46 protein-coding genes and 1 tRNA gene are annotated in these 52435 nt (G+C 69.2%); 29 read left to right on the plus strand and 18 right to left on the minus strand.

The genetic code is table 11. The features are described 5' to 3' along the window. Positions 1-203 precede the first annotated feature (203 nt). The 5 genes from rpoD (at position 204) to D7X12_RS06435 (ending at position 6654) form a co-directional block, all read left to right on the plus strand. The gene (gene rpoD, locus D7X12_RS06415; protein ID WP_120624377.1) at positions 204-2324 is read left to right on the plus strand and encodes an RNA polymerase sigma factor RpoD; all 2121 of its coding nucleotides are present in this window, start codon (positions 204-206) and stop codon (positions 2322-2324) included. A 100-nt stretch (positions 2325-2424) separates the two neighbouring features. Next, positions 2425-2757 (plus strand): MGMT family protein, encoded by a 333-nt coding sequence (locus D7X12_RS06420; protein WP_120624378.1) that lies wholly within the window; start codon positions 2425-2427, stop codon positions 2755-2757. 91 nt (positions 2758-2848) lie between these two features. Beyond that, a tRNA-Ile gene (locus tag D7X12_RS06425) sits at positions 2849-2921 on the plus strand. A 61-nt stretch (positions 2922-2982) separates the two neighbouring features. After that, on the plus strand, positions 2983-3783 hold the full coding sequence (locus D7X12_RS06430; protein ID WP_120624379.1) for a PhzF family phenazine biosynthesis protein: 801 nt from the start codon (positions 2983-2985) through the stop codon (positions 3781-3783). 528 nt (positions 3784-4311) lie between these two features. Beyond that, on the plus strand, positions 4312-6654 hold the full coding sequence (locus D7X12_RS06435) for a hypothetical protein (protein ID WP_120624380.1): 2343 nt from the start codon (positions 4312-4314) through the stop codon (positions 6652-6654). 70 nt (positions 6655-6724) lie between these two features. On the opposite strand, the gene D7X12_RS06440 is transcribed toward D7X12_RS06435, so the two are convergent. Next, the gene (locus tag D7X12_RS06440; protein ID WP_120624381.1) at positions 6725-7636 is read right to left on the minus strand and encodes a LysR substrate-binding domain-containing protein; all 912 of its coding nucleotides are present in this window, start codon (positions 7634-7636) and stop codon (positions 6725-6727) included. Between the two features lie 147 nt (positions 7637-7783). Between D7X12_RS06440 and D7X12_RS06445 the strand changes: the two genes are divergently transcribed. Further along, positions 7784-9691: a M61 family metallopeptidase gene (locus tag D7X12_RS06445; protein WP_158619982.1), complete on the plus strand. Its 1908-nt coding sequence runs from the start codon at positions 7784-7786 to the stop codon at positions 9689-9691. A 171-nt stretch (positions 9692-9862) separates the two neighbouring features. Here the strand turns inward: D7X12_RS06445 and D7X12_RS06450 are convergent, their stop codons facing one another. Both D7X12_RS06450 and D7X12_RS06455 read right to left on the minus strand, forming a co-directional pair. Beyond that, positions 9863-11206 carry an amidohydrolase family protein gene (locus D7X12_RS06450; RefSeq protein WP_120624383.1) on the minus strand — a complete coding sequence of 448 codons (1344 nt, stop codon included), beginning with the start codon at positions 11204-11206 and terminating at the stop codon, positions 9863-9865. 123 nt (positions 11207-11329) lie between these two features. Next, positions 11330-11605, minus strand: a complete 276-nt coding sequence (locus tag D7X12_RS06455) for a hypothetical protein (RefSeq protein ID WP_120624384.1) — start codon at positions 11603-11605, stop codon at positions 11330-11332. Positions 11606-11900: 295 nt separating this feature from the next. Between D7X12_RS06455 and D7X12_RS06460 the strand changes: the two genes are divergently transcribed. From D7X12_RS06460 to D7X12_RS06475, 4 genes are all read left to right on the plus strand, one after another. Then, on the plus strand, positions 11901-13742 hold the full coding sequence (locus tag D7X12_RS06460) for a leucine-rich repeat domain-containing protein (protein WP_120624385.1): 1842 nt from the start codon (positions 11901-11903) through the stop codon (positions 13740-13742). Positions 13743-13822: 80 nt separating this feature from the next. Continuing rightward, the gene (locus D7X12_RS06465; RefSeq protein ID WP_120624386.1) at positions 13823-15625 is read left to right on the plus strand and encodes a CocE/NonD family hydrolase; all 1803 of its coding nucleotides are present in this window, start codon (positions 13823-13825) and stop codon (positions 15623-15625) included. A gap of 123 nt (positions 15626-15748) precedes the next feature. Next, positions 15749-18046: an ATP-binding cassette domain-containing protein gene (locus tag D7X12_RS06470; protein ID WP_279637151.1), complete on the plus strand. Its 2298-nt coding sequence runs from the start codon at positions 15749-15751 to the stop codon at positions 18044-18046. Between the two features lie 180 nt (positions 18047-18226). Then, entirely contained in the window at positions 18227-19228 is a 1002-nt protein-coding gene (locus tag D7X12_RS06475) for a TolB family protein (protein ID WP_158619983.1), read from the plus strand. An 852-nt stretch (positions 19229-20080) separates the two neighbouring features. Here the strand turns inward: D7X12_RS06475 and D7X12_RS06485 are convergent. The 4 genes from D7X12_RS06485 to D7X12_RS06500 form a co-directional block, all read right to left on the minus strand. After that, positions 20081-20785: a TylF/MycF/NovP-related O-methyltransferase gene (locus D7X12_RS06485; protein ID WP_120624389.1), complete on the minus strand. Its 705-nt coding sequence runs from the start codon at positions 20783-20785 to the stop codon at positions 20081-20083. 222 nt (positions 20786-21007) lie between these two features. Then, on the minus strand, positions 21008-22156 hold the full coding sequence (locus tag D7X12_RS06490) for a heparan-alpha-glucosaminide N-acetyltransferase domain-containing protein (RefSeq protein ID WP_120624390.1): 1149 nt from the start codon (positions 22154-22156) through the stop codon (positions 21008-21010). A 337-nt stretch (positions 22157-22493) separates the two neighbouring features. Continuing rightward, complete coding sequence (locus D7X12_RS06495; protein ID WP_120624391.1) at positions 22494-23000, minus strand: Clp protease N-terminal domain-containing protein; 507 nt, start codon at positions 22998-23000, stop codon at positions 22494-22496. Positions 23001-23020: 20 nt separating this feature from the next. Then, positions 23021-23242, minus strand: a complete 222-nt coding sequence (locus tag D7X12_RS06500; RefSeq protein WP_120624417.1) for a helix-turn-helix domain-containing protein — start codon at positions 23240-23242, stop codon at positions 23021-23023. A gap of 119 nt (positions 23243-23361) precedes the next feature. Here D7X12_RS06500 and D7X12_RS06505 point away from each other — a divergent pair, with 119 nt between their 5' ends. Next, positions 23362-24084, plus strand: coding sequence for a hypothetical protein (locus D7X12_RS06505; protein ID WP_147443547.1), 723 nt, complete (start codon positions 23362-23364; stop codon positions 24082-24084). 53 nt (positions 24085-24137) lie between these two features. Here D7X12_RS06505 and D7X12_RS06510 read toward each other — a convergent pair whose 3' ends face one another. Both D7X12_RS06510 and D7X12_RS44100 read right to left on the minus strand, forming a co-directional pair. Continuing rightward, a complete protein-coding gene (locus D7X12_RS06510; RefSeq protein WP_120624393.1) occupies positions 24138-25070 on the minus strand; it encodes a serine protease in 933 nt (310 codons plus the stop codon). A 161-nt stretch (positions 25071-25231) separates the two neighbouring features. Beyond that, positions 25232-26533, minus strand: coding sequence for a hypothetical protein (locus D7X12_RS44100; protein ID WP_244224392.1), 1302 nt, complete (start codon positions 26531-26533; stop codon positions 25232-25234). 203 nt (positions 26534-26736) lie between these two features. Here D7X12_RS44100 and D7X12_RS06525 point away from each other — a divergent pair, with 203 nt between their 5' ends. The 3 genes from D7X12_RS06525 to D7X12_RS06535 all read left to right on the plus strand — a co-directional run bounded on the left by D7X12_RS06525 (position 26737) and on the right by D7X12_RS06535 (position 30103). Then, positions 26737-27333, plus strand: a complete 597-nt coding sequence (locus D7X12_RS06525) for a dihydrofolate reductase family protein (RefSeq protein WP_120624394.1) — start codon at positions 26737-26739, stop codon at positions 27331-27333. Between the two features lie 129 nt (positions 27334-27462). Next, entirely contained in the window at positions 27463-28839 is a 1377-nt protein-coding gene (locus D7X12_RS06530; RefSeq protein WP_244224393.1) for a serine hydrolase domain-containing protein, read from the plus strand. 49 nt (positions 28840-28888) lie between these two features. Further along, positions 28889-30103, plus strand: coding sequence for a methyltransferase (locus D7X12_RS06535; RefSeq protein WP_120624396.1), 1215 nt, complete (start codon positions 28889-28891; stop codon positions 30101-30103). A gap of 66 nt (positions 30104-30169) precedes the next feature. Here the strand turns inward: D7X12_RS06535 and D7X12_RS06540 are convergent, their stop codons facing one another. Continuing rightward, entirely contained in the window at positions 30170-30742 is a 573-nt protein-coding gene (locus D7X12_RS06540; protein ID WP_120624397.1) for a hypothetical protein, read from the minus strand. Positions 30743-30807: 65 nt separating this feature from the next. Further along, positions 30808-31182 carry a class I SAM-dependent methyltransferase gene (locus tag D7X12_RS06545; protein ID WP_244224394.1) on the minus strand — a complete coding sequence of 125 codons (375 nt, stop codon included), beginning with the start codon at positions 31180-31182 and terminating at the stop codon, positions 30808-30810. Positions 31183-31324: 142 nt separating this feature from the next. On the opposite strand from D7X12_RS06545, the gene D7X12_RS06550 reads away from it, so the two are divergent. From D7X12_RS06550 to mscL, 6 genes are all read left to right on the plus strand, one after another. Then, positions 31325-32350 carry a methyltransferase gene (locus D7X12_RS06550; RefSeq protein ID WP_120624398.1) on the plus strand — a complete coding sequence of 342 codons (1026 nt, stop codon included), beginning with the start codon at positions 31325-31327 and terminating at the stop codon, positions 32348-32350. A 98-nt stretch (positions 32351-32448) separates the two neighbouring features. Continuing rightward, on the plus strand, positions 32449-34239 hold the full coding sequence (locus tag D7X12_RS06555; protein ID WP_120624399.1) for an NHL repeat-containing protein: 1791 nt from the start codon (positions 32449-32451) through the stop codon (positions 34237-34239). Between the two features lie 93 nt (positions 34240-34332). Next, a complete protein-coding gene (locus tag D7X12_RS06560; RefSeq protein ID WP_147443548.1) occupies positions 34333-34689 on the plus strand; it encodes a hypothetical protein in 357 nt (118 codons plus the stop codon). 192 nt (positions 34690-34881) lie between these two features. Next, on the plus strand, positions 34882-35382 hold the full coding sequence (locus D7X12_RS06565) for a GNAT family N-acetyltransferase (RefSeq protein WP_120624419.1): 501 nt from the start codon (positions 34882-34884) through the stop codon (positions 35380-35382). Positions 35383-35520: 138 nt separating this feature from the next. Beyond that, positions 35521-36063 (plus strand): hypothetical protein, encoded by a 543-nt coding sequence (locus D7X12_RS06570; protein WP_120624401.1) that lies wholly within the window; start codon positions 35521-35523, stop codon positions 36061-36063. 125 nt (positions 36064-36188) lie between these two features. Then, the gene (gene mscL / locus D7X12_RS06575) at positions 36189-36602 is read left to right on the plus strand and encodes a large conductance mechanosensitive channel protein MscL (RefSeq protein ID WP_120624402.1); all 414 of its coding nucleotides are present in this window, start codon (positions 36189-36191) and stop codon (positions 36600-36602) included. A gap of 88 nt (positions 36603-36690) precedes the next feature. On the opposite strand, the gene D7X12_RS06580 is transcribed toward mscL, so the two are convergent. Further along, positions 36691-37935 (minus strand): hypothetical protein, encoded by a 1245-nt coding sequence (locus D7X12_RS06580; RefSeq protein WP_120624403.1) that lies wholly within the window; start codon positions 37933-37935, stop codon positions 36691-36693. A 233-nt stretch (positions 37936-38168) separates the two neighbouring features. Continuing rightward, positions 38169-38573: a RidA family protein gene (locus tag D7X12_RS06585; protein ID WP_120624404.1), complete on the minus strand. Its 405-nt coding sequence runs from the start codon at positions 38571-38573 to the stop codon at positions 38169-38171. A gap of 106 nt (positions 38574-38679) precedes the next feature. On the opposite strand from D7X12_RS06585, the gene D7X12_RS06590 reads away from it, so the two are divergent. Beyond that, positions 38680-39606: a LysR family transcriptional regulator gene (locus tag D7X12_RS06590; RefSeq protein ID WP_120624405.1), complete on the plus strand. Its 927-nt coding sequence runs from the start codon at positions 38680-38682 to the stop codon at positions 39604-39606. Between the two features lie 188 nt (positions 39607-39794). On the opposite strand, the gene D7X12_RS06595 is transcribed toward D7X12_RS06590, so the two are convergent. Next, on the minus strand, positions 39795-40595 hold the full coding sequence (locus tag D7X12_RS06595) for an alpha/beta hydrolase (protein WP_120624406.1): 801 nt from the start codon (positions 40593-40595) through the stop codon (positions 39795-39797). Between the two features lie 125 nt (positions 40596-40720). Here D7X12_RS06595 and D7X12_RS06600 point away from each other — a divergent pair, with 125 nt between their 5' ends. The 4 genes from D7X12_RS06600 (at position 40721) to D7X12_RS06615 (ending at position 44936) form a co-directional block, all read left to right on the plus strand. Beyond that, positions 40721-41398: a response regulator transcription factor gene (locus tag D7X12_RS06600; RefSeq protein ID WP_120624407.1), complete on the plus strand. Its 678-nt coding sequence runs from the start codon at positions 40721-40723 to the stop codon at positions 41396-41398. Continuing rightward, complete coding sequence (locus tag D7X12_RS06605) at positions 41391-42581, plus strand: sensor histidine kinase (protein WP_244224395.1); 1191 nt, start codon at positions 41391-41393, stop codon at positions 42579-42581. Before D7X12_RS06600 ends, D7X12_RS06605 begins: the two co-directional genes overlap by 8 nt. Positions 42582-42744: 163 nt before the next feature. Then, a complete protein-coding gene (locus tag D7X12_RS06610) occupies positions 42745-44190 on the plus strand; it encodes an ABC transporter substrate-binding protein/permease (protein WP_120624408.1) in 1446 nt (481 codons plus the stop codon). Then, positions 44187-44936, plus strand: a complete 750-nt coding sequence (locus D7X12_RS06615) for an amino acid ABC transporter ATP-binding protein (RefSeq protein ID WP_120624409.1) — start codon at positions 44187-44189, stop codon at positions 44934-44936. Before D7X12_RS06610 ends, D7X12_RS06615 begins: the two co-directional genes overlap by 4 nt. A 107-nt stretch (positions 44937-45043) precedes the next feature. On the opposite strand, the gene D7X12_RS06620 is transcribed toward D7X12_RS06615, so the two are convergent. From D7X12_RS06620 to D7X12_RS06630, 3 genes are all read right to left on the minus strand, one after another. After that, positions 45044-47155, minus strand: coding sequence for an endonuclease (locus D7X12_RS06620; protein ID WP_120624410.1), 2112 nt, complete (start codon positions 47153-47155; stop codon positions 45044-45046). 126 nt (positions 47156-47281) lie between these two features. After that, positions 47282-47659: a cupin domain-containing protein gene (locus D7X12_RS06625; RefSeq protein ID WP_120624411.1), complete on the minus strand. Its 378-nt coding sequence runs from the start codon at positions 47657-47659 to the stop codon at positions 47282-47284. Between the two features lie 191 nt (positions 47660-47850). After that, positions 47851-48054 carry a cold-shock protein gene (locus D7X12_RS06630; RefSeq protein WP_120610865.1) on the minus strand — a complete coding sequence of 68 codons (204 nt, stop codon included), beginning with the start codon at positions 48052-48054 and terminating at the stop codon, positions 47851-47853. A 346-nt stretch (positions 48055-48400) separates the two neighbouring features. Between D7X12_RS06630 and D7X12_RS06635 the strand changes: the two genes are divergently transcribed. Genes D7X12_RS06635 through D7X12_RS06650 form a run of 4 tightly spaced genes read left to right on the plus strand, consistent with a single transcriptional unit; the run spans position 48401 to position 51274 of the window. Beyond that, positions 48401-48919, plus strand: coding sequence for a periplasmic heavy metal sensor (locus tag D7X12_RS06635; RefSeq protein ID WP_120624412.1), 519 nt, complete (start codon positions 48401-48403; stop codon positions 48917-48919). A gap of 52 nt (positions 48920-48971) precedes the next feature. Next, positions 48972-49187, plus strand: a complete 216-nt coding sequence (locus tag D7X12_RS06640) for a hypothetical protein (RefSeq protein ID WP_120624413.1) — start codon at positions 48972-48974, stop codon at positions 49185-49187. A 12-nt stretch (positions 49188-49199) separates the two neighbouring features. After that, a complete protein-coding gene (locus tag D7X12_RS06645; protein ID WP_120616048.1) occupies positions 49200-49880 on the plus strand; it encodes a response regulator transcription factor in 681 nt (226 codons plus the stop codon). Continuing rightward, positions 49880-51274 (plus strand): sensor histidine kinase, encoded by a 1395-nt coding sequence (locus tag D7X12_RS06650; RefSeq protein WP_120624414.1) that lies wholly within the window; start codon positions 49880-49882, stop codon positions 51272-51274. The genes D7X12_RS06645 and D7X12_RS06650 overlap by 1 nt, the downstream gene beginning before the upstream one ends. A 156-nt stretch (positions 51275-51430) precedes the next feature. Here D7X12_RS06650 and D7X12_RS06655 read toward each other — a convergent pair whose 3' ends face one another. Further along, positions 51431-52270: a carboxypeptidase regulatory-like domain-containing protein gene (locus tag D7X12_RS06655; protein ID WP_120624415.1), complete on the minus strand. Its 840-nt coding sequence runs from the start codon at positions 52268-52270 to the stop codon at positions 51431-51433. Positions 52271-52435 lie beyond the last annotated feature (165 nt).

A 52435-nucleotide genomic window follows, 5' to 3' on the forward strand; every position in this document is an offset into this window, starting at 1 on the left:
GGCAGCTCCTGACCGAGCGCATGGAGCTTCTGGCGCTCCGAAAGCGCGTCCTGGACGAGCTGAGGCCCGCTTCCTCGGGAACGGGAACAAAGGCACCAATGCAACCGGTTTGAGTTCGCGTTTGTAAGAAAGCTCGACTTTGCGGTAGATCGGCCGGCTCGCCCAGGCCAAAGCACCTGATTTTCTTAAGGAGAAGTACCCGAATGCCGACGCAGAAGCCCTCCAAGGCATCCGTGAAGCCCACCAAGAAGAAGGTGGATCCGGTGATCCGCAAGAAGAAGGCACCGGACAGCCCTGTGGCGAAGGTGACGAAGGCTGCGGATGCCGAGGACAAGGAGCTGGTGGCGAAGGAAGCCCCCGCCGAGGCTACCGAGAAGATCAAGAAGAAGAAGGGTGTGGCCGCCCTCGCCGACGACGTGGACCCCGAGGAGGCCGCTGAAGAGGCTGCCGCCGCCGTCCAGGTCGACCCCGACGCCGTCGAGGACGACGTGGAGGAGGACCCGGTCGCCGAGCGCAAGGAAGTGAAGGACCTGCTCGCCGCCGGCCGCGAGAAGGGCTTCCTCACCTACGACGAGGTGAATGACGCCCTGCCCGCCGACATCGTGTCGTCCGATCAGATCGACGACGTGATGAGCATGTTCGGCGACAACGACATCGAGATCGTCGACGCGCAGAAGGCCGCGCAGTCCAACGAGATCAAGCCCACCGTCGCGGTCGAAGAAGAGAAGGAAGACCAGGACGAGGACGAGAAGGACGAGGACGACGAGCCGGGTGGCAAGTCGAACGACCCCGTCCGCCTCTACCTGCGCAAGATGGGCAGCGTCAGCCTCCTCACCCGCGAGGGCGAGGTGGAGATCGCCAAGCGCATCGAGGAGGGTGAGAAGGAAGTCCTGCGCGCCCTGCTCGCCTGCCGCGTCGCGGTGGCGGACATCCTCGACATCAGCAACCGCCTGAAGACGGGCAAGCTGCGCGTGCGCGACGTCATCAAGGACGCGCCCGAAGAGGCCCAGTCGGAGAACGCCGAAGAGGCCGTCGAAGAGGTCTCCGAGGCCGAGGCTCCCGCGCAGCTCGCCCAGAGCGAGCTGAACAAGATCGAGCAGATCTCCAAGCAGATCGAGCGCTTCCGCAAGTTCGCCAAGGACTGCGAAGTGCTGGAGGAGGAGCTCTCCGGGAAGAAGAAGCTCACGGAGGTGCGCAAGAAGGAGCTGAAGCAGGAGGTGAAGGACCTTCGGACCAAGATGATGGAGGTCCTGGAGGAGATGCGGCTGAACAAGAAGCAGGTGGACCGCATCGTCGTGAACCTCAAGGGCCTCATCGAGCGCGTGGAGAAGGCGGAGGAGGAGCTGGGCGACCTCGAGCGTCGCTACAGCGTCTCCATGAAGGACCTGCGCCCCCAGCTCAAGGAGTCGCGCGAGAACCCGAACATCGCCAAGAAGCTCCAGAAGCAGCTCAACTTCACCCCCGAGCAGCTGGAGATCCTGGACCGCGACGTGCGCACCGCCGTGCGGAAGATCAAGCGCGTGGAGGAGGAGGCGAACCTCCCGGTGGACGCCCTGCGCCGCAACTACGACGCCATCCGGCTGGGTGAGAAGCGGGCGGAGCGCGCGAAGAGCGAGCTGGTGGAGGCGAACCTGCGCCTCGTCGTCAGCATCGCGAAGAAGTACACGAACCGCGGCCTGCAGTTCCTGGACCTCATCCAGGAGGGCAACATCGGCCTGATGAAGGCGGTGGACAAGTTCGAGTACAAGCGCGGCTACAAGTTCTCGACGTACGCCACCTGGTGGATCCGTCAGGCCATCACCCGCGCCATCGCGGATCAGGCCCGCACCATCCGCATCCCGGTGCACATGATCGAGACCATCAACAAGCTCATCCGCACGAGCCGCTACCTCGTGCAGGAGATTGGCCGCGAGCCGACGCCGGAGGAGATCGCGGAGAAGATGGAGCTGCCGCTCGACAAGGTGCGCAAGGTCCTGAAGATCGCCAAGGAGCCCATCTCCCTGGAGACGCCCATCGGCGAGGAAGAGGACAGCCACCTGGGCGACTTCATCGAGGACAAGAGCCTCGTGTCGCCGGCGGACGCGGTCATCAACATGAACCTGGCCGAGCAGACGCGGAAGGTGCTCGCCACGCTCACGCCGCGCGAGGAGAAGGTCCTGCGCATGCGCTTCGGCATCGGCGAGAAGAGCGACCACACGCTGGAAGAGGTGGGCCAGGACTTCGAGGTGACGCGCGAGCGCATCCGTCAGATTGAAGCCAAGGCGCTGCGCAAGCTGCGTCACCCCAGCCGCTCCAAGCGCCTGCGCTCGTTCGTCGAGAGCTGACGCAAGCCGGCGGAAACATGCTGTCCTGAAGGCCCCCGCTCCCGCTTCGTGGACCGGGGGCCTTCTCGTTTCCAGGGCTTGAGCCCATGAGGTCGCCCGCGTGCCGCCGAAGAAGCCCGCCGCCGCTCCCCTGCCCTTCCACGAGAGCGTGATGCACCAGGTGCGCTCCATCCCCCGGGGCGAGGTGCGCTCGTACGCGCAGGTGGCGCTCTACGCGGGACGGCCCGGCGGGGCGCGCGGCGTGGGCCGGGAGCTGAAGCTGCTGCCGGGCACGCGCACGCAGGTGCCCTGGTGGCGTGTCATCCGCTCGGACGGGACGCTGGCGCCCCTGGTGGCGCACGAGCAGGCGCGCCGGCTGCGACTGGAGGGCGTCACCGTGGCGGAGCGCGGACAGGTGTTCCGCGTGGCGCTGAAGGACCGCGAGGACGGCTGACGCCAGGGCCTTGCCACGGGCGCGCGCGCGGGGAGATAGTCAGCCCGCGCCGCGCGATGAGGTCCGTCACGTCTGGCGTTGCAGACCGAGGGGGCCCTTAGCTCAGCGGTTAGAGCTGTCGGCTCATAACCGATTGGTCCCTGGTTCGAATCCAGGAGGGCCCACCTTCCTCTCCCTCGTCTGATGTCCCGGCCCACAGGAAGCGGAAGCTGCTCCGGGCACCCCATGAGACTGCCGATATTCCAGATTGATGCCTTCACCGACAGGGTGTTTGGCGGCAACCCGGCCGCGGTCTGCCCGTTGGCACATTGGCTGCCCGACACCGTGATGCAGCGAATCGCGATGGAGAACGCGGTCGCTGAAACCGCCTTCTTCGTCCCACGGGGGCAGGATTACGAGCTCCGCTGGTTCACTCCTGAGATCGAGATGGACTTGTGCGGGCACGCCACGCTGGCCGCCGCGCATGTGATTGCGCGGCATCTCGACCCGTCCGTCGAATCGATCCGGTTCCATTCGAACAGCGGCGAGCTGTTCGTCCGCATCGACGCGGAGTTCATCACCCTGGATTTCCCGTCGCGCAAGCCGGAGCCTGCGCAGGCTCCGGCGATCATCCTGGAGGCGTTCCATTTCAAGCCGACCGAAGTCCTGAAGTCCCGTGACTACGTCCTGGTGTTCGAGGACGAAGACACCATCCGGCGCCTCACTCCTGACCGGAACCTGCTCGACCGCATCAACCTCGACCCAGGCGGTGTTGTCGCAACCGCCAGGGGACGCGACGTCGATTTCGTATCGCGATACTTCACGCCTCAAGCCAGCATCTTCGAAGACCCTGTCACCGGCTCCGCGCATTGTTCGCTCGTGCCCTACTGGGCCGAAAAGCTGGGCAAGGAATCGATGGTCGCGATGCAGTTGTCGCCGCGAACCGGCACGCTGCACTGCCGGCAACAGAACGACCGGGTGCTGCTGGCCGGCAAGGCTGTCACGTATCTCGAAGGGCAACTGACGCTCCACCCCGACGCCGGGTGAAGCGGGGCAGGTAACGTCTCCTTGAAGGGATGCAGCGGGCCCGCAGGTTCACACTGCCGGGCTCGCAGGGTCGAAGGCTGCGTTCCACCCAGTCTGCGGCGAGCTTGCCGCCTTTGACCTGCCTCCACACCGCGCACAGGCGACACGTCCAGCAGGAACGCCCTGCTTGAGCAGCCCGGCCCCATCCACCCGCGCCGTCCCCTGCGTCCTCAGCGCCTCCACCGTCGCGGCCCAACAGAGGCGCTCCTTGCGTGGGCCCGCCTCCGTCCCCGTTTGAGGCGCGTTCAAGCGTGCGGGCAGCGTCCTCACGGAAATCTTGGGACGCGGCTTCGTCCCGTCCCTCTTTACCCACGAGAGCATGAGCAGCGGCCTGCGTCGACTCGCGCCTGGGGGCATCCCCCCAGGCGGGGTGCTTGTCCATTCCCATCGCAACCCAAGCTCAGGCGTCCCGAAGCCCTGCGGTTGTTGTTCCACTTTCGCCCTGTCCCAGCACGTTCGGGCAGGCGCGCCACGGTCCTGGAGTTCGTCATGCCGCCTCCGAAGGTTGATCCGCCGAAGCCGCGCATCCCCGTCACCCCGGTTCCGCCACCGAAGCCTTCCGTTGTCACGCCGGAGAAGAAGCGCGCGGCGGAGGCCAGAAAGACCGCCGACACGGCGCGCACGGAAGCGGCCAGGGCCCAGATCCAGGCCCAGCGGGACGACAAGAAGGCGAGGGCCGCCGAGCAGGTGAACAAGGAGGCCCAGAAGGAGAAGGCGGAGGCCGAGAAGGCGCTCACGAAGGCTCGCGGCCACCGCGAGTCGGACACGCCCCGCGATAACGGGCAGGCCCCCCGTCCGGGAGACACCGCGCGGCAGCAGCCGCCCGACCAGCGGGAGAGGGCCGCGGAGGACAAGGTCGCCCAGACGTCGGCCCGGGCCGCGGAGACCTCCCGGGATGCGCGGGGAGCTCGAGAGCAGGCGGAGACCTCCCAGCGTGAGGCCCTCAAGAAGGCGGATGCCGCGCTGAGCGCGCAGAAGGCGGCCAATACCGGGGCGAAGGCCGCCGGGCTCCGGGAGCCCTTTCCCAGGGCGAACGAGGTCCGCGACGTCTACGACGCGGGAAGCCTGGACACGAAGGCGCAGCAGCGGCTCTTCGGCGCCCGGACACCCGTGACGCCGTCGCAGGCCGCGAAGGCGGACGCCCAACGCGTCGCGGAGGCAACCCAGCGCAGCCCGCGCGAGGGCGCCGAGGAGCTGAGCCGCCAGCTGTCGCTCAGCACGGACCCGAAATACCAGGCCGCGCTCACCCGCGAGACCTCGCCGCAGACGGACCGGATGGTCGCCTCACTGAAGGATCCGAAGACGCGCCCGGAGGACGCGCGGGCCACGGTGAAGGAGCTGGCCCGAAGCGCCAGTCTGGGGGGCAAGGAGGCACGCAGCCGCATCGCCCAACAGTTCCACCAGCACGGCGTCTCGGCCGCGGACGTGGTCAACGCGGACTCGAAGGACGGCAAGGTGGCCGCGCTCGGCAATGAGCTGGCCCGCCAGCAGCTCCCTACAGAGCTCCAGCATACTCAGGGCTACAACTTCTCCCTCGAACGGGGCCCCGCGACGGTCGAAATCTCGAAGGAGGTCGACCAGCGGGTGAAGCGGGAGAACGGCTTCGTCACGGCGACCGTCGAGGCGGAGACCTCCCTCACCGTGGGAGGCCAAGTGTCGGTAGGGAAGGCGACCGTGGGAGCTGAACTGTCCGCAGGCCTGTCCCGTGGCGAGAAGATGTCCTACGAGTTCAAGGTGACGGAGGCGGACTACGAGCGCATCAAGAAGGGGGAGATTCCGCCTCCAAACCCGCTGGACCCGAGCACCCTCCCCGACAAGGGCTCGGTCAAGATCGAACAGTCCCAGCTGACCGGGACGTCCCTGGAGATGGGGGTGCGCTACCACGCCGTCGAACTGGGGACGCAGGACTCGACGAAGCACGGCAAGGGGACATCCATCGAGGTGTCCCGTGACAAGAACAAGGTCCAGGTCACCCAGGGACCCACCGAGTTCTTCGAGGGCGACCACGGGCCCTCCGTTGGCGTAGGGATTGGGGACTGGAGCGCCAAGGCCCACCTCGGGAGGAAGGACTCGCTGAGCGAGTACAAGCTGAGGACCGCGGAGTTCGATCTCGGCACGAAGGCGGGGAAGCAGGCCTTCGACAAGTACCAGGACAGTGGCCTGATCCCGGAGAAGCCCGTGCCGGGGGTCGACAAGACGCTGCGTATCGACAAGGTGAACTACGAATCGCAGGGCAAGCTGGGCGTCACCTTCAGCGTCGACGGGCCGCTGGAGTCCCAGGGCCTGACAGGCACGGGCGACGAACTGAAGGGCGGAGCCGAGGGCGGGGCCACACTCACCACGGGGAAGAACACCGCCGAGGCGGTCGTGGAGCACCGCCCGGATGGGACGCGCGCCGTCACCTTCCAGGCTGGGTACGGCGACACGAAGAGCACCGCGACGTTCAAGAGCGAGTTCGACAAGAACGGCAAGCCCATTCCAGGCAAGGACGAGTACGAGGTCACCCTCAATCCGCCGCAGCTCGACCGCGAGGCCCTGGTGTATGCGTGGACCGGGGACGCCGAGAAGGCCCGGCGCGCCAAGGAGTCGGGGGGCCCCGTCACAGTGAAGTTCACGGGCGACGACCTGGCGCGAATCCGCGAGCGGGCCCATGCGGAGACCCTGACGCGCCCCAAGGGCTTCAGCCCCCATGACTGGGATGTCAAGAGTGACATGGAGCTCATGCACAAGCTGATCGCGATCCCCTCCCATGACGTGGCGCTGGACTCGCTGGACCTGAACCACCTGGTGGAGCCTGGGAGCAAGCCGCTCCCCGGCACCATCCAGTGGTAGGGCCCGGCGCCTGAATCCCTTGCACGGACCTCATCGGGTCGGACCTGCGACATGCGGCTGCGGACGGGCCTCAGCCCCCGCCGCGCGGCCGCGCCCGCCCGGGTGTCGTCAGCTCCTGCGCGAGCGCTTCGCGCAGGATGCCCGCCAGTTGGGCCACGGTCTTGCTCGGCTCCCGTTCGGCCCTGAGCAGGTGCACCGGAATGCTCCCGAGCGCGGGCAGGCCCGAGGCGCCGGGCTCCAGCACGGCCAGCGTCTTCGGCAGGCCGAAGGCCGTTCGCAGCGTCACGCCCAACCCCGCCTCGGCCGCCGCCCACAGGCCCGCGAGGCTCGGGCTCGCGAACGCGATCCGCCAGGCGAGCCCCTTCCGGTCCAGGGCCGTCGTACAGGCCTCCCGGAACACGCAGGGCGCTTCGAAGGCGATGAGCGGCAGCGGCTGGCCGCGGCTTCCCGTCACCTGCCAGCCAGGCTGACCAATCCACACGAGCGGCAGCTCCGCGATGCGTTCACTGCAGCCGCGCGCCCCACCGCTCCAGGCCAGCGCGAGGTCCAGCTTGCCCGTCATCACGTGGTTGACGAGGTGGGCGTTGCGCTCGGTGCGCACCTCGATGCGCACCGCCGGATGCGCGCGCGCGAAGGTGCTGAGCACCCGGGGCAGCCAGGTTTCGGCGAAGTCCTGCGGCAACCCCAGGCGGACCTCGCCCTCCAACTCGCTGCCCCGCAAGCTGTCCACGGTCTGATCATTCAGCTCAAGAATGCGCCGCGCGCAGCCCAGCAGCACCTCTCCCGCCTCGGTCAGGACCAGCCCGCGCCCGGAGCGTTCCACCAGCGCGCGGCCCACCTGCTCCTCCAGTTTGCGCAGCTGGGAGCTCACCGCGGACGGTGAACGGCCCACCCGTGCGGCGGCCCGAGCGAAGCTGCCCAGTTCGAAGGCCGTCACGAACGTCCGCAAGACATCCATGTCCAGGTTGATCCGGGGGAGCATCGTTCGATTTCCTCGAACCCAGGCTTCCAGACTTCGGAATTTTCGGCAAGACGGGTCCGGGATACGACGCGTTTCATGCTGGCCTCTCCCGCCCCTCCTCGAAGCGTCAGGCTCCTGCCATGCGTTGTCGCCACGGTGGCCCTCTGGATGGTTTCGACGGCGGCGCACGCCCAGGCCCCCTCTGCATCCCAGTCCTGGCCGCTGCCCCAACCCGCGCCCATGCCGCCGCCCATCGAGGCGCCGCGTGACACGCCCTTCCCCGGCACCATCCGCTTGCACGTCGACGCCACCGACACGGCGCACAGTCTCTTCCGCGTCAAGCAAACCCTCCCGGTCGCGCCCGGAAGGCGGCTGACGCTGTTCTTCCCGCAGTGGCTTCCTGGGGACCATGGGCCCACCGGTCGGTTGGAAGGACTCGCGGGGCTGAAGGTCCAGGCCGGGAAGAGAGTCATTGCCTGGACCCGCGACGCCGTCCAGGTCGCGGCCTTCCACATCGACATCCCCGCCGGCGTGACGTCCATCGACGTGCACTCCCAGTTCCTGGGCGCCACGGAGCCGCGCGTGGGCCCGGTGGTGGCCACGGCCACGATGCTGGACCTGCAATGGCACAACCTGGTGCTGTATCCCGCAGGCCATTACGCCCGGCGCATCACCTATGTGGCCAGCGTGAAGCTGCCGCCTGGCTGGGAGTTCGCCTCGGCGCTGACCGTCGCCCGGCGGGACGGCGGTGAGGTCCGGTTCCAGCCGGTGACGCTGGACACGCTGGTCGACTCGCCTGTGATTGCCGGCCGTGCCTTCAAACGCATCCTCTTGAGCGATGATCCCGTCCCGGTCCACGTGAACATCGTCGCCGACGACGCCTCGGGGCTCGAACCACCTCCCGGATTCGTCCAGGGCTACCAGGCACTCGTGCAACAGGCCTACCGGCTCTTCGGCTCGCAACACTACGACCATTACGACCTGATGGTCTGGCTGGCGGACGGCTTCGGCCCCAGCTACTTCGAACACCTCCGCTCGGGTGAGAACGCCCTGCCCGCCGACTTCTTCACGACCTGGAAGGACAAACCCGAGCACCGTGGACGTCTGGCGCATGGGTTCGTCCATTCGTGGAACGGCCTGTTCCGCCGCCCCGCGGAGATGTGGACGCCGGACTTCAACACGCCGGAGCGCGACTCACTGCTCTGGGTCTTCGAGGGATTGACGTCCTACTGGCAGGACGTGCTCACCACCCGGGCAGGGTTGTGGACGCGGGAGGACGCGCTCGACGACTGGGCCACGACCGCGGCGGCCATGGCCAACCGACCCGGCCGGCGCTGGCGCCCGCTCCGGGATGTGACCCACGACGCCGTCGTGCAGCGCCGCAAGCCGCTCTCCTGGCAGGGCTGGCAGCGCGACATGTTCGACGCCTACTCCGAGGGCGCGTTGATCTGGCTGGAGGCCGACACGCTGATCCGGCAGCGCAGTGGCGGCCGCAAGTCGCTGGATGACTTCGCACGCGCGTTCTTCGGCGTCCGCGCGGGCAGCCAGGTGACGATGACGTACACGCTGGAAGACATCGTCACCACGCTCAATGACATCCAGCCCCATGACTGGTCAGGCTTCTTCCGCTCCCGGATTGAAGAGACCCGCGACGCTCCGCCCTTGGGTGGAATCACGCAAGGCGGCTACACGCTCGCCTGGAGCGAGGAACCCACGGGCGCCGTCCGGCGGGCCGAGGCGGCGAGCGGGAACGTGGACCTCGGCGACTGCCTCGGCATGACGCTCGCGAAGGACGGCAAGGTGCTCCGGGTGGATTGGGAGAGGCCTGCCTTCAAGGTGGGCCTGCTGCCCGGCGCGGTGGTGACGGCCGTGAACGGGAGCCCCTACGACGCGCAAGGACTGAAGGACGCCGTCAAGGCCACCGCGAAACAAGCGCCCTTGCGGCTCTCCTGGCGCCAGGGCACGGCCACCCGTTCCGCCCTCATTCCCTGGCATGAGGGGCTGCGCTACCCCCGGCTTCGGCGGGTCGAGGGCACACCGGCGATCCTGGATGAAATCCTGGCGCCACGCGACTGACACCCCTGCTTGCGGGCAAGCGGTATCGCTCCGGCCTGTGCGGCCAGCCAGGGTCTGCCTCGCTTCACCAGGCGTCGGGGGGGATTGGGCCCGGGCTGTGGACGCGTCGAACTTCTCGCCCGTCCCCACCCGCACGCGGATATCGCGCCCGGCGGCACCTTCACACGGCGGTCACCGGCGCGACCTGGCGTCCAGGACCACCTGGCCGTCCTTCATCACGAACCGCACCTGCTTCAGCGCGCTGATGTCCTTCAGCGGGTCGCCCTCCACCGCGAGCAGGTCCGCGAGCTTGTTCGGCTCGAGCGAGCCAATCTGGTCCTGCACGCGCAGCAACTCCGCCGCGTTCACTGTCGCAGCGCGCAGGATCTCCACGGGCTTGAGGCCCGCCTCGGCATAGGCGATGAACCCCTTCACGCTGGCCTGCCCTCGCGTCAGCCCTGGCAGCACGATGTACATGTCCGAGCCGGCGGCAACCCGAATGCCAGCGCCCACAGCGCGGCGGAGGCGGTCATGGGCCCGGGTGATGTTCCTCCTGCAGCGCTCCTTCATCTGGCGCTGGCGTTCCGCGTTGCCCGCCTTGGCATCGAAGGAGTCGCACACATCCAACCAGCTGTCGGTGGGCACCAGGAAGATGCGCTTGCGGACCATGAGCGCCACCACGTCATCGGGGAGGGAGTAGCCGTGCTCGATGGAGTCGACGCCTGCCTGGACCGCGGTGCGAATGCTCTCGTCGAGTGTGGTGTGCGCCGCCACCGGCCGATTCCTACGGTGAGCCTCCTCGGTAATGACCTTCAGCTCCTCCAACGAGAGGAGGTTGTGCCCGTTGTCGACGATGACCTTGATGCAATCCGCACCGTCGGAAATGGCCTGCCGCACGGCGCGCCGGGCCTCTTCCACGCCGGAGATGGTGACGTACTCCTGCTCGATGAGGGGCTGAGCCGGGGGTTGAAGCGTGGGGAACTGCCCGCCATGAGGAGCGAGCGCGCGGGTGCAGGCGGAGATGCGCGGGCCCTGCACCCAACCGCGCTGGATGGCGTTGCGCAGCGCCACGTCCCCGTTGAGCCCGGAGTTGCCAACGTCGCGCACCGTTGTGACACCCGCCTCGAGCATCTCACGGCCCAGCTTCGCGCCCAGGAGCGCGCGCTCGGCGGTGCTGCTCTGGGCGAGGGTGGTGAGCATGCCGTCCCCCCCGAGCTCCGGGTCGACATCCAGCAGCAGGTGCGAATGAGCGTCAATCAGCCCAGGAAGCAGGGTGACGTCGCCCAGGTCCAATAGCCGTGTCCCCGAGGGGATGGAGAGGCCAGAGCCCACTGCCTGGATTCTCGACCCTTCGATGAGCACGACCGCATCCGGCAGGACTCTGTCTCGCTTCCCATCGAAGAGCCTCGCGGCACGCAGGGCGATGCGTGTGGGCTTCTCAGCGGAGGGCTCCAGGCCCCATGACGGAAGGGGAAGGCTCCAAAGGAGGAGCGTGCCAATGACAGTCGTCAACAGCCGTCGGGAACGGTAGGGCACGGTGCGGCTCCTGAAAGAGGCGGTGCAGCTTGCGGACGCACACTCGGACACGGGCTGCTGGCACGCAACCAGACCCGCCTCCCGCCGGCACAGTGCCGGCAAGAAGCGGTCGCGGCACGGACGTCAGTCGTTGACCCAGCAGAACCACTTGTTGAAAGGGACATCCTGGCAGTAGCACTCCCCCTGAGCGCCATTGGCCCACTGACAGCCTCTCGACGTGTCATAGACACAGTTGCGGGTCTGGAGCGTCTCACAGCTGTCGATAAGCGCCGCGGAGTCCTGACCGAGCGACTCTCCGCTCTCGGTACCCTCCGTCACTTCCGCCGCCACTTCCGTGCCACCACAGCCCATCCCGAAGATGGAGACGACGGCGAACATCGCGAGCCCACGAAGAAACATGTGACACTCCTTTTCGCTGGTGAGGTGCTGATGCAACAGCGTACGAGAGTGTCGGTCAAGACTTACCAGAAACCCGCGATGTCACTGAAAAGCTCCGCACGGAGCGGTCTCAGCGTTTGAGATTGCGGAACGGATTGTTGAACGGCTCCGGGCCCTTCTTGAGCGGAGGGGCAGGGCCCGGTCCGGCTTCACCCCTCGTGCGGAGGAAGCCGGGCCGCTATCCTCTCCCGTGTTTCCGGCGGCCGGCCGGGTGTCACGGGAGAGGCGACGCATGCGGTGGATTCGGGGTTCGTGGTTGGCACTCTCCCTGGTCGCGGGAGGCTGCGCACCGATCGACCTCGGCGTCTTCAGCCCCCAGCCCAAGGCCCTCTCCCGCGTCGTCCCCGAACCGCCAGGCGCCGCGTGCGCGCGGGGCGGACAGGCCGTGCGCACGGGCCTGGACGTCAACGGCGACGACACGCTGGGCGACGACGAGGTCACCAGCACCGAGTACCTCTGCGCCGGCACGGTGCTGGTGCGAACCGAAACGCTCGCCCCCGGTGACGCGTGCCCCACGGGCGGGCAGGTGACGAAGGCGGGGCAGGACCTGGACGGCGACGGCGTGCTGGCCGACGCCGAGGTCACCCGCGAGCTCACGGCCTGCACGCGCGTCGCGCCCGTCCTCACGCGGCTGCGGCCGGTGAGCTGGACCCCCTCGTGCTCCAGCGGCGCGACGATGCTGGAGGCCGGCGAGGACGTGGACGGCAACGGCGCGCTCAATGACGCGGAGGTCCAGGCCTCCTACGGCTTCTGCATGGTGGACAGCACCCGGGTCCGCTCCGCGGTCCACCCCGAGCCGGCCGGGGGACGGTGTGGCCAGGCCGGTGCGCGCGTGGACGCCTGGCCGGACATGAACGACGACGGCCAGCGCCAGCCCGACACGGAGCCCCTCACCACGCTCACCGTGTGCCAGCCCACGCGCGTGCATGATGGCGACTACCTGGTGGGGAGCGCGGCGGACCTCGCCGCCCTCCAGGGAGTCACCCGCGTGGACGGCGACCTGGTCATCACCAGCGAGACCCTGGACGTCCTCGGCCTGCCGGAGCTGATCGTCGTCATGGGGGTCGTGCGCGTCACGAACAGTCCGCGGCTGGCCCACGTGTCGCTCCCCCACCTGCGGTTCGCCCGGAGCGTCGAGCTGCAGCAGAACCCCGCCCTGGAGACGGTCTCCATCGGGAGGACGGGCGGGCCTCCGGTCTTCGTTGACGAGGACGTCGTCGTGGACGGCGCGCCGAAGCTCGCCTCGCTTGAAGGCCTGACGCCGCTGAATCCGCGACGGCACCTGCGGGTGCTGAATCTCCCCCAGTTGCAGACCCTGTCCTTCCCCCACATCACCCACCTGTCCCTGAACCTCACCGTGCAGGGAAACGACGCGCTGCGGTCCATGTCCCTGCCGAACCTCGTCTTCGCCACGACTGTCTGGGTGACCCACAACGCGGCGCTGGAGTCACTCTCCGGGCTGGCCACGTTGCAAAGCGCCGATCAGCTGCTGATCGGCGCCCTGCCCGCGCTGACCTCGCTGTCGGGCCTGGACGGCCTCACGTTCCTCCGGGAGCTCATCGTGGCGGAGTGCGCCGGACTCAAGGCGGTGACCATCCCCCACCTCACCCGGGTGGAGCAGTTGGGCATCCAGGACAATCCCTCACTGGAGTCCGTGAGCGGCATGCCGCGGCTCCAGGTGTCCTGGCTGATGCGGCTGTCCGGCAACGCCGTGCTCCACGAGCTGAAGGACCTGTCCTCCATCAGCGCCATGCACACACTGGATATCTCCCGGAACCCGGCGCTCAAGGACCTGAGCGCGCTGGGAAGACTGGTGCGGCTGGAACAACTCGGCGTCTACCAGAACATCCTGCTGGAGGACCTGTCCGGACTGGCCGGGCTGCGCGAGGTGGCGAGCCTGACGGTGGCGCACAACCCGGCCCTGCGAAACCTGGGCATGGAGGCCCTGGTGTCGACGACAGAATTTTTCGACGTGCGGAGCAACCCCCTGCTGCCCACCTGCCAGGCCCAGCGGCTGGCGGACCGCGTCCATACGGGGGCGCCGCCCTCCCGGATCATCGACGACAACGACGACCAGGCCACCTGCCTCAACCCGTAGCGGTCGTCGCCCTCCCAGTTCGCCCCGGACCTGTCCGATTCCCTGGCCGATTCCCCGGGAACATCGAGAATGCCTGCCCCATGGACGACCAGGGCCGCTTTCCCTCCCATCCCGTGTCATCGCCTCCGCGCTTCAAGGGCGTGGTCACCCGCTCGTTGCATCTGACGCTGCGCGACGGTGTCCAGCTCGCGCTCGACGTCAACCTTCCCAGGAATCTGCCGGACGGCGAGCGGATCCCCGCGGTGCTGATCAGCAGCCGCTACTGGCGAAGCCTCGATTTGCGCCTGTCCCCTCCGGACCGGGTGCCCATGGGGCCGCGCGAGCCCCTCGGTGATGCGCTGGTCGCTCGGGGGTACGCGGTGGTGGTCGTCGACGTGCGCGGCTCCGGTGCCTCCTTCGGCACCTGGACCCATCCCTGGTCGGACGTGGAGGTCGCGGACCTGGGCGAGGTGGCCCGCTGGGTGGCGGACCAGCCCTGGTGCACCGGCCACCTGGGCGCGGTGGGCATCTCCTACGAGGGGACCACCGCGGAGCTGCTCGCGGCGGCGGCGCCGGAGCGGGTCCGGGCGGTGATGCCCCAGCAGATCGAGTTCGACGTGTACACGGACGTGGTCATGCCGGGAGGCATCCTCAACGCGGAGTTCATGCGGCAGTGGGATGCCACCAACCGCCTGCTGGACGCCGGCCGCGTCCCGTCCGCCTGGGGCCTGGGGGCGAGGCTGATGGTGCGCGGGGTCCGCCCCGTGGACGGAGACGCCAATCGCTCACAGGTCCGCGCGGCCCTGGAGGCGCACCGGGACAACGTCGACGTCTGGGCGGCGGTGCGGTCCATGACCTATCGCGATGACGCGTTCGGCGCGCAGCCCGTCACCACCGACGACTTCAGCCAGTTCCGCCGCAAGGAGGCCATCGAGGCCTCGGGCGCGGTGGTGTCCGGGTGGGGGAGCTGGTTCGACGGCCGCACCGCCGACGCGGTCATCCACCGGTTCCTCAACTTCTCCAATCCCCAGGTGGGCGTCATCGGGGCGTGGAGTCACAACATGAAGACCCACGGCAGCCCCTTCGCCAAGCCCCGGAGCCGCCCGAATCCTTCCATGGACGGTCAGTGGGCGGAGTGCAGCGCCTTCTTCGACCAGACGCTCAAGCCCGGCGCGCCCGCGCCGCAGAAGCTGCTGCACTACTTCACCGTGGCGGAGGAGGCCTGGAAGTCGACCCCCGTGTGGCCCCCCGAGGGCCTCTCCACGGAGCGCTGGCACTTCGCGGCGGACCACCAGCTCGCGCGCGAGGCTCCCGCCGGGGAAGGCGCCGACACCTACGAGGTCGACTTCGCCGCCACGACCGGGACCCACAATCGCTGGCACACGCCGGATGGGATGACGCCGGTGGTCTACGCGGACCGCGCCCGCGAGGACCGGCGGCTGCTCACGTATACGAGCGCCCCGCTGGACGTGGACGTGGAGCTCACCGGACACGCCGTCCTCACCCTGCACGTGGCCTCCTCCATGGAGGACGGCGCCTTCTTCGTCTACCTGGAGGAGGTCGACCCGAAGGGCAAGGTGACCTACCTGACGGAGGGGCAGCTCCGGGCGCTGCACCGGAGGCTGTCCGGCTCAGCGCCGCCCTACGTCACGCCCGTGCCGTACCACTCGTTCCGCCGCGAGGATGCCTGGCCGCTCGTGCCGGGCGAGGTGGCGACGCTGACCTTCGGGTTGCTCCCCATCTCGGTCCTCATCCGCCGGGGGAATCGTCTGCGGGTCGCGCTCGCGGGCGCTGACGCCGACAGCTTCGCCCGCGTCCCCGCCGAGGGCCGTCCCTCCTGGCGGGTCCTGCGCGATGCCGAGCACCCGTCCTGCATCGACCTGCCCGTGAAGCGGCGGGGCTGACCCAGCACCGGGCCCGCGCCCATCGTCACGTCCTGATCAACAGCAGACGATCCCTCCGGCAAGATGCTCCGCATCCGCCTGGCCTGCTTGCTCCACACCCTCCCACCGTCGGTGCCCTCCTCCATGACCCAGCGCATGCCCCCCTCCAGCCCGCATCCCGCGGACAGTCACGACCGGATCCGCGTCCGGGGTGCCCGCGAGAACAACCTGAAGGACGTGAGCCTCGAACTTCCCAAACGCCGGCTGACGGTGTTCACCGGCGTCTCGGGATCGGGCAAGTCGTCGCTGGTGTTCGCCACCATCGCCGCGGAGTCGCAGCGGATGATCAACGAGACCTACAGCACGTTCGTGCAAGGGTTCATGCCGACGCTGGGGCGGCCCGAGGTCGACGTCCTGGAGGGGCTGACGACCGCGATCATCGTCGACCAGGAGCGGATGGGCGCCAACTCCCGCTCGACGGTGGGCACGGCGACCGACGCCAACGCGATGCTGCGGGTGCTCTTCAGCCGCCTCGGCAAGCCGCACGTCGGCTCGTCCAACGCCTTCTCCTTCAACGTCGCTGGCGGCATGTGCCCGCGATGCGAGGGCATGGGGTCGGTGACCGATATCGACCTGTCCCAGCTTTACGACGACACCAGGTCGCTCTCCGAGGGCGCGCTCACCATCCCGGGCTACACCCCAGACGGCTGGCAGGTGCGCATCTTCGCCGCCTCGGGCTTCCTCGACCCGGACAAGCCGATCCGGAAGTACACCCAAAAGGAGCTCCACGACTTCCTCTATCGGGAGCCGACCAAGGTGAAGTTCGAGAGCATGAACCTGACCTACGAGGGGTTGGTTCCGCGGATCCAGAAGTCGTTCCTGACCAAGGACAAGGAGGCGATGCAGCCTCACATCCGTGCCTTCGTGGAGCGGGCGGTAACCTTCACCCCCTGTCCCGAGTGCGGCGGCACCCGGCTCAACGAGGCCGCCCGGTCCTCCAGGATCCAGAAGCTCAACATCGCCGACGCCTGTGCGATGCAGATCAACGAGCTGTCCGAGTGGGTGCGCGGTCTGAAGGAGCCGTCCGTCGCGCCGCTGCTGACGACGCTGCTGCAGACGCTCGACTCGTTCGTGGAGATCGGGCTGGGCTATCTCAGCCTTGATCGGCCGTTGGGGACGCTGTCGGGCGGCGAATCACAGCGCATCCAGATGGTCCGACACCTCGGCTCTTCGCTCACCGACGTGACCTACGTGTTCGACGAGCCGACGGTCGGGCTGCACCCGCACGACATCCAGCGGATGAATGGCTTGTTGCTGCGGCTGCGCGACAAGGGCAACACCGTGCTGGTCGTCGAGCACAAGCCTGAGGCGATCGAGATCGCCGACCACGTCGTCGACCTCGGCCCCGGTGCAGGCACCGCCGGCGGCGAGGTGGTGTTCGAGGGCACCGTCGAAGGGCTGCGGGCGAGCGGCACGCTCACCGGGCGGCACCTGGACGACCGGGCCTCCTTGAAGCCGTCGGTGCGCAAGCCGTCAGGCGTGCTGAAGGTGCGCGGCGCCGGCTCCCACAACCTGCGCAAGGTCGATGTCGACATTCCGCTGGGCGTGCTGGTGGTCGTGACGGGCGTGGCCGGGTCGGGGAAGAGCTCACTCATCCACGGGTCGGTGTCCGGCCAGGAGGGAGTGGTGTCGGTCGACCAGTCCGCCATCCGAGGTTCGCGCCGGAGCAACCCGGCGACGTACACCGACCTGCTGGAGCCGATCCGCAAGGCCTTCGCGAAGGCCAATGGCGTGAAGCCTGCCCTGTTCAGCGCCAACTCCGAGGGCGCCTGCCCGGCCTGCAACGGCGCCGGGGTCATCTACACCGACCTGGGGATGATGGCGGGCGTCGCCACGACGTGCGAGGAATGCGAGGGCCGACGGTTCCAGGCCGCGGTGCTGGACTACCGGCTCGGCGGGCTCAACATCGCCGAAGTGCTCGACCTGCCCGTGAAGGACGCGGCCGCCTTCTTCGGCGCCGGCAAGGCGCATACGCCGGCCGCGCACGCCATCCTGCAACGCATGATCGACGTCGGGCTGGGCTACCTGCGGCTCGGCCAGCCGCTGACCACGCTGTCGGGTGGCGAGCGGCAGCGACTGAAGCTCGCGACGCACATGGGCGCTGACGGCGGCGTCTACGTGCTCGACGAGCCGACCACCGGCCTGCACCTGGCCGACGTCGAGCAGCTGCTCAAGCTGTTGGACAGGCTGGTCGACTCCGGCAAGTCCGTCATCGTGATCGAACACCACCAGGCGGTCATGGCGCACGCCGACTGGATCATCGACCTGGGGCCGGGCGCGGGCCACGACGGTGGGCGGATCGTCTTCGAAGGCACCCCGGCCGCGCTGGTCGCGGCGAAGTCCACGCTGACCGGCAAGCACCTCGCGGCCTACGTCCGCTGAGCAGGTCCATGGCCGGCAATCCCAGCCGGCAACGGCGACTCTTGCCAGCCCCCAAGCGCCGGATCGCGGCAAGGCTTGCCGTCCTCACAGGTCGCTCCAGGGGAAGCGGCCTTGAACGTGGATTGGCCCTGCCCTTGCTCTGTCGACGGCATGTTCGCCCTTCCGTTGGGAGCCAGTGCCATGATGATGGGAAGAAGCTGCATCCTTGGAGCAGTCCTGCTGACGGCCGCGTGTGGTGTCTCCCACCCTGAACAGGAGGCCGCGGAGGACGACGTCACGGCGAAGTCTTGCCTCCCCAACTGCCCGCCGCCGACGAAGATCGCCTTCGCGTCGAACCGGGGAAGCGACCCCGCCCACCCCACCAACACCTACGACATCTTCGTGATGGGCACCGATGGCATCGTGTTGAACCGCGTCACGAACGACCTCGTGATGGACCGGCGCCCCAAACTCAACAAGGCGCTCACCCAGGTGGTCTGGCAGCGCGCCTACGGCCAGACGTCCCCGTACTTTGGCGACTTCGAGATCGTCACCGCCAACATCGACGGCAGCAACATGCAGCGGCTCACGAACCAGGCAGGTGACGACGAACAGCCCGCCTTCAGCCCCGACGGGACGCGCATCGTCTTCGCCCACTGCACCTCCCGGTGCAGCCTCTACCTGATGGACGCCAACGGCCAGAACCAGGCCCTCCTGGCCACGGACCTGCAAGGCGCCGGCAGCTACATCACGCCGAGCTTCAGCCCCGATGGCCTGAAGGTCGTGTTCGGCTATGAGGCGCTGAGCACGTCGGACATTCCCCGGCGGGGCATCTACCGCATCAACGTGGATGGGACGGGACTGGTGAGGCTGAACGAAGGCCCCTCCAACTGGACCTCGTTCTTCCCGGTCTACAACGCGGCGGGGACGAAGATTGCCTTCACCGCGAGCATCTCGGTGCAGAGCCTGTACGAGCGGGACCTCTACTCCATGAACGCTGACGGGACGGGTCTGGTCGCGCTGGAGACCGGGCCGGAGGACGACCAATGCCCGGCCTACAGTCCTACTTCCAATACCCTGGTGTTCGAGCGCCTCCCGGGCAACGGGAGCAGTAGCGAAATCTTCATGCGGTCCGTCAACGGCCCCCTCAAGAACCTGACGAACACCGTGAGCGCGAACGACGTCGAACCGTCCTGGCAGTGACTCCGAGCGGGCACGCGCGTAGCGGTAGCACACGGGGTCCCCGAGCCCGTCACGTCCGCGCAGACGCCCCGCGCGCCTTCCACGCCGCAGAACTCGGCGAAGCCGCCAGGGCACGTCTCACCGATGAGCGCGGGGCTGAAGGCAAAGCCAAGGGGCCCATGACGGACTGCTCGATGCACTGGCCATGGACACCGCACACGGTGCCGCTCGGGCAGAAGGGGTTCGGCGCCATGAAGTCACAGGTGACCAGGCACTGACGCGCCTCGGAGTAGGCACCAGTGCATGCATAGCCCTGCGCGCAGTCCGTCGACGCGAGCGCGTGCTCTGTCGCGGCCGGCGTGTACGTGCAGGCCTCGCCCTGCGTCTTCGTGCCGAGCGACTGCCTCATGACCGAGGGTCCCGGCGAAGCGACCGACTCTTGGAGAGGCACACGGGCCTCCGCAAGCTCAGCTTCCCGCTGAGCGGTAAGTCCGAGCCAGCCTGGCGGCCTTCTTGGAGAACTGCGACATCCCCTTCGACAAGGCCCACTCCTGGCTGAGAGCGTCTGCCCAGTCCGCAATCGCCTTGCGCTACGCGACGCTGAGCGCCGTCAACGCAGGGGCGGATGAGCCCGTCATGACTGCGCGGCCTACCTCATCTGCACGAAGGGGGTGGAGGACGGAGGCACCTGCGCCCGGGAGCCGCGCCTGGGAGAGCGCTGCCGCTTCACCGAGCCGGACGGAGGGCTCCCCTGGGTGTATTCCTGCCTCGAGGGGACCTGCGACAGCACGACGGGGCTCTGCCAGTAGCCGGGCGCCCTGGAGCGTTCGGGGAATGAGAGCGGTTGCTCGCCTCAAGAATCCGCAGCCGTGCTCACACCTTGATGGCCAGGCGCCCCGTCATATCGATTCGCTGGAGCAGAGGCTTCCGCGGCTGCTGCGCGAAGAACTCGTCCACGGCCCGGCGTGCTCCCTGCCAATAGCCGTAGTCATCAATGATCAGCACCCCTCCCGGTGAGAGCCGGGAGTAGAGGTGCTCCAGTTCGTGCCGGGTGGACTCGTACCAATCGGTGTCCAGGCGCAGGAGGGCGATGGTGTCGGGCGCCTGCGCGGGAAGTGTCTCCTCCACCCTCCCCTTCACCAGATGGACCTGATCCATGGGATAGCCCGTGCTGCTCACGTTGGCGCGCACGTCCGCCTCGTCAGCGATGCACCAGACGTTGAAGCCCTCTCGCCGGGCGGACCTGGACAGGAGTTGCTCCGCCGAGACGCCGCTCCAGGAGCGGTCCGCGGCAGTGGGCGGGGTCATCCCCTCGAAGGTGTCGAAGAGGTACAGCGCGCGCTGCGCCCCCAGGCCCAGCAGGGCCCTGGCCGCGACCATCATGCTGCCACCGCGCCAGACCCCGCACTCCACGATGCTCCCGGGGATGTTGTTCGCCACCACGTAGCGCACGGCGTGCAGCAGCGCGATGAGCCGCTCGGGACTGGTCATCGTGAAGGCGAGGACCTCCTCGCAGAGCCGCTGCTCCTCCTCCGTGAGGTCGGGGGGAAGGCTCACGTGCTCAAGTGCGCGCCGCATCCACCCCGTCATGCTCCGTGGGAGGAGACGGGCAACGAGGACGCGCGGTGAGGGCAGGCTGGCTTTCATGCGGCGAATCTATGCCAGGTGAGGCGGGGACGCTCCAAAGCGCGCCACTGCGGCAAAGCATCTCGCTGCTCCACCGCGGGGTCACCACGTCGTCACCGTGCAACTCGCCAGCAAACGCATCCAGCCCGTCGTCCGACGACTTCATCAAGTCGATCAGGCCCGTGAGCCGGCGGCGGGAACATGGGCGGGCGCGCGCCCCAGGGGCCTGGCCACGGGCCGGCGCTCGTACATGTCCCAGGCCCACAGCAGGGCCCACTGCAGCGCGACGGTGGCGATGAAGAGCAGCGGCCACAGGCCCGAGTAGGGCAGCCGGGCGTAGTGCACGCCGAGGTAATAGACGTAGAACTGCAGCAGGTAGGCCGTCAGCGAGTGGCGCCCCATCAGGCTGGCGGGGCGCAGCAGGAACCCCAGACGGCCGAAGTGCTCGGTGCGCAGGAGCAGGCCCAGCCCCGCCAGGGCCATGCCGCCGTAGAGCAGCAGGTAGGCCGGGCCCGGCGGGAACTTCTGCTTGGGGGACGTGAGGGCGCCCAGGGCGGAGGCCACGCCCTCCGGCAGGTGCTGGCCTCCCGAGCGCCGCAACCATACATAGACGGCCACCAGGGCCAGGCCGGTGACGGCCAGCGCGCCGCCGACCTTCACGAGGCGCCGTGCTGCCTGGAGCACCTGGCCTGCCTTCAGCAGGTCACCCAGCCACTCGCCCACGGCGCTGCCCGCCAGGTACACCCCGAACCACGGAACCAGCGGGAAGTTGGAGAAGAGGACCGACTGCACCAGATGGCCGAAGAGCACCTCTTCGGTGAGCTGCGCGGCCGGCAGTGTGGAGTTCATGCCCAGGCTCAGCACCTGGCTTCCGGCCACCAGCGCCATGCCCAGCGCCAGCCGGGCCCGGGCGCCCATGCGCGTCACCAGCAGCGGCCCCACCAGCAGCGCCACGCCAATGGTGTCTGTCATGAAGAGGATGCGCACCAGGTGCCCGGCCTCCTCCACCCAGGACAGGTAGGTGGGGACGATGAGCAGATGGCCCGCGGTGAGCAGGAACAGGCCCCGGCGCCACAGCCGGGAACGGACCGGGCCGAAGGCCCCGCGCCGCTGGGCGTACAACAACCCCAGCATCAGCCCGCTGATGAGCATGAAGGCGGGCGAGGCCAGCCGCGTCACCAGGTGCGTCTTCTGTCGCAGGGCCTCCGCCTCGCCGCCCAGCGGGCGCAGGTAGGCGTCCACGAAGTGCGCCAGGAAGACCAGCAGCATGGCCAGCCCTCGCGCGGCGTCCACCGCCAGCAGCCGCGGGGAACTGCCTTTCAACGCCGCCGTGGCCGTTTCCCCGGAGCGGGGTCCTTCTTCTACATGCGTGGGTGTCACTGGAGGGCAGCTCCTCGTCTGGAGGCCCTCTGCCCGCGGATCTCGGTAGTCATTACCTGGGCAGCCCCCCGTTTGGCTGAATCTTTACCACCCTCTCATAATTCGAGGATGTTGTCCAGACATGCCCTCGTCCCTCGGACCCTTGGCATTGGTGAAGGGCAGGCCTGGGTTAACGGCCGAACTTCACTTCCTTGACGTGTTTGGCATTCAAACGGCGCCCCGGTGGATCCGCACGTTGCCCGCGGCGCTGTTGCCAGGCGCCCATGGCTGAAGGCGAGGCTCAACCCGGGATGCCGACCTCCGCGCACGCGGCGGCCTTCAGCCGTGCGCGGTCGACGCCCAGGGCCGTCAGCGCGCGCACCACGGTGCCGCGCTCGAGGGTGCACGTGGCCGCGACGACATGCGCGCTCCGCAACAACGAGGGTCGGGTCGACTTCGACAGGGCGACGGCCTGCTGGAAGACCTGCTGCGCCTGCGGCGTCGAGCGGAAGACGCCAGGGGCGGGCCGACGCTCCACCGGCGCCTCCAGTCCACCTTCGTCCTCCGCGAACCCGGCGGCGGCCAGCGCGCCGTGGTGCGCGGACTCGATCGCCTTGCGCAGCGCCGAGGGGTCTGCTCCGACGCGCTCGAAGGCACGCACCGCGCTTCCATCCGGAAGCTCGAGTGCCGACAGCAGCAGGTGCTCCGGGCCCGGCAGCTCTTCACCGGCGCGCAGCGCCTCCGCCTCCGCTTTCGTCAGCAATTGCCGGACGGTCCTCAGGTCCTTCACGGCGTTCAACAGTCCCATGACGTCCTCCTTGAGAGTGGTCAGCGCCCCTGCGGCTCGCGCAGCTGCGGCGTGAACTTCTTGTGGGCGGCCTGGGCGCTGATGCCGAGCGCCTCGCCAATCTGCGCCCAGGTCCAGCCCTGGCGGACGGCCTCGATGACCGCCGCGAGCTCCAGCTGCGTCGCTCGACGGCGCAAGGCGACGACCGCCGCCAGCGCCGCCTCGGGATCATCCGGGGCCGGGATTCCCTTCAGCTCCTTCATGTCCATCAACCTAGGTTGATGGACCGCTGTTGTCAACCCAGGTTGATGGGCGCACGGAACCCAGAACACCAGACATGCGGCCCCCCATCCGGCCGTCAACGCCCGTATGCTTCCGCGCCATGACTGTGGATCCCCGGTGGGCGCGGGCCGCCCGGAACAACGCGGAGTGGTGTGACGCCGTCTGCCGCGCGCATGGGCGCCCCGGCCGGTTCGACGACGGCCTGTGGCTCAATGCCGCGCCCGTGCCGGCCTTCTATCCGAACGCGGTCACCCTCACGGCGGAGGTCGCGGAGCGCACGCTTGAAACCCTCTCCCACCTGGACCCGCCGGGACGCTGGGGGGTCAAGGACAGCTTCGCGACGCTGGACCTGTCGGCGCGCGGCTTCGACCTGTTGATGTCCGCGCAGTGGATCCACCTGGACGCCCACGCGCCCCCACCCGACACGTCCTCGCACGTGCCCTGGCGGACGGTGCGGACACCCGGGGAGCTGGAGTCGTGGGAGGCCGCGTGGAGCCACCCGCCCGGGGCCGCCCATGCGCCGGTGTTTCCTCCAGCCCTGCTCCAGGAGGAAGGGGTCGTCTTCCTCGCCGCGGGCGATCCAGCGCGCCCCCTGGCCGGAGGCATCGCCTCACGGGCCGCGGGGGTCGTGGGCCTCTCGAACACGTTCCTCGCCGAAGGTGCGCCGCCCCTCCTCTACGCGGAGCTGCTCGCACACCTGCGGACGATGTTCCCGGGCCTTCCCGTCGTGGGCTACGAGCACGGCGAGGCGCTCGACGCGTGGCGAAGCCTGGGTTTCGAGTGCGTGGGTCCCCTGCGCGTGTGGCTCAAGCAGCGGGGCTGAGCCCCCTCCCCGGCTTCATCAGAAGCCGGGCGGAGCCTCGCTGCCCCGGGGCGCTACCGGGAAGCAGCGTGAGCGCCCTGGCTCCTGTGGAGTTGAATCTGCGCTTGGATCCACGGGATGTAATGGGAGACCCGGGCGTAGACACCCGGCAAGCCCGGCCTCGCGCAGCCAACACCAAAGCTCGTGATCCCCTGGAGCGTGTAGCCCTTTGCCTGCTTCATGACCAGGGGCCCTCCACTGTCACCCTGACACGCGTCCTTGCCTCCCTGCGCGTACCCGGCCCCGAGCATCGCCTGCGAGTCGATGAGGACGCCTTGAGAAGCGTACATCCTCGCCAACTGCCGGGAATTCACGGTGGGGACTCCCACCTGCATCAGGATGGTGGACGTGTCGTAGCCCCCCTCCCTGGTCAGGCCCCACCCCGCGACCGTGGCCATCACGTTGTCTGGAACCTGCTCGCCATCAACCGGGAGGCAGACAGGGACGGGCGTGGGTCCAGGCGTGAGTGAAGGGGCCACGTTGGGGCGCATGCTGGAGGATTGGCCGCACCCTCCGGCAATGGATGGGTTGAACTTGATGGGGCTTTCGAGCACGAGGACGGCGACATCGTTCATCGTCGTGTCAGGGTCGTAGTCCGGATGCTCGACCACGCGCTTGACGGGAACGCGGACCTGACCGGCCATGGGATGCAGCAGGTCATGTGCTCCTGCGACCACCGTGAAACGGTAAACACCGTCCGCGACACAATGAGCCGCCGTGAGAATGATATTGCTCTCGTCCCGGGTGCCCGTCCTGACGATGGAGCCCCCACAGAAGTGGCTGCCATCGGCCTGAAGGCTGACAATCCAGGGGTGGCTGCCTGGACGCGCCTCGACGCCCCCCACGATCTCCTGGCCAACGCGGTCCACGGCCTCGACGCGGTCCAGCTCCGCACCACCACAGCCCAACAGACTCACCGCGACGACAACACTCCACCCCAAGCGCATGGACCTCTCCTGTTTCAAATGGAGAGGCCGGTGCTAGCAAGCCATGGGCCACGAGCCTGCGAAGGGAGCCGTGCGCCGTTCCGCGGAGCGGCGGGCGGGCTGACACGTCAAGACACGTCCGGTGGCTCCTGGGACGCGTCAGGCCCCTTGGACGGAGAGGCTCAGAGCCCTTCGCGCAGGTTCTCCTCCGCGATGCCCGTGAGTCGTGACACGTGCTTGTGAAGCCACGTGCCGAAGGGCTGGATGCGCGCGGGAGGCGTCTTCCTGGGGAGCGCTTGCATGCTTTCGTCGAACGGAACGACGGCGTGCTCCCCCGTCGGAGACTTCGTGCGGTGGTCAAAGGCGAAGGACCTGTCGACGTGCCACCCGCCGTGGAACACGAAGAGGTTCTCCAGGTCCTCGTTGCCGGTGGCCTCCACGAGCCCGTCGATGTCGTAGATGTCGTCGGAGATCTCCAGACAACTCCAGCCGCCGCCCGTGACGTTGCCGCACAGGAACGTGGGCAGGCCCTTGTCGATGGTGTTGTCCACCATCCAGGTGATGGAGCCGTACACGCGCAGGAAGTAGTCCCAGCTCGACTCGCCCTTCCTGGGCTTGAGCGCCTTCGCGCCGTTCCAGCTCCCGATGCGGTCTTTGTATTCGCGCTTGAAGAGGGACAGCTGTTGGCCGAGCGAGGCCATGCGCCGGGGCTCCTTCTTCACGTCCAGGTGCTCCGCGACGAAGTGCGCCTTGGGGAAGCGCTCGTGGAGGTCCTTCAGCATCGCGATGGCCGTGTCGACGGCCGCGTAGGCGTCCTGGGGTTTCGCGAAGGCGGGGCCCTTGGGCGCGGGAGACTTCTTCGGGGAGCCCTTCGGAGCCTTCGGTTCGGGATTGGGGTACTTCGCATCCCGGAGCTCGACGGTGTGCAGGACGAAGCCCTCCTTCTCTTTTGCGCGAATGCGCTTCTCCGCCCGCGCGATGGCTTCCTCGTGGCTCGCGGTGACGGTCTCGTTGCGATACTGCTCGATGGTCCGGTCCCCATCGACGCAGATGTCCCAACCGATTGATGGGCCCTTGCGGTACTCACGGACCGTCACGCGCTTCTTCGTCGCGTTCCAGGGGTTGCCGTCGCGGAAGCCGAGCTTCCGGTAGCGCGCCACCAGCGCTTCGACGTCCGTCGCCTCCACGAGCGACAGGAGGTAGGCGCCGTTCATGGTGCCGCGGCGGACCACCGCCTGCGTCCCTCGGACTTCCACGTCGACGAAGAGGAGCGACAGTGGCTTGAAGAGCGTGAACCGCTCCTTCACGGGCGTGGTGAGCTTCAGCGCCCCGGGCTCCGGCTTGTGGAGGGTTCCCTCGCTCCAGACCCGCAGCTCGCCGCCCGCTGAATAGAGCCAGACCTCGTCTTTCAGCGAGAGCTGGGGATCCGAGTACCAGATGGCCTCGCCGCCATTGAGCTTCTGCAGGTTCTTCCAGTTGGGCATGGCGGGCTTCTTCGCACGGGAATCGTGGGCGGCATATCGGAGAGTCGTCGTGGTGCACCACGCCCAGGACAACGTCGACTTCCTGGCGCCCTGAGAATGCCAGACACGCTCAATGCGTCGCAGTGTCGGCTTTCGTAGTACTCTTTCGTAGCAACCGTGCATTCCCCTGAACGCAGTCGCCACCCCTCGAAAGGAACGTCGCCATGTCGAAGGTTGTCGCAATCATGTCCATGTCGCTCGATGGCTACGTCGCCGACCGCAACGATGGCGTGGCCGAGGTGTTCGACTGGTACTTCAGCTCGGGGGACGTCGAATTCCACACCGGAGGGTCGGACCCCATGACGTTCAAGGTGTCCGGGCCGAGCGCCGAGCACCTTCGCGCCCTCACGTCCGGACTGGGTGCCATGCTCACCGGTCGACGCACCTTCGACGTCGCCCAGGGCTGGGGCGGAAATCACGCTTGGGGACCCGCATTCGTCCTGACCCACCACATCCCCGCGGGATGGCCGCGACCCGACTCGACGGTCCACTTCGTGACCGACGGCATCGAAAGCGCCGTGAACCAGGCCAAGGCCGCCGCCGCCGGGAAGTCCGTTGGGGTCCATGGCGCTGACACCCTCCAGCAGTTGCTGAATGCGGGCCTCCTCGACGAAATCCACGTCGACATCGCGGCGGTTCTTCTTGGCTCCGGAGTGCGACTCTTTGACCACCTCACCGGCACGCCCGCCGTCCTTGGCAACCCGACGGTGATTCCGGGCGTCGGCGTTACCCACCTGCGCTACCCGGTACGAAAGGCGTAGTCCCACCCCCCACCGGCCTGGGGCGTGACGCGGACGCATGCATCGTTTGCGCGGCCGGGGACTCCTGGAGAAGCCCTCTTCCGGGCGCAGGGAGCCCCTATGCGCAACCCGTCGAAATCCATCGCAGTCGTGGCTGTCCTTCTCGTGGGCCTGCTCCTGGGGGGGCCCGCCGCCGCGCATGACTCGCTGCGCGAGCGGATTGAAGCCTTCGTGCGCGCCGAGCAGAAACGGCAGAAGGTGCCCGGTCTCGCCGTGGGGGTCGTGAGTCACGGGCGGGTCGTGCTGGCGAAAGGGTATGGCTTCGCGAACCTGGAGCACCAGGTCCCCGTGGAGACGGACACCCTCTTCCAGTCCGGCTCCGTGGGGAAGATGTTCACCGCGATGGCGGTGATGCTCCAGGTGGAGGCCGGCAGGGTGGCGCTGTCCGACAGCATCACGAAGTACTTCCCCGACGCGCCCGCGACGTGGCGGCCCATCACGGTGCGCCACCTGCTGACGCACACCTCCGGCGTCGGCGACATCTACGACGTGCTCGACCTCCGGCAGGACTACACCGACGCGGATTACCTGCAGATCGCCTATGGGCGACCCCTCCAGTTCCCCGCCGGCCTGCGCTTCAACTACAGCAACACCGGCTACGTCCTGCTGGGCATCCTGGTGAACCAGGTCGCGGGCACCTCCTACATCAACGTCCTGGGGTCGCAGGTCTTCCGGCCCGCGCACATGACGTCCGCGCGAGGCATCAGCGAGGAGGACGTCATCCCGAACCGCGCGGCCGGCTACAGCGTGGTCAACGGCGTGGTGAAGAACCAGGAGTGGGTGTCGCCGTCGCTGAATCGCAACGCGGACGGTTCGCTCTACTTCTCCTTGAAGGACATGCTGGCCTGGGACGCCGCCGTGGACCAGCGGGCCCTCCTGGGCCGGGGGAGCTGGCAGCAGATCCTCACCCCCGTGAAGCTCAACAGCGGGGCCTCCTATCCGTATGGCTTTGGCTGGATGCTCCAGGAGCGCGCGGGCAAGCCACTGCATCAGCACACCGGTAGCTGGCAGGGCTTCCTCAGCATCTACTCCCGCTTCCTCGGGGACGGGCTGTCCATCGTGGTGTTGCTCAATTCCAACAGCGCGAACCCGACGGCGTTCGCGGACGGGATCGCGGCCATCGTGAACCCCGCGCTCGCGGTGCCACCCCTGGCGCCCATCCCCGACCAGGAGCCGGCGCTGACGGCGCGGTTCACGGCGCTGCTCGAACAGCTCCGGAACGGGACGCTGGATCCGGCGGAGTTCGCGTACGTCCCGAGCTGGTACTTCCCGGAGGTCGTGCCGTACTACCAGGACCTGTTGCAGGACCTGGGGCCGGCGGGGCCGCTCGTCCTGGCGAAGCGCGAGGCGCTGGGCGATGACCTCGTCTCCACGTACCTGGTGAAGTTCGGGACCACGACCTGGCGCTACAAGGTGAGCATCCTCCCGGATGGCCGCGTGACCCACCTCGGCCTGGCTGGGAACTGAACCCACCTCTAGTCCACGGGCGGAGCGGCGGCGCATAGGATGCGCCGCCATGGACTTCCAGGCGCGACTCGAGGCGCTCACGCACCAGCTCCAGCCCTGGTCCCCGCTCTGGTCCCGCTCCATCCTCCAGGGCTGGCCCGGGTCCGGCGCCGCCTGGCCCGAGGACTGGCGGGCCTATGCCCGGTCGCTCGATGAAGCGGGCGAGCGGAGCCTGGACCAGGGGACGCTCGTGGGCGCCCCGCCTCCGTCCCTGGGCGCGCTCCTGGGCGCGCTCCAGGAGCTGACGGCGCTGCCCTGGCACGAGGGCCTTCACGCGCTGACGGTCGCGGAGACGCAGGGACTCAGCGTCAAGAAGACCCACGAGCTCGAGCGGGTGCTCGCCCTGCTCGCGCCAAGAACGCGCTTCATCCATCAGGCGGTGGATATCGGCGGCGGCATGGGACATCTCGCCCGCCTCTGCGCGCGGACGTTCGGGTGGACCTTCCACAGCATCGACCGGGACGCCGCGTTGCAGGACAAGGGCCGGCGGTGGCTGACGAGAACCGCCCCTCCGGGCGAGGACACCCTGTGTTTCATCCAGGCCTCCGTCGAGGACGGGCCCCAACCGCGGATTGATCCGCTCTTCTCCGGCAGGGAACGGGCCTCCATCGGTCTGCACACCTGCGGGCCGCTCGCCCTCACGCAGCTGCGCAAGAGCCAGGGGGCGGGCTTCGTGCTGAACATCGGCTGCTGCTACGACAAGCTGGAGGCCCCGCGGGATTACCCCGTCTCCCGCTTCGGGAGCGCGCATCCCCTGCCCTTCACCCCGCATGCCCTGGCGCTGACGACGCGGGGACGGCACCACAAGACCGAGGAGGAGTTCGCGCGGATGAAGCAGGTGTACGCGTGGCGCTTCGCGTTCGATCTCCTGTCGAGGCAGCGCTTTCCCGAGCGCGGCTTCGTGCGGGCAGGAGACGCGCCCCGGACGCTCTATGCCGGACGCTTCGCCGTCTACGCGCGCGACCGCCTGGAGCGCCTGGGCCTGGACGCCGGCATGACGGACGCCGAACTGGAGGCCTTCGAGGTGTCCGTTCGCGCCGAGACGCGGGAGCTCCTGCTCTGTCATCTGCTGAGGGACCGCTTCGCGAGGGCGTTGGAGGTCGTGCTCCTGCTGGATCGCGCGCTCCTCCTGGAGGAGCAGGGCTTCCAGGTCGAGATCCTCCAGCTCTTCGATCCGCGCCTGTCTCCGCGCAACCTCGCGCTCATCGCGTCACGGAGCGCTTGAGCACGTACGTGACGCCTCCGCATCCCAGCACCCTGCGCGTCGCGGGGCTTGACGCTCCGGTGTCCGCTACGGCGCCGGTTGGGCTTCAGGGTTCTGCAAGGACTCGCGCGCGCGCAGGCGCTCCTCGCGCAGCTTCGAGACCAGCGCTTGCGCCTTCCCCCGCTGTGTCTCGTCGAGGAGCGCTTCAACATCGCGGTAGGCCGCTGTCTCGTTGTCCTCGATCGCCTGGAACAGGGCCCGCTGCCGCTTCAGGGCCTCTTCGCTCAGGGGTGCGGGAGGTTGGGCGGGAGGCCTGTACGCGGGCCGGCCCCCCAGACCCACGGGGGCGTTCCTTCCCGGCATTCCGGCTCCGGGCGAGGGACCGCCTCCTGGGACCGGTTCGGGCTGCCAGATCGCCCAGAGCTGTTCACGCAGGGGGCGGTTGGCCGCGTCGAGGGCCTCCTCCCGCTGGCCTACCTGGATCAACTGGTCGGTGGTGAGCCCCAGCTCCTGATGGCGCTCGAGCAGCAGCGCGAGCGGCGATTGGAAGAGGACCCTGGGGGGCGGAGGACGCCCTGGACGTTCCGCCGGGGACGACGAAGCGCAGGCCGTAGCAAGGCCCACCAGCAACAACCACTGCACGAGACGGCGCGGCGACATCGGTCCTCCTTGGGGCGGGAACGGCTGGCACCCGCCGTCGGGGTTGGGAAGGTTCGACACAGCCGCTACGCGGCCACGGCCTCGGTGATGCTGAGCGCGGCCGGCGTGGGGATGACGCGCGAGAGCCGCAGGCCCGCCTGGGCGAAGAGCTTGCGGAAGTCCTCCTCGGTGCGCTCCCGGCCGGGCAGCGAGGCCAGCATCATCACGTCCAGCACCTTGCCCCCGTGCGGCGCGCACCCGGGCGGGATGACGGTGTCCACCACCTGCCGGCAGGCGCTGAAGTCATCACCGCGCGCGATGGGCCCGTTCTCCAGGTCCGACAGGCTGGACATGCCCCGGTGGAAGGTGGCGCCCGCCGCCGTGGCCAGCGCTCCGGAGAGGATGAAGCCAAAACCAGGCTCGACGAGGAGCTGCGCCGGGTGGACGGGCGGTGGGGTCATCTCCCGGTCGTACTCCCGGTCAAATCCAGACGTCAATCCACCGGGCCAGGGACGCGCCTGCTCAGCGGGCCCCCAGGCTCCGCGGCAGCGCCACCCTCTCCGGGCTTTTCTGGGCCGGATTGAACGGGATTAAATTCCTGGCATGAAGATCATCCCCGACGCGAATGCGTCTCCCACGCAGCAGCTTCATTCGGCCATCACGGGCCTCTTCATCACCCAGGTCATTGGCACCGTGGCCCGTCTGGGAATCGCGGACCTGCTCGCGGGAGGAGCCCGCGACAGTGACTCGCTGGCGGCCGAGCTCGGCGTCCATCCAGGCGCCTTGTTCCGGCTGATGCGAGCCGGCGTCACCGCCGGCATCCTCGAGGCCGTCTCCGAGCGGACCTACGCCCTGACGCCGATGGGCGAAGGGCTGCGCTCGAACGTCCCTGGCTCGCTGCGAGAGGTGGCCATCCTCCTGACCGACAAGTCGCACTGGTTGCCCTGGGGGCTGCTCTCCGAGGCGGTCCGCACGGGCAGGTCCCCGGTGCAGGCCGCCCTCGGCTCCGACATCTGGGGGCACTTCGCCCGGAATCCCGAGGAGGGGGAGCACTTCGCCCAGGCCATGGGCAATGTGTCCGGGCTGGTGGCCAGCGAACTGACGCACCACATCGACTTCGCCCCCTTCGCCCGCGTGGCGGACATCGGAGGAAGCCACGGCGAGCTGCTTGCGCAGGTGCTGCGCCCCCATCCCTCCTGCCGGGGCATCCTCTTCGACCTGCCCCAGGTCGCTGAAGGCGCGAAGACGGTGCTTCAGTCCCGGGGCCTCGCCAGCCGGGTGGACGTGGTGGCCGGGAGCTTCTTCGAGCCCGGCATTCCCTCCGCCGAAGCCTACCTGCTCAAGCACATCCTCCATGACTGGGATGATGAGGCCTCCACCACCCTCCTGCGCCAGCTCCACGCCGCGGCCCCTCCTGGCGCCCGGCTCTTCGTGCTGGAGCTGGTGATTCCGGACCACCGGACCCCAGACTCCTCCCACCTGGTCGACCTCAACATGCTGGTGCTCGCCGACGGGCGCGAGCGCACCGGGGACGAGTTCCAGGCGCTGCTCTCAGCGACCTCCTGGAAGGTGGAGCGCATCATCCCCACCCGGAGCGGGACCAGCATCATCGAAGCAGTGAAGGCCTGAGCGACGGCACAACCCCAACCAGGGCCTGGACCTCATCCCCTACAACCCATTTCCGACGGTCCGGACGTATAGGTCTACACGCCCCCCGGGTCTCGTCCATGTGCCACCGCTCCCAGCCCTCCAAGCCCCCCCAGGTCGGACGCGCCCTCTTCGTGGCGCTCGCGCTCCTCGTCCCGCTCGCCACTGCGTGTGGCGACGAGACTCCCCCCGAAAAGCCCGGTTCATCCGAGACCCAGGCCGACGCGGGCGGGCCGGATGCATCCACCTGGATGCCTCCCGACGCCTCGTGTGTCGGCGCAAGGTGTGATGCGGAGCCCATCACCGAGTCGCCCGACGCGGGCGCCACGGATGCCGGCCCCGCGGATGGCGGCGCCCCGGATGCCGGCCCCGCGGATGGCGGCCCGGAGATTCCACCGCCCCTGACCGTCGACCTGAGCGCTCCGTCCGAGCTGCTCGTGCGCAGCGACGGGTCCGCCGCCCTGCGTGTGGGCGTCAAGCGGCGCGAGGGCTTCACCGGCCCCATCACCCTCGCCCTTCGCGGCCTGCCCCCCGAGGTCTTCGTGGCCGACCGCCACGTGTCGCAGGACACGAGCGCGGCGGCGCTCGTCGTGAGTGTGTCGGAGCGCGTCGGGCCGGGGACCCGCCTCGACGCGACGCTGGTGGCCACGGCGGACGGCCGCTCCACCTCGCGGCCGCTGCGGCTGCTGGTCTCGGGCCCCTCCTTCTCCCTGGATCCCACCTTCCCCGTGGTGCCCCTGGGCTGGACCGACACGTCACGGAGCTTCGCCGTGCAGCCGGACGGCAAGCTGCTCACGGCATACGCCATCTCCAAGGACTCCTGGCCGGGCGGCGCGAAGGGCTTCGTGCTCGAGCGCCACCACGCGGATGGCGTACCGGACCTGGCTTTCGGGATGCTCGGGACGGTGACGCACCAGCGTCCGGCGGTGCTGAGATTGCTCGCGCTCAAGCCCCTGCCCACGGGGGGGCTCCTCGTGGCGGGCACCGCTGCGGACTGCCATGACAGCAACAACGAGCCCCCCTGCACCGTCCTCGTTTCGCGCCACCTCTCCACGGGGGCGCTCGATCCGAGCTTCGGGGACGCGGGCGTCGTTTCGGCCCAGTTCACCGCCAATCCCCGCGCCCCCGTGAAGCTGCTCGCGGACGAGGCAGGCCGGGTGTCGCTGGCCGTGTCGTACTATGTGCGGACCCAGGCGGACTCGGACGTCTACGCCGTGCAGCGGTGGGAGGCGGATGGCAGGCCTGTCGCGGGGTTCGGGACGGAAGGGAAGGTGACGTTCCCGCTCCCGGCGAGCGAGCAGCGCTCCGACCATCTCAGCGAAGCCCTCCAGCAGAAGGACGGCACCATCGTCATCGCCGTCACGCTCTTCGATGGCAGCAGCTCGAACTTCCACGCGCTGGGGTTCATCCGCATGGACGGAGCGACCGGGACGACCTCGTGGGGGGTGGATGGCAGTTACTCCCTGCATCGGACTGTCGTCGCGGACGGGCACGGCCGGTTCGTCTCGCTCCTCAGCACGGGTGCCCCCACCTATGACGTCATCGTGCAATGGTATGACCAGAACGGCTCGCGCATCTACGGCGCGGGAAGCTCCACGATGCCGGCGCGCCTGCTCGCCGTCGGCTCGGCCAACGAGCTGTTCTTCGATGACGTGGGCACGCCCTACACGGTGGGCCGGGTTGAAGGTGGCGGAGGCCTGGCGGTGGTGCGCTTCACCCGGCAGGGGACGGTGGACCCGGGTTTTGGCACCCAGGGTCTCGTCCGGCTGGACAACCGCCTCAGCTCCTTGTCTGGCTTCACCCGCGAGCCGAATGGCTGTCTGCTCGCGCGCACGTGGCCGGAGCCGGGACTGATCCGCATGTGGCCGTGAGAGGCCCTGGGAATCCACACATCGGAAGTGGCGAATGATTGCGAGTCCGATGCCAGGCCGGCCAACAAAGGCGGACGTATGTCTCGATTGGGAATGCTTCTGGTGGGTGCGCTGGCCCTGGGTCTGACCGCGTGCGGGGGCCCCGAGCAGGCGGAGGACAGCACCGAGCCCCAGATGGCGTCGGCGCAGCAGGAGCTGACGCAGTACTGTGGCCTGAACTGCCCGAGCGGCCAGCACCCGACCACCTACCTGTGCAGCAGCTCGTGTGGCAGCTTCTGCACCAACATCAACAACGCGGTCCAGTGCGACAACAACACGGGCTCGTCCTTCACCTCGTGCGGCACGACCTGCCCGTCGCCGTACCGGGTCACCAGCACCTACGGCTCCTACCTCTGCAGCAAGACCATTCCGTACCTGAGCGGCAACAACACGGTCATCTGCAGTCTGTGATCGACCGCGTCTGAGGCGGACAAGGCCTCACCTCGAAAATGGCGGTGGACTGGCGGCTCGCGAGCGTCGCCAGTCCACCGCCATGGGATTCGTCTGTCTTTGCGTGTCGCGGCCCCATGTGAGTCACGGCCCGCCGCGCGGATGGGGCTCGTGGCATTCTGAGGGCCAGGCACAGGGTCTCGGGTGATTTCCATGAGCGACACGGCAGAAATCCGCATCCGCCCCGTCCAGGACTCGGACGGGCTGGCCCTCGAGGACATTCGCCGCGCGGCCTTCGAGCCCGTGTTCGCATCGTTCCGCGCGCTCCTGGGCGACGAGCTCTACGAGCTTGCGCAGGCGAAGGAGGACGCGGGCCAGGCCGACATGCTTCGTGGGCTCGTCGCGCCCGGCTCCGGCTGGGAGGTGTTCGTGGCAGAGCTCAACGCAAAGGTGATCGGCTTCGTCGCGGTGAAAGTCAACGCGGAGACCCTCATCGGCGAGATTGGCTTGAACGCTGTCCATCCTGCTCACGCCGGACATGGGACCGGGACGGCGCTCTACATGCACGCGCTCGGCCACATGAAGCGCGCGGGCGCTCGGGTCGCAACCGTGGCGACCGGTGGCGATGCGAGTCACGCAGCGGCGCGGCGAGCCTATGAGAAGGCTGGCTTCCAAGCTGCCATTCCAAGCGTGTGGCTCTGCCGCTTGCTGTAGCCCTCTCGACAGGACCGGTAAGGGGCTATCGGGCCTTGCACCGCTTCCTTCAGGCCGCTGCCATGAAGCTGCCGTAGCGCACGCGGTACATGAAGCGTGTGGCGAGGGCTGGTCCCCGGGTTGCGGTGAGGCCTGGCCATGTCCGCCCAGGCCGCCACCTCCAGCGCCGCGTCCACCTCCAGCGCGCCCTCCATCGCGCCACCCGAGGCCCTCACGCAGGGGGTGCTCGACAGCAACGCCGCCGTGCCGCAGGTCGACGCGGCGGTGGCCGCGCTGATCTCCCTGAGCGTGCCTTCCAGCACCCAGGTCCCCAGCCTCTCCTCGGACGTGGACAAGGCGCGCGCGGACGCGTCGCTGTGGACCACGACCTACCGTCCCCTGGTGTTGTCCACGCTCGCGGGCGTGGCCGCGTTCGGGCAGACCTTCGACACGGCCTACGCGCAGCTTCAGCCCCTCTCCGTGCGGCTGGCCGCAGGTGACTCCAGCGCCATCGCCCCCTTTCGCGCCCGCCCTGAGCGGAAACAAGGCGGGGTGACAATTCCTGCTCGACGAGTGCACGGGCTGGCAGCGGGTGGGATTGTTCCCCGTGCTGCTCCTCCAGCCGACGACGGGCGTCGCCGCCTGAGGTCCGACTCAACGGCCTCCTGCCCCGCGTCGTCGGGGCAGGGGGCGGGCCCCTGACCACTGCGTGACACCTGCCCCGTGGGCCAGCGTTCCCCACTGGAGGCGCCGGCTAGGGTGCCTTCGCTCGGAGCCGGGCCGCCGGCTGTCGCCGGGAGGCACGCGGCTCCCGGGGGAGGTCTTCCGTGTCCGTGCTCTCGGATTTCAAGCAGTTCGCGCTGAAGGGCAACGTGGTGGACCTGGCGGTGGCGGTGGTCATCGGCAATGCGTTCACCGCCATCGTCAACGCCGTGGTGGCGGACCTGGTGATGCCGGTGGTGGGGCTGGTGCTGCCGGGAGGGGACTGGCGCGAGGTCACCGTCACGCCGCTGCAACTGCGCATCGGACACCTGATGGGCGCGGTGCTGGACTTCCTCATCATCGCCCTGGTGCTGTTCCTCGTGGTGGTGAAGATGAGCAAGCTGTGGAGTCGTAAGGAGGCACCGCCTCCGCCCTCGACGCGGGTCTGCCCGGAGTGCCGGGAGACCATCCCCCTGGAGGCGCGGCGCTGTCGGGCGTGTACGTCCGCGCTGGAGCCCCTGGCGTCCCCCTCCGCCTGAGCGTTGAGCGCCGGGAGACACGACCGCCGGGCCCCCGTGTGGGAGGACCCGGCGGCGGAGTGCAACGCTTCAGCAGGGACGGCGGGGACTACCGGCCGGTGCGCTCGTCCACGGTGAGGCAGGGCTCCATCTTCTCCGGGGCGACGAGGAACAGCTCCTCGCGGCCCAGGTCCTGGGAGAGGCCCGGCGTGGCGAAGCCAATCTGGCCACCGCCGTCATACGCGAGGGCCAGCCAGTCGTTCTGCGACGCGGGGAACACGTTGTTGGCGGCGCCGGAGCGGTTGAAGTCCCGGGTGTAGGTCGCGGCGTCGATGAGCGTATTGCCATTGAAGTCCAGGTTGGTGCTCGCGTTGCCAGTGACCTGGACGTTGTTGAAGCGAAGCCCGCTGATCTTGGCCAGGTCCGCTTCGGTGGTCGGGGCGACGGGTGAGAAGGCGGCCCCCTCGTTGACCGCCGCCTCGCTGAAGGAAGCGACGCGCACGCGCGAGTAGTCGAGCACGTTGTTCAAGCCGCCAATGCCAAAGCCATAGAACTGGTACTCGTAGTTCATGATGCTCAGGTAGTTGGGCTTGTAGTTGCTGTCATCGTTCCCGCCGTGGCGCAGGCCGATGTTGTGCCCCAGCTCGTGCATGAGGGTGCCGGCCAGCTGCAGCTCCGTGCCGCCTCCGATGAAGCCCAGCGTCACGATGAAGTCATGCGCGGGAATGCCGCGCGAGATGCCGCTGGAGTTTCCGCCGTTGTACCGGTTCGCGAACAGCATGTAGTGGAAGAACGGCGCGCGGCTCGCGGCGAAGTACTTCCCCTTGATGACGTCGAAGTCCGTCCACACGGGGCTCAGGTCCGAGTCCGCGTCCGCCGCGGCGATCTGCTGGTCCACCACGAGGTGCAGCGTGATGCCCGTGGAGCCGTCGTAGTTCGTCACCGGCGCGTTGGCGAAGGCCGTGGTGACGCGGTTGCGCATCGCCAGGGACGGCTGGAGTCCCGGGTAGTAGTCCGCCTCGACGAAGATGTCCTTCCTGCGCGGGTTCGCGCCGAGCCCGGCCAGGTCGATGCCGCCCACGCCGTACGCCTCCGCATAGTCGCTGAGCCGGTCACCGTCCGTGTCCGTGCTGTTGGGATTGGTGCCCAACACCGTCTCCACGATGTCACAGATGCCGTCGCCGTCCGCATCCAGGGAGGTGATCAGGCATCCAGGGACCGGAAGCAGGGCCGCCGCTTCCATGCCCTGGCGGGTGCTGCCCGTCTCCGCATCCGGGAGGTCGGTGCCGCCACACCCGTTCAAACCCAGGAGCGCGACGGAAGCTGACAGCAGGGTCTTGTGAAGCCTGGACATGGGATTCCCTTTGTTCGCAAAGGATTGGCATCGCGCCAATCGCCCCTTCTTTGCATTTACCATGATTTTTCGGCTATTCTTTTTTTACTCGTTTAGCTCGACTTGAAAAGTCGTTGTCCGTGGAGTTGCCGCTGGCGGTCCTGGACGTGAGAGGGATGCCCCCGAGGCGAGGGGGACGGCCCCGCTTGCAAGCCTTGTGCGCACCGGCCGTAGGGCCCGGTGCATGAACCAGCTCAGTCCACGACCGCGGTGGCTTCGATCTCGACGAGGACGCCCGGCTCGAAGAGCACGGAGACCCCGATGAGCGATGCCGGCGCCGGCACGATCCGCAGCTCCTGGGAGACCTGCTCGATGCCGGCGAGGAAGGCGGGCATCAGTTCATGCTTCCAGTCCACCACGTAGATCGTCAGCCGGACGACGTCGCTGAACGTCGCCCCAGCCGCCGCGAGGGCGATGGCGACGTTGCGGTAGGCCTGCGCCACCTGTCCCGCCAGGTCACCCCGTGCGACGAGCTTCCCCTCCGTGTCGTACGCGACCTGTCCTGCGATGTGCACCTGCCGGGTGCCGGTGGCGATCGCCACCTGCCGGTACACGTCGGGCTTCATGAGTCCATTGGGGTTGAGCAGGGTCACGGGCATGGCGGCACTCCGAGCGAATGGGTGAATGCCGGGCTCGTATACCGGGCCCATTGACGAACGGCGTTCCCCTCTCCAGCGACGCGGTCGCTACAATGGAGCGCCCTCGATGAAACGCGCCCAGCTGGATGAAATCTTCGCCTTCATGGCCGTCGTGGACGCGGGCAGCTTCGTGGGCGGCGGCCAGGCCCTCGGCCTGACGCGCTCGGCGGCGGGTAAGGCCTTGGCCCGGTTGGAGTCCCGCTTGGGGGTGCGCCTGCTCAATCGCACGACGCGCCAGCTGAGCCTCACCGACGAGGGCCGTGTCTTCCATGAGCATTGCCTGCAAGTCCTCGCGGCCCTGGACGATGCGGAAGCCAGCGTCGGGCAGCGCGCGGGACCCCCCCGAGGGGTTCTCCGGCTCACCCTGCCGGCCGCATTCGGCAGACGGCAGGTCCTTCCCTTGCTGCGGGACTACCTGCGGACCTGGCCCGAGCTGCAAGTGGAGGTGAGCTTCACGGACCGCGTCGCGGACATCATCGAGGAGGGCTACGACCTGGCCGTGCGCATCAATGCAGCCCCCACCGATACGCGCCTGGTCTCCCGGGTCGTGGCCCGGCACCCGGTGTTCATCTGCGCCGCGCCCTCCTACCTCCAGGCGCACGGCGAGCCCGGCACGCTGGAGGACCTCGCGGCGCATGACTGTCTGTTCTTCAGCAGCCGGACGCGACGGCAGCACTGGCGGCTGCGTGAGAAGGGCGGCGCCCCGGTGAAGGTGGAGGGACGCAGCCGGCTGCGGCTCGACAGTGGCGAGGCGATCCGGGACGCGGCCGTCGCGGGGCTGGGCATCGCCTATCTTCCCGGCTTCCTGGTCGACGAAGACCTGGCGAGCGGGCGGCTCAAGGCGCTGCTGCCATCTTGCGAGACGGAGTCCGTCCCGATCATGGCGCTCTACCCGAGCAGACGTCACCTGCCGGCGAAGGTGCGGCGCTTCATCGACCTGATGGTGGAGCAATGGAGCGCGACCACCGTGGCCTGGAAGACAGGGGCGAGCTGACGTCGGGTTCGCCCCTGCCGCTCCATACAGCCTGCTCTTGCAATTCGTGCAACGAATTGAGAGGGAAATCCTCATCAGACTCGCTTCCTTCCCGGGTCCTGGGTGAATCGCCTGGCGCAAATCATGGTCAACCCTGGCTCATGGTCCCCTGTGCAATGACACACAGCGCTGCTGGAGCGCGGAGTTGCTCAGCGCTGGGCGGCGAGCCAGCGCTGGACCTCCTGCAGGTAGTCGCGCGGCAGGGCGTGGCCGCTCTCGAAGGTGCGGTGCAGCTTGTGCTTGGAGGGCGCGGCGGAGAAGAGCGCCGCGCTCTTCTCCACCGGCGCGAACTCATCCTGGTTCGCGGTGAGCAGCAGCCAGCGCTGCTTGACCCGGCCCACCACGTTGCCAGGCGCGACGTCCCCGAGCGTGGGCTCGATGTCCGGAGGCACCATCGTCACCAGGTCGGTGATGCGCGGCTCGCGCGCCGCCAGCAGCAGCGCCACCTGCGCGCCCTGGCTGTAGCCGGCCACCAGCACGCGCGTGGGCCGGCCCCCTTCAAGCGCATGCGCGAGGACGACCTGCGCATCCGCGACCGTGCCGGAGATCATCGACACGTAGGGCCCGGGCTCCCCCGCGTGCAGCCGCTTCACCAGGAGGCTCGGCTTCTCCCCGGGCAGCTTGCGCTCCCCGTGGTGGCGGGAGTCCAGGAGGTACACGCGGTAGCCCGCCGCGCGCAGCGCCTCGGTGAAGGCGCCGCCATAGGTGGGCGGGGCATCCGCGAGCCAGTCCTCCTTGCTGCGGGTGAGGCCGTGGAGGAGCACGGCCACGGGGGTCCGGGCGTCCCGGGCCTTCCCGTGGGGCTCGAGGACCCGCACGGGGATGCTCGCCCCGTCCGCGGCGGTCAGCGTGCGCTCAACGGCCCCCGTCACCGTGGGCGTGGGCGGCGCCGCGAGGGCGACCGGGGAGGCGAACAGCAAGGTGAGGACGAGGCGCAGGGAGGGCTTCATGGGTGGGCTCCGATGACTGGGAGGCCCCACCCTGCCCCGGGCTTCGTCAGGCCCAGGTCGGGCGCGAGTTGACCTAGAGTTGACCGGGCCTCGCGCAAGGTGCGCGCATCAGGGAGAGGCGTCCCATGCGGGTGCTCGTCGTCGAGGACAACCAGGACCTGCAGGCCAACCTGGCCAGCTTCCTTGCGCCGGACTTCACGCTCGACTTCGCGTCCACCGGGCCGGAGGGGCTCGCGCTCGCGCTGGCCCACCCCTACGACGCCATCGTGCTGGACCTGGCGCTGCCCGGGATGGACGGCTTGGAGGTGTGCCGCGCCCTGCGCCAGCTCGCGCCGCGGCTGGTGCCCGTGCTGATGCTCACCGCGCGCGACTCGCTGGATGACAAGGAGGAAGGCTTCGCCGCGGGCGCGGACGACTACCTGGTGAAGCCCTTCTCCCTGCGCGAACTGCGCTGGCGGCTGGAGGCGCTGGGGCGCCGCCCGGTGCCGCCCAGCGGACGGCGCCTCCAGTTCGGCGAACTGGAGCTGGAGCCCGAGGGCGGCTGGGCCCGTCGGGGCGAGCGGCGCGTGCGACTCAACCGCACCGAGTCGCTGCTCCTGCGGCTGCTGATGGAGGCGGCGCCCGCGCCGGTGCCGGCCGCCACCCTCGCCCACCGGCTGTGGGGCGACGAGGCACCGGAGGGCAGCACCCTGCGCACCCACGTCTATGGCCTGCGCCGCACGCTGGGCGCGCTGGGGTTGGAGCAGCTCATCGTCACCCGGCGCCACGAGGGCTATGCGCTGCAGGAGCCACCGCATGGCTAGGCCCCTGCGCGTCCTCCTGCGCCGCGCGCTGCTGCTGTCCGCGGTGCTCGCGCTCGCGCTGATGGGCGGCTTCTTCACCCTCTTCAGCTACGACCTGGAGGACACCCTCTTCAACCGGCTCGTCGCGGCGGAGGCAGAGCGACAGTTGGAGGGCCACGCCGCGGAGCTGCCCACCGGGATGAGCACGCACCGGGGGCATGCGGCCCTGCCGCCGGCGCTCGCGCGCAAGCTGTCCCCTTCCCTGTCGCGCGGTGAGTACGAGGTGGCCACGGACGGGGCGGGCCACTTCCACGTCGCCGTGCGTCCGGACGCACGCGGCGGTGAGCCGCTCTACGTCGCCTTCCGGGTGGACGCCTTCACCAGCACCACGGGCCAGCTGGGTCGCAACGCCTGGCTGATGCTGGTGAGCGCGGCGTTGGCGCTGCTCGCGGCCACGGGCATCGCCGTGGTCGTGGCCCGCCGCGTGAGCCGGCCGCTCGAGCAGCTTGCCGCGGCGCTCGGGGAGGACGCGCCCGGGGCCGAGGAGGACGAGGGTTCAGTGCAGGAGCTGGGCACGCTCCGGGCCGCGCTGCGCGAGCGCGACGCGCGCATCCAGCGCCTCCTGGAGCGCGAGCGGCAGTTCAACCGCGACGTGAGCCACGAGCTGCGCACGCCGCTCGCCGTCGCGCAGGGCGCCGTGGAGCTGCTCGAGCGCGCACCGCCCCGAGACGCCGCGGCCTTCGCGCGCCTGCGCAACGCGGTGCTGCAGATGGGGCTGCTCACCGAGGGCATCCTCTGGCTCGCGCGCACACCACGGGCAGGCGAGCGCTGCGAGCTGGGCGCCGTGTCGCACGAGGTGGTGGCGCTCTACGACGGGCTTCGCCAGCCCTCCGTCTCGGTGGTGGTGGAGGCGGAGGGGCCCGTGGAGGCGCCGGTGAGCGCCGCGGTGGCGCGCGTGCTGCTGGGCAACCTGGTGAAGAATGCCTTCGGCTACACGCGCACGGGCAGCGTGCAGGTGCACGTGGCGCCCGGCCTCTGGCGCATCAGCGACACCGGCGAGGGCCTGGGAAACGTGGCGCCCGAACACGCGGGCTTCGGTGTGGGGCTGTCGCTCGTACAGCGGTTGGCGCAGAGACTCGGCTGGAGCGTGACCTTCACCCCGCTGCAGCCGCAGGGCACCCGGGTCGAGCTGCGCTGGGCCTGAGCGGTGGGGCGTCCCCCGGGTCCTCACGCGAATCGCGAAGGATTGACCCGAGCCTTGCCCGTCTGCTCTATGGAGTGAAGCTGGTTGCGCCCTGCATGACATGACCGCCCCACCTCCCCTCCGTCCGCGATGCGCATCCCTGTTCTCCCGCGCCTGCCTGGCGATGGGCGTGTTGGTGTGGCTCACGGCCTGCGGTCCGAAGGAGGGTTCGGGGCTGGAGCGCGTGCAGCGCGCGGGCGTGCTCCGCTGGGGCGCGGATGCGCAGGGCGGAGAGCCCTACGCCATGGAGGACCCGGAGCGCCCGGGCCAGTACCGGGGCTTCGAGGTGGAGCTGGCGGATGCCCTGGGCCGCGAGCTGGGCGTGCGCGCCGAGTTCGTCCAGAACGACTGGTCCAGCCTCATCCCCTCGCTGGAGCGGGGCGGCTCCTTCGACGTGGCGATGAACGGCATGGAGATCATCCCCACGCGCACGGACCGGGTGCTCTTCACGCGCCCCTACTATCTCTTCCACCTCCGGCTGATGGCCCGGCGGGACGACCCGTCCGTGACGGGACTGGAGTCGCTGCGCGGGCGCCGCGTGGGCACGCTCGCCAACTCCCAGGCGTGGGAGCTGCTGCGCGGCAGCGGGGCCGGGGCCATTCCCTACGAGGGCGTCCAGGAGCCGTACATCGACCTGGAGCAGGGCCGGCTGGACGCCGTGCTGATGGACGACATCATCGCGCAGCGCTACGGCATGCCGCGCCCCGGCCTGAGCGTCGTCGGTGACGTGGCCGAGGGCTACTACGCCATCGCCGTGAGGCCTGGAGAGGACGACCTGCGCCAGGCGCTCGATGACGCCCTGGACCGCATCGCGCGCTCGGGGGAGCTGCGGGGAATCCTTCGCCGCTGGGGCATCGACAACGCCTCCGAGCAGCGCATGGTGGAGTGGACGGAGGCGCAGACGCGCGAGGTGCTGTCCCAGACGAGCACGGCGCACCTGGACTGGAACCAGCTGCTGCGCTTCCTCCAGGCGGCGCTGGTGACGCTGGGGGTCTCGGTGGGAGCCATGGCGCTGGCCATCCCCCTGGGCCTGGCGCTGGCGCTGGGGCGGCTGTATGGGCCGAAGTGGATGGGTGTCTTCACCACGGCCTATGTGGAGCTGCTCCGGGGCACGCCGGTGCTCCTGCAGCTCTATGTCCTCTACTACGGGCTGGCGGGCGTGCTGCGGCTGGGCCCGCTCAGCGCGGCCATCCTGGGATTGGGGCTGAACTACGCGGCCTACGAGGCGGAGGTGTATCGCGCGGGCCTGCTCGCGGTGCCCCGGGGGCAGATGGAGGCGGCGCTGGCCCTGGGCATGCGTCCCCGGCTGGCGCTCCGGCGGGTGGTCATCCCCCAGGCGTTCCGCGTGGCCCTGCCCGGCGTCACCAACGACTTCATCGCCCTGCTCAAAGACAGCTCACTGGTCTCCGTGATTTCCGTGGTGGAGCTGACCAAGCGCATGACCATCACCGCGGTGGATGTGCGGAGCTGGTTGTTGCCAGGGGCCCTGTGCGCGGTGCTGTATCTGGCGATGAGCCATCCCCTGTCCCGCCTCGCGAGGACGCTCGAGGCGAAGTTGGAGCGGGCATGATCGAGGTGCGAGGGCTGACCAAGCGCTACGCGGGCCGGACGGTGCTGGAGGGCATCAACGCCACCTTCACCCGGGGCGAGGTGGTGGCGTTGGTGGGGCCGTCGGGCGGCGGCAAGAGCACGCTGCTGCGGTGCCTCAACGGGCTGGAGTCCTTCGATGGAGGTTCGGTGCGCGTGGGGGACTGCGCGCTCGAGCCCGGCCGCGGGCAGGCACAGGCCTCGCAGCTGTGGGAACTCCGGCGGCGGGTGGGCTTCGTGTTCCAGCAGTGGCACCTGTTCGCGCACCGCACGGCGCTGGGCAACGTCATCGAAGCCCCGGTCCACGTGAAGGGCCGGAGCGTGAAGGAGGCGACGGAGCAGGCCCGGGAGCTGCTGGCGAAGGTGGGCATGTCGCACCGCGAGGGCGCGTACCCCGCGGAGCTGTCCGGAGGCGAGCAGCAGCGGGTGGCCATTGCCCGGGCGCTGGCGATGGAGCCCGAGGCGCTGCTGCTGGACGAGCCCACGAGCGCGCTGGATCCGGAGCGGGTGGCGGGCCTGGTGTCCCTGCTGGAGCGGCTTCGCGATGACGGGCTGACGATGGTGGCGGTGACGCACGAGATGCGCTTCGCGCGGATGATGGCCTCCCGGGTGCTGGTGCTGCACGACGGGCACATCATCGAGGAAGGGAACCCGGACCAGGTGCTCGCCCACCCCCAGCACGAGCGGACCCGCGCCTTCCTGGGACTCGGGAACGCCACCGCGAACTGAACGCGGCGGTGGCCCTCCTCCACGGCGATCCTTGCAAGGGAGACGTTGCTGCTGCGCCTCTGCTTCGAACCGGCCCCCTGACCAGGAAGGTCCCATTCCAATACAGCTCAACGCCCCAGCCCGCGGGCGAAGCGCACCCGCGTCGCCCACTCCGGGAAGTCGATGAAGGGATTGCGGTTCTTCTGGATGGAGAAGATGGCCTGGTTCCGATGCAGCTCCCACTCGGAGGGCGGTTCCTGCTGGTGCCAGCGCAGCAGCGTCTCCAGCCGCTCCTCGGGGAACTCCGCCGGGCTGTTGATGGCGTTGGAATAGCGGACGAGGAAGTAGAGCGTGGCGCGCGCGGCGGCCCCCTTTCCGCCGCCCGGCTCGAACCGGTTCCCGTCGGACCGCCCGCAGTCGTGAAAGACAGCCTCCGTGCGGGGGAACTCGAAGTAGGCATGGTTGCCGCGGAAGCTGTTGCAGCGCATCTCGCAGGTGAACAGGTGGTGCAGGTCTCCGCGCATCGGCTCCTTGGCATTGAACCAGGACTGGGGCACGACGTGCTCGCAGTTGAACGGCAGGAGGGCCTCCAACTGCTCCAGGAAGCCGTCGTCGAGCCCCTCCGTCAGGGGCCGCTCCAGGAGCCGTTGCACACGCTCCCGCTCCACCTCCAGGTCCCGCTGGAGGATCTCCTGGAGCGAGAAGGAGTGGCCCGCCGCTGAATACAGCGAGCGAAGGAGGAGATCCTTCTGGCGGTCCACCCACGGGTAGACCCAGCGGCTCGGCTTGTAGGAGGGGCGCACCGTATGCGTCCGCTCGAGCAGCCCGTGCAGGCCGTCATAGAACGCGTCCGAGTCCGAGTCCGGCTGCACGCCTTCGTAGTAGCGCTCGCGGTCCAGCGCGTCCGCATCGGCGTCGTAATAGGGCAGGTCCCGCGTCCGCCGGGCTTCCGCGACAGCCGCCGCGATGTCGACCTGGGTCAGGCCCGGTGCCCCGGGCCCCACGCCTCCGTCGGGTGGACCTGCAGGCACTGGCGCGGTCTGGCCGTCCTCCCCCAGGACGGGAACCCCCAGGCGGAGGGTGAGGTGGAGCGGAATGGTGAGCGCGAGGGTATCGCTGCGTGACGCCGGGACGGAGGGGCCGGGAGATGGCGGCGGAGGTGAAGGCGGCACCGCGGTGGGGCCTTCGTTGCCCTTCCACGCGTCCGCCCAGGGGAGCTGCCCACCGACGTTCGTCTTCGTGAAGAGCACCCCGGCATCGACCACGCGGGAGTCCCGGCTGAGGTCATGGGCGGACACCGCGTAGTTCGCTTCGAGGTACCGGCCCCCGAAGTGGAGCCCGAGCACCCGGCCCGTGCGCGCATCCAGGATGGCCGAGCCCGAGTTGCCCCCGAGCGTCGAGCTGTCGTGCGCCATCACCTCCACCGTCCGGCCGAAGCTCGAGGTGCGCCGTGTGCCCATGATCTTGCCCGGCTGCAGGCGCTTGACCTGGTAGACGCCCCGGAAGATGCGGTGCTGGAGCGCGGCATCGTTGCGCGGGTCCTGCGCGGGATACCCGATGACGACGACGTCCTGCTCGCGCACCTCGTCCGCGTGGCGCGAATCCAGGGTGAGGGGCTGCAGTCCGTCAACCCCCTCGACCTCCATCAGCGCCATGTCCCAATAGGGATGGATCATCAGGACGCGCCGCACGCGGAAGGGCGCGGATGCGCTTGAGCCGCGCTCCCGTTTGAAGTCCACCTGCACGGTGTCGAGCCCCGGATGGAACCGCAGCCCCCGCATCCCCAGCCCCAGCGTGAACACCTCGGCCACGTGGCGATTGGTCATCAGCAGCCCGCGCCCGACCACGAAGCCTGTTCCCACGTACGGCAGCGTCGGGTGCTCGGGAACCTCCACGCGTCCGATGGCGGGAATGGCCGCCTCGATGGGCTTGCGGAACTTCGCGTCATCCAGGGCGCCCCAGGGTGAGCCGGGGCGCAGGTAGCTGCCGTTGATGATGTCCACGACCGGTCTGTTGCGAGGCAGGACGATGGCTTCGAGCGCCCACAGCTCCTCTGGCCGCAGGGTGGACTCCAGCCCCCGGGTCACCGCGTGGGCCGCCTTGAGGGCATGGTCCAGGACCTCGGCACTGGATTCGAGCGGGGCGCTGCTGTCCGTCGCGAGCGACTCGATGGTTTCGGGCGAAGGGGCGATCCGCTTCGCGTAGGCCAAGAGCCGCCGCTGCTTCTCCTGCTCGTTCACGCATCCCCTCCCGGGCTTCGGCCGCCGTATCCGCGGCCGCAAGCCCCCTGCATGCACGCAGGAGGGGAGCAGACACCATCACCCTCAAAGGCTGGCGTAACGTCATGAGTCCTGGCGCCTCGCGGCTCAGGCCTTGGCGGCCTTCCCCTTCGTCGTGGCCTCCGAGTGCTCGTCGCGGCCGTGCACGGCGGACGAGGGGCTGGTGGCCTCCACGGCGGAGAACGTCTCCAGGATCTTGTACGTGTGGCTGGAGCCGCGCGGCACGAGCCACGAGTCACCGGGGTTGAGCAGGATGACCTGTCCCTCCAGGTGCAGCTCCGCGCGGCCCTTGAGCACGTAGCCCACCGTCTCGTAGTCGCGGACGCTGGCGGGCTTGGCCTCGGCGGGCGGCTCGTCCTCCCACAGCCGCATGGCCACGCGGACGCCGGAGGCCAGGTACTTCTGGCCCATCTCTCCCTTGGGGGAGTGGCGGCTTTCGACCTTCTTCACGCTGGTGTCGCCCATGTTCGCGTCTCCTTGGGGGCGGCGTGCGACGCCGCGCTCCTCAAGGCAGAAGGTAGGGAAGACCCCGGACATTGGCGGGACGCGTCGCGCCGGCTGCCTGCCTGGCCTGCGTCCCAAAAGACGAAAGCCCAACCTCCCTGAGGGAGACTGGGCTTCGGTGACTCACCGGTCGCGGAGAGTCGGGGCTTCGATCAAGGCGCGGCGCGAACGTTCTGCGCCTGGAGGCCCTTCGGGCCCTTGGTGACCTCGAACTCCACCTTCTGGCCTTCAGCCAGGGTGCGGAAGCCATCCATGTTGATGGCAGTGTGATGGCAGAAAACGTCCTCGCCATTGTCCTGCGCGATGAAGCCAAAACCCTTCGCGTCGTTGAACCACTTCACGGTACCGAATGCCATTGTGAGTCTCTTCTCTTTCTCTGCATTGAGCTGGTGACCGGCTTGCGCCAGCCACCCGTACCGGAAACGCACATCGCCCCCGGCACGCCGGGCACTCTACCTGCTTCCCGCGCGAACACCACTCCAGAGGAAGGAATCGTGCGAGCAGGCGTCCTTCATCCGACAGAAGGACTTGAATGAGGCCCGCTGACTCAACACCCCGGCGTCCGCGGCGCATTCCGGAGGCCTTCATACTTCTTCACCGCAGCCGGGCGTGGGCTTCACACCCGCTCTCTACCTTGTGCTCCGTCAGAAACGACTTGGGCCCGCTTGAGCGGTGCCCGACCTGCCTCACGGAGCCACACCCATGTTCGGATTCGTATTCGGTACCGCCTGCCTCGCCGGCCTCTTCGCCACCCTGCGTCGGGGGCGCCACGGCCACCCCGGTTACGGCCACGGAGGGATGTGGCGCGCGCGGCCCCGGCTGCGCTGGCTGTTCGAGCGGCTGGAGACGTCCCCCGGCCAGGAGAAGGTCATCGTGAAGGCGGTGGAGGACGCGCGCGAGGCCTTCGCCAAGGTGCGCGACCAGTGGGGGCCCAGCCGCACGGCGCTCGGCACGTCGATGCGCGGGGAGCACTTCGACGGGGCCGTGCTGCGCGAGCTGTTCAGCCGCCACGACGTGGCCCTGGAGACGCTGCGCAACGCGGTGCAGGACGGCCTGTCGTCGGTGCACGAGGCGTTGGATCCGCGCCAGCGCCGTGAGCTCGCGGACATCATCGAGCACGGCTGGGGCTACGGCTGGCGCGGCGCGGGCCGGGGACGGCGCTGCGGCGGCCACGGGCGCTGGAGCAGCCACAACGATGACGCCCCGCCGTCCATGATCTGAGCCTCCCCGCTTCGCCTTCCCTCTTCGCCTCGCCTCTTCCTGGAGAATTCCCATGAGACACCGACTGCTCGTCGTCCTCCTCGCCGCGGGTGCCATCGGAGGCTATGCCTCCGGCTTCGCGAGCCTCTCCCGCCACCACCGCGCGTCGTGCCACCGCGGCGACTGGGGCAGCACCGCCTACCGCAACGGCGCGCCGCCCTACTGGGACTGGCACGCGCGGCAGCGCTCGGAGGCCGCGGGGCCTTCTGAAGCACCGGGAGCGCGCTAGGATTCCTCGCCCATGCCCACCCGCGTCCTGCTCATCGACGACGACACCCGGATGTTCGAGCTGCTCGCGGAGTACCTCGGGCAGAACGGCATCACCGTCAGCCACGCGCCCGACGGAGGACGCGGGCTGGCGGCGCTGGAAGCCCACGCCTTCGACGCCGTGCTCCTGGACGTGATGATGCCGGGCATGGATGGGCTGGAGGTGTGCAAGCGCATCCGGGCCAAGAGCCGCATCCCCGTGTTGATGCTCACCGCCAAGGGGGATGAGACGGACCGGGTGGTGGGCCTGGAGCTGGGCGCGGACGACTACCTGCCCAAGCCCTTCGGCCCGCGCGAGTTGCTCGCCCGCCTGCGCGCGGTGCTGCGGCGGGCCCAGCCTTCGGCGGTGGCGGACCGGCTGGAGTCGAGCGGGGTGTCCATCGACGTGTCCGGGCGCGAGGTGCGGGTGGAGGGGCGCGCGGTGGACCTGACGGGGCTGGAGTTCGACCTGCTGCTCGCGCTGGTGCGCCGGGCCGGCCGGGTGATTCCCCGCGACGCGCTGCTGGGCGAGGCGGGCCGCAGCGACACGGTGGTGAGCGAGCGCACGGTGGACGTGCACATCTCCCACCTGCGCCAGAAGCTGGGGGACGTGGGCACGCGCCTCATCAAGACGGTGCGCGGCGTGGGCTACGTCTTCGCCAAGGAAGGCACCTGATGGGCTGGCGCCACCGGCATCCCCCGGAGGACGGCTGCATCCCGCCCCCTCATCGTCGCCGCTTCGGCCGGCACGGCCACCACCGTGCCCCGTGGCACCTGGGACGGCTGGGGTCCTTCGTGCAGGCGCGGCTGCGGCGGCGGCTGTTCGTCATGTTCGGGCTCACCATCCTCGTCACGGTGCTGGTGGTGTCCGGGGTGATGAACCTGGTGGGCGGCTCGACGTGGAAGCACGAGACGGAGCGCATGCGCACGTTCGTGGGCCACCGCTTCGCGGAGGTGTGGGACGCGCCCGCCGAGCGCGCGTCCCTGGTGCGGAGCATCTCCCAAGACCTGGACGTGGACGTGGAGCTGACCGACCCGTCCGGCGCGGTGCTCGAGCGTGGAGGAGAGCCGTGCCACAAGCCGGATACGTCCTTTCCGGTGATGCGCGGGGGCGTGCTCCTGGGGACGGCGCGGACGTGCTACCTGCGCACGCGGACCCGCAGCCCCCTGCGCGGCGTGTTGCCCCTGGGCATCGCGGTGATCGTGCTCTGGTCGGCGGCGGGCGGCATCTCGTACCGGCTGGCGCGGCCGGTGGACACGCTGGTGAAGGCCACGCAGGAGCTGGGCGCGGGCAAGCTGGGGACGCGGGCGAGCCTGCACCGCCACGCCACGGGTGAGTTCGCGGTGCTCGCCGAGTCCTTCAACGACATGGCGGCGCGCATCGAGAAGCAGATGGCGGACCAGCGCGAGCTGCTCGCGGCGGTGTCCCACGAGCTTCGCACCCCGCTGGCCCGGCTCCGGGTGCTGACGGAGCTGCTGCGCGACGGGGGTGGCAACCCGCGCACGTTGGATCAGGTGGACCGCGAGGTGGTGGAGCTGGACGCGCTGGTGGGCGAGCTGCTCGCGAGCTCGCGCCTGGACTTCGGCCAGCTCACGCCCAAGGCCCTGGAGGCGGGGGTGCTCGCGGCCCAGGCGCTGGAGCGCGCCGGGCTGTCCGCCACGCTGTTGCAGCCGGAGACGGATGACGTGGCGCTGCTGGCGGATGCGACGCTGCTGGGGCGGGCGCTGGTGAACCTGCTCGACAACGCGCGTCGGCATGGGAACGGGGTGGAGGCGCTCCGCCTGCAGGACCAGGGCCCGGAGCACCTGTCCTTCTGCGTGGAGGACCGGGGCCCCGGACTGCTGCCGGGCGAGGAGACGCGCATCTTCCAGCCGTTCTACCGCAAGGACCGGGGCGGCGAGGCGCGAGAGGCCGGCTCCCTGGGGCTGGGGCTCGCGCTGGTGCAGCGGATTGCCCGGGCCCACGGCGGGGACACGTTCGCGGAGAACCGGCCCGGCGGAGGCGCGCGGGTGGGCTTCACGGTGCGGAAGAAGGGTCCCCCGAGTCCGACGGAGCTTCCGCAGGCGTAGCGACGACGCGGGGAGGCCCGGGGCCTCCGCGCCGCGAGCCCGCTGGAGCGCCCCATGGGCTGGGGGGCGCGCGGTGGACACGAGGCCCGCGAGGGCGAGCGGCTGCAGGTCCAACGAACAGGAGGGGCCAGCGAATGCGGCCCCTCCCTCCGTGCGCTACGGCTTCGCGGGCGCGTCCGTCGCGGCGAACGTGAACGCCGCGTCCACCGGAGCGCCGTCCTTCACGGTGACCTCCGCCGTCTTCGTGCCCAGCGTCTCGTGCCACGCCTCCAGCGTGTACGTGCCCGCGGGCAGGCCCGTCAGGGTGAACGTGCCGTCATCCGCCGTGGTGGTGAAGTACGGGTTCGGGTTGCTCACCACGTAGGCCGTCATCCACGGGTGCACGTCGCACTTGAGGCGCAGCACCTCCGCGTCGCCCGGCAGCGGCTTCTGGATGGGCGCGCCCAAGGGAGGCTGGGCCACGTTGAACACCGGCCGCGCGCCCACCACGCCGCGCACGTTGTGCAGCGTGCCGTCGCTGTTCTTGAACACCACCTGCTGACCCGCCACCGCGCCCTGCACGCGCGGCACGTAGGTGCACTTGGACTGATCCACCACCACCGGCGTCGAGGGCGCGGGGGGCGCTCCCGCCACCGTGCCGCGCACGCGCACCAGCACGTTCTGGAGCTTGCCGTCCTTCACCAGCACGGACTGCTCCTTCTCCGGCCGTCCGTCACACGCGGGGTCGGCGCTGGGCGCCAGGTCCGCCATCACCGGCGCCGTGCCGGTGAACGACACCGAGCCCTTCACCACGCCGTTGCCCGCGGGGGCCGCAGCCGCCGCCTCGCCCGTTCCCGCGCCCGCGTTCGGCGCCGGGGGCACCGCCTGCTGCGTGGGGGGCGTCGCGGCCGCCGGAGCCGTCGCGGCGGGCACGGGCGCTTCTTCCTTCTTGCACGCGGGCAGGGCCAGGAGCCCCACGACGGCGACCATCGACAAGCCAGGCGTACGCAGCTTCATGAGGCAGTCTCCTCGACGTGGATCCAGGTTTCGGTGCCCGCCGTCGTAGTGGAAGGCACCGGGCAAGTCCAACAACCGCGGGGGGCTATTCGCGGCGGCTCACGCTGAACGCGGCCAGCCCCACGAACACCGCCGCGAACGCGAGCAGCGCCGGCACCTCCCACC

Source organism: Corallococcus sicarius, assembly GCF_003611735.1.
In the GTDB taxonomy this organism is placed as follows: domain Bacteria; phylum Myxococcota; class Myxococcia; order Myxococcales; family Myxococcaceae; genus Corallococcus; species Corallococcus sicarius.

Coding starts and splice junctions, on each gene's coding strand:
- rpoD (WP_120624377.1), top strand. CDS start 204: ATGCCGACGCAGAAGCCCTCCAAGGCATCCGTGAAGCCCACCAAGAAG.
- D7X12_RS06430 (WP_120624379.1), top strand. CDS start 2,983: ATGAGACTGCCGATATTCCAGATTGATGCCTTCACCGACAGGGTGTTT.
- D7X12_RS06435 (WP_120624380.1), top strand. CDS start 4,312: ATGCCGCCTCCGAAGGTTGATCCGCCGAAGCCGCGCATCCCCGTCACC.
- D7X12_RS06440 (WP_120624381.1), bottom strand. CDS start 7,636: ATGCTCCCCCGGATCAACCTGGACATGGATGTCTTGCGGACGTTCGTG.
- D7X12_RS06445 (WP_158619982.1), top strand. CDS start 7,784: ATGGTTTCGACGGCGGCGCACGCCCAGGCCCCCTCTGCATCCCAGTCC.
- D7X12_RS06455 (WP_120624384.1), bottom strand. CDS start 11,605: ATGTTTCTTCGTGGGCTCGCGATGTTCGCCGTCGTCTCCATCTTCGGG.
- D7X12_RS06465 (WP_120624386.1), top strand. CDS start 13,823: ATGGACGACCAGGGCCGCTTTCCCTCCCATCCCGTGTCATCGCCTCCG.
- D7X12_RS06470 (WP_279637151.1), top strand. CDS start 15,749: ATGACCCAGCGCATGCCCCCCTCCAGCCCGCATCCCGCGGACAGTCAC.
- D7X12_RS06475 (WP_158619983.1), top strand. CDS start 18,227: ATGATGATGGGAAGAAGCTGCATCCTTGGAGCAGTCCTGCTGACGGCC.
- D7X12_RS06485 (WP_120624389.1), bottom strand. CDS start 20,785: ATGCGGCGCGCACTTGAGCACGTGAGCCTTCCCCCCGACCTCACGGAG.
- D7X12_RS06495 (WP_120624391.1), bottom strand. CDS start 23,000: ATGGGACTGTTGAACGCCGTGAAGGACCTGAGGACCGTCCGGCAATTG.
- D7X12_RS06500 (WP_120624417.1), bottom strand. CDS start 23,242: ATGAAGGAGCTGAAGGGAATCCCGGCCCCGGATGATCCCGAGGCGGCG.
- D7X12_RS06505 (WP_147443547.1), top strand. CDS start 23,362: ATGACTGTGGATCCCCGGTGGGCGCGGGCCGCCCGGAACAACGCGGAG.
- D7X12_RS06510 (WP_120624393.1), bottom strand. CDS start 25,070: ATGCGCTTGGGGTGGAGTGTTGTCGTCGCGGTGAGTCTGTTGGGCTGT.
- D7X12_RS44100 (WP_244224392.1), bottom strand. CDS start 26,533: ATGCCCAACTGGAAGAACCTGCAGAAGCTCAATGGCGGCGAGGCCATC.
- D7X12_RS06525 (WP_120624394.1), top strand. CDS start 26,737: ATGTCGAAGGTTGTCGCAATCATGTCCATGTCGCTCGATGGCTACGTC.
- D7X12_RS06535 (WP_120624396.1), top strand. CDS start 28,889: ATGGACTTCCAGGCGCGACTCGAGGCGCTCACGCACCAGCTCCAGCCC.
- D7X12_RS06540 (WP_120624397.1), bottom strand. CDS start 30,742: ATGTCGCCGCGCCGTCTCGTGCAGTGGTTGTTGCTGGTGGGCCTTGCT.
- D7X12_RS06545 (WP_244224394.1), bottom strand. CDS start 31,182: ATGACCCCACCGCCCGTCCACCCGGCGCAGCTCCTCGTCGAGCCTGGT.
- D7X12_RS06550 (WP_120624398.1), top strand. CDS start 31,325: ATGAAGATCATCCCCGACGCGAATGCGTCTCCCACGCAGCAGCTTCAT.
- D7X12_RS06555 (WP_120624399.1), top strand. CDS start 32,449: ATGTGCCACCGCTCCCAGCCCTCCAAGCCCCCCCAGGTCGGACGCGCC.
- D7X12_RS06560 (WP_147443548.1), top strand. CDS start 34,333: ATGCTTCTGGTGGGTGCGCTGGCCCTGGGTCTGACCGCGTGCGGGGGC.
- D7X12_RS06565 (WP_120624419.1), top strand. CDS start 34,882: ATGAGCGACACGGCAGAAATCCGCATCCGCCCCGTCCAGGACTCGGAC.
- D7X12_RS06570 (WP_120624401.1), top strand. CDS start 35,521: ATGTCCGCCCAGGCCGCCACCTCCAGCGCCGCGTCCACCTCCAGCGCG.
- D7X12_RS06580 (WP_120624403.1), bottom strand. CDS start 37,935: ATGTCCAGGCTTCACAAGACCCTGCTGTCAGCTTCCGTCGCGCTCCTG.
- D7X12_RS06585 (WP_120624404.1), bottom strand. CDS start 38,573: ATGCCCGTGACCCTGCTCAACCCCAATGGACTCATGAAGCCCGACGTG.
- D7X12_RS06590 (WP_120624405.1), top strand. CDS start 38,680: ATGAAACGCGCCCAGCTGGATGAAATCTTCGCCTTCATGGCCGTCGTG.
- D7X12_RS06595 (WP_120624406.1), bottom strand. CDS start 40,595: ATGAAGCCCTCCCTGCGCCTCGTCCTCACCTTGCTGTTCGCCTCCCCG.
- D7X12_RS06600 (WP_120624407.1), top strand. CDS start 40,721: ATGCGGGTGCTCGTCGTCGAGGACAACCAGGACCTGCAGGCCAACCTG.
- D7X12_RS06605 (WP_244224395.1), top strand. CDS start 41,391: ATGGCTAGGCCCCTGCGCGTCCTCCTGCGCCGCGCGCTGCTGCTGTCC.
- D7X12_RS06610 (WP_120624408.1), top strand. CDS start 42,745: ATGGGCGTGTTGGTGTGGCTCACGGCCTGCGGTCCGAAGGAGGGTTCG.
- D7X12_RS06615 (WP_120624409.1), top strand. CDS start 44,187: ATGATCGAGGTGCGAGGGCTGACCAAGCGCTACGCGGGCCGGACGGTG.
- D7X12_RS06625 (WP_120624411.1), bottom strand. CDS start 47,659: ATGGGCGACACCAGCGTGAAGAAGGTCGAAAGCCGCCACTCCCCCAAG.
- D7X12_RS06630 (WP_120610865.1), bottom strand. CDS start 48,054: ATGGCATTCGGTACCGTGAAGTGGTTCAACGACGCGAAGGGTTTTGGC.
- D7X12_RS06635 (WP_120624412.1), top strand. CDS start 48,401: ATGTTCGGATTCGTATTCGGTACCGCCTGCCTCGCCGGCCTCTTCGCC.
- D7X12_RS06640 (WP_120624413.1), top strand. CDS start 48,972: ATGAGACACCGACTGCTCGTCGTCCTCCTCGCCGCGGGTGCCATCGGA.
- D7X12_RS06645 (WP_120616048.1), top strand. CDS start 49,200: ATGCCCACCCGCGTCCTGCTCATCGACGACGACACCCGGATGTTCGAG.
- D7X12_RS06650 (WP_120624414.1), top strand. CDS start 49,880: ATGGGCTGGCGCCACCGGCATCCCCCGGAGGACGGCTGCATCCCGCCC.
- D7X12_RS06655 (WP_120624415.1), bottom strand. CDS start 52,270: ATGAAGCTGCGTACGCCTGGCTTGTCGATGGTCGCCGTCGTGGGGCTC.